Source organism: Limimaricola cinnabarinus (assembly GCF_002723615.1).
Classification (GTDB): Bacteria; Pseudomonadota; Alphaproteobacteria; order Rhodobacterales; family Rhodobacteraceae; genus Limimaricola; species Limimaricola cinnabarinus_B.
Genome location: NZ_KZ304958.1, coordinates 55,877 through 110,833, shown reverse-complemented (window position 1 = coordinate 110,833; position 54,957 = coordinate 55,877). Strand labels below are relative to the sequence as shown.

55 protein-coding genes and 2 pseudogenes (2 of these 57 only partly in view) are annotated in these 54,957 nt (G+C 66.6%); 28 read left to right on the top strand and 29 right to left on the bottom strand.

Annotated elements, in window-relative coordinates; all coding sequences use genetic code 11:
• The 5 genes in view from CJ301_RS10060 to CJ301_RS10040 are tightly spaced (at most 10 nt apart) and all read left to right on the top strand, a layout consistent with a single transcriptional unit that may run on beyond the window.
• On the top strand, positions 1–898 hold the 3' portion of the coding sequence (locus CJ301_RS10060; RefSeq protein ID WP_420216004.1) for an ABC transporter permease. Its footprint begins 131 nt before the window's first position; only the last 898 of its 1,029 coding nucleotides appear in the window; the start codon falls outside the window, past its left edge; it ends in the stop codon at positions 896–898.
• A 5-nt stretch (positions 899–903) separates the two neighbouring features.
• Positions 904–1,806, top strand: coding sequence for an ABC transporter permease (locus tag CJ301_RS10055; RefSeq protein ID WP_099276979.1), 903 nt, complete (start codon positions 904–906; stop codon positions 1,804–1,806).
• Positions 1,803–2,639 (top strand): ABC transporter ATP-binding protein, encoded by an 837-nt coding sequence (locus CJ301_RS10050; protein ID WP_099276914.1) that lies wholly within the window; start codon positions 1,803–1,805, stop codon positions 2,637–2,639. Before CJ301_RS10055 ends, CJ301_RS10050 begins: the two co-directional genes overlap by 4 nt.
• The gene (locus CJ301_RS10045; RefSeq protein WP_099276912.1) at positions 2,636–3,379 is read left to right on the top strand and encodes an ABC transporter ATP-binding protein; all 744 of its coding nucleotides are present in this window, start codon (positions 2,636–2,638) and stop codon (positions 3,377–3,379) included. The genes CJ301_RS10050 and CJ301_RS10045 overlap by 4 nt, the downstream gene beginning before the upstream one ends.
• Positions 3,380–3,389: 10 nt before the next feature.
• Positions 3,390–3,887, top strand: coding sequence for a GAF domain-containing protein (locus CJ301_RS10040; protein WP_099276910.1), 498 nt, complete (start codon positions 3,390–3,392; stop codon positions 3,885–3,887).
• A 76-nt stretch (positions 3,888–3,963) separates the two neighbouring features.
• Here the strand turns inward: CJ301_RS10040 and CJ301_RS10035 are convergent, their stop codons facing one another.
• Entirely contained in the window at positions 3,964–5,325 is a 1,362-nt protein-coding gene (locus CJ301_RS10035; protein ID WP_099276908.1) for a formimidoylglutamate deiminase, read from the bottom strand.
• An 82-nt stretch (positions 5,326–5,407) separates the two neighbouring features.
• On the opposite strand from CJ301_RS10035, the gene hutI reads away from it, so the two are divergent.
• Genes hutI through hutU form a run of 4 tightly spaced genes read left to right on the top strand, consistent with a single transcriptional unit; the run spans position 5,408 to position 10,609 of the window.
• Positions 5,408–6,616, top strand: coding sequence for an imidazolonepropionase (hutI, locus tag CJ301_RS10030; RefSeq protein ID WP_099276906.1), 1,209 nt, complete (start codon positions 5,408–5,410; stop codon positions 6,614–6,616).
• Positions 6,613–8,151, top strand: a complete 1,539-nt coding sequence (hutH, locus tag CJ301_RS10025; RefSeq protein ID WP_099276904.1) for a histidine ammonia-lyase — start codon at positions 6,613–6,615, stop codon at positions 8,149–8,151. Before hutI ends, hutH begins: the two co-directional genes overlap by 4 nt.
• Positions 8,148–8,945, top strand: a complete 798-nt coding sequence (gene hutG / locus CJ301_RS10020; RefSeq protein WP_099276902.1) for an N-formylglutamate deformylase — start codon at positions 8,148–8,150, stop codon at positions 8,943–8,945. The genes hutH and hutG overlap by 4 nt, the downstream gene beginning before the upstream one ends.
• Positions 8,945–10,609, top strand: coding sequence for a urocanate hydratase (hutU, locus tag CJ301_RS10015; RefSeq protein WP_099276900.1), 1,665 nt, complete (start codon positions 8,945–8,947; stop codon positions 10,607–10,609). Before hutG ends, hutU begins: the two co-directional genes overlap by 1 nt.
• A gap of 54 nt (positions 10,610–10,663) precedes the next feature.
• Here hutU and CJ301_RS10010 read toward each other — a convergent pair whose 3' ends face one another.
• Positions 10,664–11,353, bottom strand: coding sequence for a GntR family transcriptional regulator (locus CJ301_RS10010; protein WP_099276898.1), 690 nt, complete (start codon positions 11,351–11,353; stop codon positions 10,664–10,666).
• A 430-nt stretch (positions 11,354–11,783) separates the two neighbouring features.
• Entirely contained in the window at positions 11,784–12,602 is an 819-nt protein-coding gene (locus CJ301_RS10005) for a phytanoyl-CoA dioxygenase family protein (protein ID WP_099276896.1), read from the bottom strand.
• 92 nt (positions 12,603–12,694) lie between these two features.
• Between CJ301_RS10005 and CJ301_RS10000 the strand changes: the two genes are divergently transcribed.
• A complete protein-coding gene (locus tag CJ301_RS10000) occupies positions 12,695–13,591 on the top strand; it encodes a LysR substrate-binding domain-containing protein (RefSeq protein WP_162620493.1) in 897 nt (298 codons plus the stop codon).
• Positions 13,592–13,695: 104 nt separating this feature from the next.
• On the opposite strand, the gene fahA is transcribed toward CJ301_RS10000, so the two are convergent.
• The 7 genes from fahA to CJ301_RS09965 all read right to left on the bottom strand — a co-directional run bounded on the left by fahA (position 13,696) and on the right by CJ301_RS09965 (position 23,416).
• Positions 13,696–14,937, bottom strand: a complete 1,242-nt coding sequence (fahA, locus tag CJ301_RS09995) for a fumarylacetoacetase (RefSeq protein ID WP_099276892.1) — start codon at positions 14,935–14,937, stop codon at positions 13,696–13,698.
• Between the two features lie 12 nt (positions 14,938–14,949).
• Entirely contained in the window at positions 14,950–15,579 is a 630-nt protein-coding gene (gene maiA, locus CJ301_RS09990) for a maleylacetoacetate isomerase (protein ID WP_099276890.1), read from the bottom strand.
• Positions 15,576–16,928: a homogentisate 1,2-dioxygenase gene (hmgA, locus tag CJ301_RS09985; protein ID WP_173812348.1), complete on the bottom strand. Its 1,353-nt coding sequence runs from the start codon at positions 16,926–16,928 to the stop codon at positions 15,576–15,578. Before hmgA ends, maiA begins: the two co-directional genes overlap by 4 nt.
• Positions 16,925–18,742, bottom strand: coding sequence for a SulP family inorganic anion transporter (locus CJ301_RS09980; RefSeq protein WP_254050122.1), 1,818 nt, complete (start codon positions 18,740–18,742; stop codon positions 16,925–16,927). The genes hmgA and CJ301_RS09980 overlap by 4 nt, the downstream gene beginning before the upstream one ends.
• Before the next feature lie 61 nt (positions 18,743–18,803).
• Complete coding sequence (locus CJ301_RS09975; protein ID WP_099276888.1) at positions 18,804–20,375, bottom strand: sulfatase family protein; 1,572 nt, start codon at positions 20,373–20,375, stop codon at positions 18,804–18,806.
• On the bottom strand, positions 20,375–22,333 hold the full coding sequence (locus CJ301_RS09970) for a TRAP transporter permease (RefSeq protein ID WP_162620492.1): 1,959 nt from the start codon (positions 22,331–22,333) through the stop codon (positions 20,375–20,377). Before CJ301_RS09970 ends, CJ301_RS09975 begins: the two co-directional genes overlap by 1 nt.
• Positions 22,334–22,402: 69 nt before the next feature.
• A complete protein-coding gene (locus CJ301_RS09965; protein ID WP_099276884.1) occupies positions 22,403–23,416 on the bottom strand; it encodes a TAXI family TRAP transporter solute-binding subunit in 1,014 nt (337 codons plus the stop codon).
• 89 nt (positions 23,417–23,505) lie between these two features.
• Between CJ301_RS09965 and CJ301_RS09960 the strand changes: the two genes are divergently transcribed.
• A complete protein-coding gene (locus tag CJ301_RS09960) occupies positions 23,506–24,399 on the top strand; it encodes a LysR family transcriptional regulator (protein ID WP_099276882.1) in 894 nt (297 codons plus the stop codon).
• A gap of 74 nt (positions 24,400–24,473) precedes the next feature.
• On the opposite strand, the gene CJ301_RS19385 is transcribed toward CJ301_RS09960, so the two are convergent.
• From CJ301_RS19385 to CJ301_RS09935, 5 genes are all read right to left on the bottom strand, one after another.
• Entirely contained in the window at positions 24,474–24,761 is a 288-nt protein-coding gene (locus CJ301_RS19385) for a hypothetical protein (RefSeq protein WP_254050121.1), read from the bottom strand.
• Positions 24,762–24,858: 97 nt separating this feature from the next.
• Positions 24,859–26,178, bottom strand: coding sequence for a TRAP transporter large permease (locus CJ301_RS09950; protein WP_099276878.1), 1,320 nt, complete (start codon positions 26,176–26,178; stop codon positions 24,859–24,861).
• Positions 26,178–26,678: a TRAP transporter small permease gene (locus CJ301_RS09945; protein WP_099276876.1), complete on the bottom strand. Its 501-nt coding sequence runs from the start codon at positions 26,676–26,678 to the stop codon at positions 26,178–26,180. Before CJ301_RS09945 ends, CJ301_RS09950 begins: the two co-directional genes overlap by 1 nt.
• Before the next feature lie 78 nt (positions 26,679–26,756).
• Complete coding sequence (locus CJ301_RS09940) at positions 26,757–27,731, bottom strand: TRAP transporter substrate-binding protein (RefSeq protein ID WP_099276874.1); 975 nt, start codon at positions 27,729–27,731, stop codon at positions 26,757–26,759.
• A gap of 21 nt (positions 27,732–27,752) precedes the next feature.
• Complete coding sequence (locus CJ301_RS09935) at positions 27,753–28,883, bottom strand: FAD-dependent monooxygenase (RefSeq protein ID WP_099276873.1); 1,131 nt, start codon at positions 28,881–28,883, stop codon at positions 27,753–27,755.
• Between the two features lie 200 nt (positions 28,884–29,083).
• Here CJ301_RS09935 and CJ301_RS09930 point away from each other — a divergent pair, with 200 nt between their 5' ends.
• The gene (locus tag CJ301_RS09930; protein WP_216823280.1) at positions 29,084–29,881 is read left to right on the top strand and encodes an IclR family transcriptional regulator; all 798 of its coding nucleotides are present in this window, start codon (positions 29,084–29,086) and stop codon (positions 29,879–29,881) included.
• 38 nt (positions 29,882–29,919) lie between these two features.
• On the opposite strand, the gene CJ301_RS09925 is transcribed toward CJ301_RS09930, so the two are convergent.
• The 7 genes from CJ301_RS09925 to CJ301_RS09895 are packed head-to-tail and all read right to left on the bottom strand — an operon-like array spanning position 29,920 to position 37,025.
• Positions 29,920–31,404, bottom strand: coding sequence for an aldehyde dehydrogenase (locus CJ301_RS09925; protein ID WP_099276868.1), 1,485 nt, complete (start codon positions 31,402–31,404; stop codon positions 29,920–29,922).
• Positions 31,405–31,413: 9 nt separating this feature from the next.
• Positions 31,414–32,238 carry an aspartate dehydrogenase gene (locus CJ301_RS09920; RefSeq protein WP_099276866.1) on the bottom strand — a complete coding sequence of 275 codons (825 nt, stop codon included), beginning with the start codon at positions 32,236–32,238 and terminating at the stop codon, positions 31,414–31,416.
• Positions 32,239–32,241: 3 nt separating this feature from the next.
• Complete coding sequence (locus CJ301_RS09915) at positions 32,242–33,894, bottom strand: thiamine pyrophosphate-binding protein (protein WP_099276864.1); 1,653 nt, start codon at positions 33,892–33,894, stop codon at positions 32,242–32,244.
• Between the two features lie 23 nt (positions 33,895–33,917).
• Entirely contained in the window at positions 33,918–34,697 is a 780-nt protein-coding gene (locus CJ301_RS09910) for an SDR family oxidoreductase (protein ID WP_216823279.1), read from the bottom strand.
• A 16-nt stretch (positions 34,698–34,713) separates the two neighbouring features.
• Positions 34,714–35,628, bottom strand: coding sequence for a VOC family protein (locus CJ301_RS09905; protein ID WP_099276860.1), 915 nt, complete (start codon positions 35,626–35,628; stop codon positions 34,714–34,716).
• On the bottom strand, positions 35,625–36,476 hold the full coding sequence (locus CJ301_RS09900) for an alpha/beta fold hydrolase (protein WP_099276857.1): 852 nt from the start codon (positions 36,474–36,476) through the stop codon (positions 35,625–35,627). The genes CJ301_RS09905 and CJ301_RS09900 overlap by 4 nt, the downstream gene beginning before the upstream one ends.
• 6 nt (positions 36,477–36,482) lie before the next feature.
• A complete protein-coding gene (locus CJ301_RS09895) occupies positions 36,483–37,025 on the bottom strand; it encodes a cupin domain-containing protein (RefSeq protein WP_099276855.1) in 543 nt (180 codons plus the stop codon).
• Positions 37,026–37,297: 272 nt separating this feature from the next.
• On the opposite strand from CJ301_RS09895, the gene CJ301_RS09890 reads away from it, so the two are divergent.
• The 3 genes from CJ301_RS09890 to CJ301_RS19010 all read left to right on the top strand — a co-directional run bounded on the left by CJ301_RS09890 (position 37,298) and on the right by CJ301_RS19010 (position 40,340).
• On the top strand, positions 37,298–38,212 hold the full coding sequence (locus CJ301_RS09890; RefSeq protein ID WP_162620491.1) for a LysR substrate-binding domain-containing protein: 915 nt from the start codon (positions 37,298–37,300) through the stop codon (positions 38,210–38,212).
• 328 nt (positions 38,213–38,540) lie between these two features.
• On the top strand, positions 38,541–40,118 hold the full coding sequence (locus CJ301_RS09885) for a sulfatase family protein (RefSeq protein WP_099276851.1): 1,578 nt from the start codon (positions 38,541–38,543) through the stop codon (positions 40,116–40,118).
• Positions 40,119–40,127: 9 nt separating this feature from the next.
• The gene (locus CJ301_RS19010) at positions 40,128–40,340 is read left to right on the top strand and encodes a hypothetical protein (protein ID WP_216823278.1); all 213 of its coding nucleotides are present in this window, start codon (positions 40,128–40,130) and stop codon (positions 40,338–40,340) included.
• Between the two features lie 54 nt (positions 40,341–40,394).
• On the opposite strand, the gene CJ301_RS09875 is transcribed toward CJ301_RS19010, so the two are convergent.
• A complete protein-coding gene (locus CJ301_RS09875) occupies positions 40,395–41,294 on the bottom strand; it encodes a LysR family transcriptional regulator (RefSeq protein WP_099276849.1) in 900 nt (299 codons plus the stop codon).
• A 24-nt stretch (positions 41,295–41,318) separates the two neighbouring features.
• On the opposite strand from CJ301_RS09875, the gene CJ301_RS09870 reads away from it, so the two are divergent.
• The 4 genes from CJ301_RS09870 to CJ301_RS09855 all read left to right on the top strand — a co-directional run bounded on the left by CJ301_RS09870 (position 41,319) and on the right by CJ301_RS09855 (position 44,208).
• Positions 41,319–42,341 (top strand): ring-cleaving dioxygenase, encoded by a 1,023-nt coding sequence (locus CJ301_RS09870; RefSeq protein ID WP_367869644.1) that lies wholly within the window; start codon positions 41,319–41,321, stop codon positions 42,339–42,341.
• Positions 42,342–42,395: 54 nt separating this feature from the next.
• Positions 42,396–43,007 carry an alpha/beta hydrolase gene (locus CJ301_RS09865; protein WP_099276845.1) on the top strand — a complete coding sequence of 204 codons (612 nt, stop codon included), beginning with the start codon at positions 42,396–42,398 and terminating at the stop codon, positions 43,005–43,007.
• A gap of 222 nt (positions 43,008–43,229) precedes the next feature.
• A complete protein-coding gene (locus CJ301_RS09860; protein ID WP_099276843.1) occupies positions 43,230–43,535 on the top strand; it encodes a GNAT family N-acetyltransferase in 306 nt (101 codons plus the stop codon).
• A gap of 187 nt (positions 43,536–43,722) precedes the next feature.
• Entirely contained in the window at positions 43,723–44,208 is a 486-nt protein-coding gene (locus CJ301_RS09855; protein ID WP_099276841.1) for a LysR family transcriptional regulator, read from the top strand.
• A gap of 94 nt (positions 44,209–44,302) precedes the next feature.
• Here the strand turns inward: CJ301_RS09855 and CJ301_RS09850 are convergent, their stop codons facing one another.
• Both CJ301_RS09850 and CJ301_RS09845 read right to left on the bottom strand, forming a co-directional pair.
• Positions 44,303–44,893, bottom strand: coding sequence for an NAD(P)H-dependent oxidoreductase (locus CJ301_RS09850; RefSeq protein WP_099276839.1), 591 nt, complete (start codon positions 44,891–44,893; stop codon positions 44,303–44,305).
• Between the two features lie 142 nt (positions 44,894–45,035).
• The gene (locus CJ301_RS09845; RefSeq protein WP_099276837.1) at positions 45,036–45,998 is read right to left on the bottom strand and encodes a pirin family protein; all 963 of its coding nucleotides are present in this window, start codon (positions 45,996–45,998) and stop codon (positions 45,036–45,038) included.
• 121 nt (positions 45,999–46,119) lie between these two features.
• Between CJ301_RS09845 and CJ301_RS09840 the strand changes: the two genes are divergently transcribed.
• Positions 46,120–46,461, top strand: a complete 342-nt coding sequence (locus CJ301_RS09840) for a winged helix-turn-helix transcriptional regulator (RefSeq protein ID WP_216823277.1) — start codon at positions 46,120–46,122, stop codon at positions 46,459–46,461.
• On the opposite strand, the pseudogene CJ301_RS09835 reads toward CJ301_RS09840, so the two are convergent.
• Positions 46,462–46,797 (bottom strand): annotated as a pseudogene (locus CJ301_RS09835) (DUF5996 family protein); the annotation flags it as partial. It abuts the gene before it with no gap.
• Here CJ301_RS09835 and CJ301_RS09830 point away from each other — a divergent pair.
• Complete coding sequence (locus CJ301_RS09830) at positions 46,725–47,585, top strand: cation:proton antiporter domain-containing protein (protein WP_301553816.1); 861 nt, start codon at positions 46,725–46,727, stop codon at positions 47,583–47,585. The pseudogene CJ301_RS09835 and the gene CJ301_RS09830 overlap by 73 nt on opposite strands.
• A 78-nt stretch (positions 47,586–47,663) precedes the next feature.
• On the opposite strand, the gene CJ301_RS18735 is transcribed toward CJ301_RS09830, so the two are convergent.
• On the bottom strand, positions 47,664–48,011 hold the full coding sequence (locus tag CJ301_RS18735) for an MliC family protein (RefSeq protein WP_162620490.1): 348 nt from the start codon (positions 48,009–48,011) through the stop codon (positions 47,664–47,666).
• Between the two features lie 505 nt (positions 48,012–48,516).
• On the opposite strand from CJ301_RS18735, the gene CJ301_RS09820 reads away from it, so the two are divergent.
• The 7 genes and pseudogenes from CJ301_RS09820 to CJ301_RS19075 form a co-directional block, all read left to right on the top strand.
• Complete coding sequence (locus CJ301_RS09820) at positions 48,517–48,780, top strand: DUF1127 domain-containing protein (protein ID WP_099276831.1); 264 nt, start codon at positions 48,517–48,519, stop codon at positions 48,778–48,780.
• A gap of 107 nt (positions 48,781–48,887) precedes the next feature.
• Positions 48,888–49,145 (top strand): hypothetical protein, encoded by a 258-nt coding sequence (locus tag CJ301_RS18730; RefSeq protein WP_162620489.1) that lies wholly within the window; start codon positions 48,888–48,890, stop codon positions 49,143–49,145.
• A 141-nt stretch (positions 49,146–49,286) separates the two neighbouring features.
• A complete protein-coding gene (locus CJ301_RS09815) occupies positions 49,287–49,784 on the top strand; it encodes a Dps family protein (RefSeq protein ID WP_254050119.1) in 498 nt (165 codons plus the stop codon).
• A gap of 152 nt (positions 49,785–49,936) precedes the next feature.
• The gene (locus CJ301_RS09810) at positions 49,937–51,238 is read left to right on the top strand and encodes an MFS transporter (protein ID WP_173812347.1); all 1,302 of its coding nucleotides are present in this window, start codon (positions 49,937–49,939) and stop codon (positions 51,236–51,238) included.
• Between the two features lie 567 nt (positions 51,239–51,805).
• A complete protein-coding gene (locus tag CJ301_RS09805; RefSeq protein ID WP_216823275.1) occupies positions 51,806–52,108 on the top strand; it encodes a DUF1127 domain-containing protein in 303 nt (100 codons plus the stop codon).
• A gap of 54 nt (positions 52,109–52,162) precedes the next feature.
• Positions 52,163–52,393 carry a hypothetical protein gene (locus tag CJ301_RS18725; protein WP_162620488.1) on the top strand — a complete coding sequence of 77 codons (231 nt, stop codon included), beginning with the start codon at positions 52,163–52,165 and terminating at the stop codon, positions 52,391–52,393.
• Positions 52,394–52,453: 60 nt separating this feature from the next.
• A pseudogene (locus CJ301_RS19075) lies at positions 52,454–52,825 on the top strand (IS5/IS1182 family transposase); the annotation flags it as partial.
• Between the two features lie 108 nt (positions 52,826–52,933).
• Here CJ301_RS19075 and CJ301_RS09795 read toward each other — a convergent pair.
• Together CJ301_RS09795 and CJ301_RS09790 are read right to left on the bottom strand one after the other, a co-directional pair.
• The gene (locus CJ301_RS09795) at positions 52,934–54,544 is read right to left on the bottom strand and encodes a BCCT family transporter (RefSeq protein WP_099276824.1); all 1,611 of its coding nucleotides are present in this window, start codon (positions 54,542–54,544) and stop codon (positions 52,934–52,936) included.
• 353 nt (positions 54,545–54,897) lie between these two features.
• Positions 54,898–54,957, bottom strand: partial view of a metal ABC transporter permease gene (locus tag CJ301_RS09790; RefSeq protein ID WP_173812346.1) — the final stretch only. It continues 738 nt past the right edge of the window; 60 of the gene's 798 nt are visible here — the last part of the coding sequence; the start codon falls outside the window, past its right edge; its stop codon occupies positions 54,898–54,900.

Sequence of the window (54,957 nt, the reverse complement as noted above, 5' to 3'; positions counted from 1 at the left end):
CGCCGTGGTCGGCGACCGCGCGACGCAGGAGCAATACGAGGCCGCGCGGCAGGCGATGGGGCTCGACCGCGCGCTCGTCGTGCAGTTCGTCGATTACGTCTGGCAGGTGATGCAGGGCGATCTGGGGCGCTCGGTCTCGACCAACCGGCCCGTGGTCGAGGATCTGGCCCGCGTCTTTCCCGCGACGCTGGAGATGGCGACGATCGGCATCGCGATCGGCGTGGCGCTCGGGGTGCCGATGGGGGTCTGGGCGGCCGCGCGGCAGGGATCATGGGTCGATCAGGTGATCCGGGTGCTGGCGCTTCTGGGCTATTCGGTGCCGGCCTTCTGGCTCGGCCTCGTCGGGCTCGCCATCTTCTATGCCGGTCTCGGCTGGGTCGCGGGGCCCGGGCGGATCGACATCTTCTATGACGGCATCGTGCCGCCTGTGACCGGGCTCTTGCTGGTCGACAGCCTGATCGCGGGCGACACCGGCATCTTCATGAACGCGCTGAGCCACATTGCCCTTCCCGCGGCGATCCTCGGCTTCTTCTCGCTCGCCTATATCGCGCGGATGACGCGGTCCTTCATGCTCGACCAGCTGAGCCAGGAATACGTGGTGACGGCGCGGGTCAAGGGCCTGCCCGAATGGCGGGTGATCTGGATCCACGCCTTCGGGCCGATCCGGGTGCCGCTGATCACCGTGATCGGGCTGAGCTATGCCGGGCTGCTCGAAGGCTCGGTGATGATCGAGACGGTGTTCTCCTGGCCCGGCATCGGCAATTACCTGACCGTGGCACTGCTCAATGCCGACATGAACGCGGTGCTCGGCGCCACGCTGGTGATCGGCGCGGTGTTCATCTTCATCAACCGCATTTCGGACGTGCTCTACCGCGTCCTCGACCCGAGGAGCCGCTGATGCAGATGCTGCGCCGCGACTGGTATCACGACGACGCGCCCGCCTCGCGGTTTCAGGCCAATGCCGGGCGCTTCTACCGCGCCGGGGGCCTGCTGATGCGCAACCCGCTCGCCGTGCTCGGCGGCGCGATCATCCTTTTGCTGGTGCTGACCGCCGCCTTCGCGCCGTGGATCGCGCCCTACAGCGCCGTGGGTCAGGACCTCTCGGCGCGGCTGCTGCCGCCCTCGGCGCAGCACTGGATGGGCACCGACGAGCTGGGCCGCGACATCCTGAGCCGGGTGATCTACGGCGCGCGGATCACGCTGATGATCGTGGCGCTGGTGGCGGTGATCTCGGCGCCGCTGGGGCTGATCATCGGCGCGGTATCGGGCTATTTCGGCGGCCTCGTCGACAAGGTGCTGATGGGGATCACCGACGTCTTCCTGTCGATGCCCAAGCTGATCCTCGCGCTGGCCTTCGTCGCGGCCCTCGGCCCGGGCATCGAGAACGCGATCATCGCCATCGCGATCACCGCTTGGCCCGCCTATGCCCGCATCGCCCGGGCCGAGACGCTGACCTTCTGCCAGGCCGATTTCATCGGCGCGACAAGGCTTCTGGGCGCCTCGCATGGGCGGATCATCCTGCGCCACGTGCTGCCCTTGTGCACCTCCTCGATGATCGTGCGGGTGACGCTCGACATGGCGGGGATCATCCTCACCGCCGCGGGCCTCGGATTCCTGGGCCTCGGCGCGCAGCCGCCGCTGCCCGAATGGGGCGCGATGATCAGCCGGGGCCGGGTCTTCATCCTCGACCAGTGGTGGGTCGCCACCATGCCGGGCTTCGCGATCATCCTCGTCAGCCTCGGCTTCTGTTTCCTGGGCGACGGTCTGCGCGACGTGCTCGACCCCAAGCAGGGGGGCAAGTCATGAGCGCGCCGCTACTGAGCGTCGAGGATCTGCGGGTCAGCTTTCCCACCCCCACCGGCCGGGTCGAGGTGGTCAAGGGGCTGAGCTTCGATCTGGGGCGCGAGCGCTTGGGCATCGTCGGCGAGAGCGGCTCGGGCAAATCCATGACCGGTCGGGCGATTTTGCGACTGGTGCGCGCGCCGGGCCGGGTCGAGGCCAGGCGCCTGGAATTCGAGGGCACCGAGATCCAGTCGCTCTCCGAGCGCAAGATGCGCGACCTGCGCGGGGCGCGGATCTCGATGATCATGCAGGACCCGAAGTTTTCGCTGAACCCGGTGATGACCGTGGGCCGCCAGATCGCCGAGGCGCTGCAGGCGCATGAGCGGCTGGACCGCCGCGCCACCCGCGCGCGGGTTCTGGAAATGCTCGAGGCGGTGCGCATCAACGAGCCCGAGCGCGTGGCGAAGATGTATCCGCACGAGATTTCCGGCGGCATGGGCCAGCGGGTGATGATCGCGATGATGCTGATCCCCCGCCCGAGCCTGCTCATCGCCGACGAGCCGACCTCGGCGCTCGATGTCAGCGTGCAGGCGCAGGTGCTCGACCTGATCGACGAGCTGGTGCGCGATCACGGCATGGGGCTGATCCTGATCAGCCACGACCTGAACCTCGTGTCGCGCTATTGCGACCGGATCATGGTGATGAACGCAGGCCGCGTCGTCGAAAGCTGCGCCGCCGCCGATCTGCGCCACGCCGAGCACCCCTATACCCGTGGGCTTCTCGCCGCCGTGCCGCGCATGCACGAGACGCGCGACAGCCTGCCGGTTCTCGACCGCAGCGACTGGAGCGGCACATGAGCGCGATCTCCCTGAGCGATCTCGACATCTCCTACGGCAGCGCGAAGGTGGTCGAGGGGGTCAGCTTCGACGTGGCCGAGGGCGAAAGCTTCGCGCTGGTGGGCGAAAGCGGTTCGGGCAAATCCACCGTGCTCAAGGCGATCGCCGGTCTCGCCCCGGACTGGACCGGGGGCATGTCGGTGCTGGGCCAGCCGCGCGGTCACCGGCCCGACCGCGGCTTTGCCCGGCGCTGCCAGATGGTGTTCCAGGACCCTTACGGCTCGCTGCACCCGCGCAAGACGGTCGACACGGTTCTGAGCGAGCCCTTGCAGGTGCACGGGCTTGGCAACCGCGACGCCCGGGTCGAGGAGATGCTGCGCGCCGTGGGTCTCGACCGGCGGTTCCGGTTTCGCTACCCGCACCAGCTCTCGGGCGGGCAGCGGCAGCGCGTGGCGATTGCCCGCGCGCTGATGCTGGAGCCCAAGGTGATGCTGCTCGATGAGCCGACCTCGGCGCTCGATGTCAGCGTGCAGGCCGAGATCCTGAACCTCTTGAAGCGGCTGCGCGCCGAGCAGGGGCTGACCTACCTGATGGTGACGCACAACCTGCCGGTGGTGGGCTTCATGTGCGACCGGATGGCGGTGATGAACCGCGGCCGCGTGGTCGAGATCGCGCCCGCCACGGCGCTGCATGACGGCAGCTTTGCCGACCCCTATTCCCGCGCGCTCTACGCCGCTTCGGGCGGCACCGCGCATGACTGAAGGATGTTCCATGACGACGACCCCCGAGGCGCAGGCCCGTTTTCGCGCCGCGCTTTCCGCGGCACGCGCCCCCGGCGACGCCTATGCCGCGCTGCAGGCGCTGGCCCAGACGCTGATCGGCGCGCGGCTGTTCACCGTGATGACGGTCGACATGGGCGCGATGCTGGCGCGGCGCGCCTATACCAGCCACCCGGTCGATTACCCGGCCTCGGGCACCAAGCCGATCGAGATGAACGACTGGTTCGAGATCGTGCATGGGCGGCATGAAAGCTTCGTGGCGAACCGGCTCGACGAGATCGACCGCGTGTTTCCCGATGCCGCGCTGATCGGGCGGCTGGGCTGCGGCTCGGTGATGAACCTGCCGGTGCTGCTCGGCGGTGAGCTGGCGGCGACAATCAACATGCTCGACGCGGAGGCGCATTTCACGCCCCCTCGCGTGGCGCTGGCCGAAGCCGAGCTGACGCTTCCGTCGATGGCCGCGCTTCTGGTCGAAAACCGGCTGGCATGACAGCAGCCGCCAGGCCGGCCGAGCGGCGGCTGCAAACCGGTGTCCTGAAAGGGGGCGGGCATTCGAACTGGCGGGATCAGGATGCGAGCAGTCTTTCGATGGCCGTGCGATAGGCTGCGAAGACGGCATCCCGTGCGATGTGATGCCCGCCGCGCACCATGTGCCGCCCGGCGCTCCAGACATCGGTGACGACACGGTCCGTCGCGGCGAAGACGAGGCCGTCCAGCAGGCTGTCGCGCGAAAGCGCGCAGAGCGCGGCGGACTGGCTGTCGATCGCAACGAGATCGGCCAGCTTGCCGGTGGCGATCGAACCTGCCTCGCGGGCGAGAGCCTGCGCGCCGCCTCGCGCCGCCGACATGTAGAGAAACCGGCCGACCGACCCCGCACCCGGCACCAGCACGTTGCGGCTCCCGTCGCGCAGGCGCTGCGAATATTCCAGCAGGCGCAGCTCTTCGGTCAGCGAGATGTTGACGTTGGAATCCGACCCGATCCCGAAGCTTCCGCCGGCCTCGGCATAGTCCGGGCCGTTGAAGGCCCCGTCGCCGAGATTGGCCTCGGTGATCGGGCATAGCCCCGCTACGGCGCCGCTTGCTGCCATGTCGCGCGTTTCGGTCACCGTCATGTGGGTCGCGTGGATCAGGCACCAGCGGTCGTCGACCGGTAGGTTGCCGAGCAGCCATTCGACCGGCCGCGCGCCCAGCCAGTCTTCGATCTCGCGCACTTCGCGCGGTTGCTCGGCGATATGGATGTGGATCGGCCCCTGCCCGTGCCGCGCCACCAGCCGCGACAATTCCGAGGGCGAGGTGGCGCGCAGGGAATGGGGTGCGATGCCGATCCGCGCATCCCCCGGCAGGTGCCGCAGCGCCGCCGAGGCCGCGTCGAACAGGCGCTCGAACTCGTCCACGCCGGTGCCGAAGCGCCGCTGGCCCGCGCTCAGTTCAACCTGCCCCGCGCCGCCATAGCTGTAGAGCACCGGCAGATGCGTCAGCCCGATGCCGGTCCGCGCCGCCGCCGCGAAGATCCGCTCGGACAGCTCGGCGATGTTGTCATGGGGCACGCCGCCGGGCTGGTGATGAACGTAATGGAACTCTCCGACGCTGGCATAGCCCGCCTCCAGCATCTCGACATAGACCTGCGCCGCGATCGCCTCGATCTGCTCCGGGGTCAGGCGGTCCATGAAGCGGTACATCAGCTCGCGCCAGCTCCAGAAGCTGTCCCGGCCGGCCTGCCGGACTTCGGTCATGCCCGCCATCGCACGCTGGAAGGCGTGGCTGTGCAGGTTGCCAAGCGCCGGCAGCAGCGTGTCCACGCGGGTATCATTGGCTTCGGGGCCGGTGCCGTGGTCGATCGAGACGATCCTGCCATCGCGCAGATCCAGCCGGACATTCGCCGCCCAGCCTTCGGCCAGCAAGGCCTGCTTTGCGTATATCACGGCCATATCCTGCAATCTTAAAACAGTTATGTATAGACATATAGGCGAACCGTCGGTAAGAGGAAAGCAGAATCCGGAGACATGCCCGATGCCCGATGCACCCCGGCTGCTGACCAATCTGACCGCCGCCACCCTGACAGGAGACGCGCCCTACGGGCTGGTTTCGGATGGGGCCATCGCCATCGAGGGAGGGCATGTCCGCTGGATCGGCGCGCGCGCCGACCTGCCGCCCGATCTCGCCCGGGCCGAGCGGATCGATCTGGGCGGGCGGCTGGTGACGCCGGGGCTGATCGACTGCCACACGCATCTGGTGCATGGCGGCGACCGTGCCGCCGAATTCGAGATGCGGCTGAACGGGGCCAGCTACGAGGAGGTGGCGCGCGCGGGCGGCGGCATCGTCTCGACCGTCAGCGCGACGCGGGAGGCGACGCAGGAGGCGCTCTTGGCCGGCGCCCTGCGCCGCGCCGACGCGCTGATCGCCGAAGGCGTCACCACGCTCGAGATCAAGTCGGGCTACGGGCTCGACCTCGAAACCGAGCTGCGCATGCTGCGGGTGGCGCGGGCGGTCGAAAAGGCGCGACCGGTGCGGGTGAAGACCAGCTTTCTCGGCGCCCATGCGGTGCCGGCCGAATACCGGGACCGGGCCGACGCCTATATCGACGAGGTCTGCATCCCGGCGCTCCGGGCCGCCCATGCGGAGGGGCTCGTGGATGCGGTGGACGGCTTTTGCGAGGGCATCGCCTTTTCCCCCGCCCAGATCGCGCGGGTCTTCGACGCGGCGCGGGCGCTCGGCCTGCCCGTGAAGCTCCATGCCGAACAGCTGTCGGATCTCGGCGGCGCGGCGCTGGCGGCGGGTTACGGCGCGCTTTCGGCCGATCACGTCGAATATCTCGACGAGGCCGGGGTGAGGGCGATGGCCGGTGCCGGCACGGTCGCGGTCCTGTTGCCCGGCGCCTTCTACACGCTGCGCGAGACGCAGGCCCCGCCGGTGCGAATGCTGCGCGACCACGGCGTGCCCATCGCGGTCGCCACCGATGCCAATCCGGGCTCGTCGCCGCTGACCTCGCTGCTGCTGGCGATGAACATGGGCTGCACCCTGTTCCGCCTGACCCCCGAGGAGGCGCTGCGCGGCGTCACCGTGAACGCCGCCCGCGCCCTCGGGCTGCGCGATGTCGGCACCATCGCCCCCGGCCAGCGCGCCGAGCTGGCGGTCTGGGATGTCGAGGCGCCCGCCGAGCTCTCCTATCGCATCGGGTTCAACCCGCTGCATTCCCGCATGTTCGGAGCCGTTCAATGACCTGTCTGACGCTCACCCCCGGCGCGGTGACGCTGGCCGATCTCGTGCGCCTTTATCGCGACGAAGCCGCCCTGCGCCTCGATCCCGCCTGCCATGACGCCATCAAGGGGGCCGCCGCCCGGATCGCCGCCGCCGCCACCGGCGACGCGGCGGTCTACGGCGTGAACACCGGCTTCGGCAAGCTCGCCTCGGTCAAGATCGCGGCCGAGGACACGGCGATCCTGCAGCGCAACCTGATCCTGTCGCATTGCTGCGGCGTGGGCGATCCGATCCCGCGGGCGCAGACCCGGCTGATGATGGCCCTGAAGCTGCTCAGCCTCGGGCGCGGCGCCTCTGGCGTGCGGATGGAGCTGATCACCCTGATCGATGAGATGCTGGCGCGCGGCGTGACGCCGGTGATCCCGGTGCAGGGCTCGGTCGGCGCCTCGGGCGACCTGGCGCCGCTGGCCCACATGGCGGCGGTGATGATGGGCCATGCCGAAGCTGTCTTCGAGGGCGAAACCCTGCCCGGCGCCGAGGCGCTGAAGCGCGCCGGGCTCATGCCGGTGGAGCTTGGCGCCAAGGAAGGGCTGGCGCTGATCAACGGCACGCAATTCTCCACCGCCTTCGCGCTGGCGGGGCTGTTCGACGCCTGGCGCGCGATGCAGGCGGCGCTGGTGACCTCGGCCATGTCGACCGATGCGATCATGGGCTCCACCGCGCCCTTGCAGCCGGAAATCCATGCCCTGCGCGGCCATGCCGGGCAGATCGAGGCCGCCTCGGTCATGCGCGCCCTGCTCGACGGCTCGGAGATCCGCGAAAGCCACCGCGAGGGCGACAGCCGGGTGCAGGACCCCTATTGCATCCGCTGCCAGCCGCAGGTGACCGGCGCGGCGATGGACATGCTGCGCATGGCCGGCCGCACGCTGGAGATCGAGGCCAATGCCGCCACCGACAACCCGCTGGTGCTGACCGAGGCGGGGCTGATCGTTTCGGGCGGCAATTTCCACGCCGAGCCGGTGGGCTTTGCTGCCGACATGATCGCGCTCGCCGTGGCCGAGATCGGCGCCATCGCGCAGCGCCGCATCGCGCTGATCGTCGATCCGACGCTGAGCTTCGATCTGCCGCCCTTCCTGACCCCGGCGCCGGGCCTGAACTCGGGGCTGATGATCGCCGAGGTGACGACAGCGGCGCTGATGAGCGAGAACAAGCACCTTGCCAATCCTTGCGTGACCGACTCGACGCCGACCTCGGCCAACCAGGAGGACCATGTCAGCATGGCCGCGCATGGCGCGGTGCGGCTGGGGCGGATGGTGGCGAACCTCGAGCGCATCCTCGGCGTGGAATTGCTGTGCGCCGCGCAGGGCATCGAGTTCCGCGCGCCGCTTTCCACCAGCGCGCCGCTGGAAGCGGTGCTGAACCGCCTGCGCGCGCATGTCCCGCCCCTGACCGAAGACCGCTACATGGCCCCCGATCTCGAAGCGGCCGCCGTGCTGGTGCGCGGCGCGGCTGTGGTCGAGGCGGCCGGCATGCCGATGCCCGAGCTGCGCGCATGACCCCGGTCGAGGTCGGCCGCGGCGACGGCCCGGTGGTGCTGGGCCTGCCCCATGCCGGAACATGGCTGCCCGAGGATATCCGTGCCCGGCTGAACCCGCGCGGACGCGGGCTCGCCGATACCGACTGGCACATCGACAGGCTTTATGATGGCCTGCTGCCCGGCGCGACCACCGTGCGCGCCACCTTCCACCGCTACGTGATCGACGCCAATCGCGATCCCTCGGGCCAGAGCCTCTATCCGGGGCGGAACACCACCGGGCTGGTGCCGCTGACCGATTTCGACGGCGCGCCGATCTGGGACGACGCGCCCGACGCCCGAGAGATCGAGGCGCGCCGCGTCGCCTGTCACGCGCCCTATCACGCCGCGCTCGAGGCAGAGCTGGAGCGGGTCCGCCAGCGCCATGGCGTGGCGATCCTCTATGACTGCCATTCGATCCGCAGCCATATCCCGTTTCTCTTCGACGGCACGCTGTCGGATTTCAACATCGGCACCAACATGGGCACGACCTGCGCCCCTGCCATCGAGGCCGCGGCGCGCGGGATCTGCGAGCGGTCGGAGGGCTGCACCACGGCCGTCAACGGCCGCTTCAAGGGCGGCTGGACCACCCGCCATTACGGCCGCCCGGCCGAGGGGCTGCACGCGATCCAGATGGAGCTGGCGCAATCGACCTACCTGGCCGAGGAGGCCCCGCCCTGGGCCTTCGACGCCGAAAAGGCCGCCGGGCTGCGCGGGCGTCTCGCCAGCATCCTCGAAACCCTGGCCGATCTGGCCCCGTCCCTTGGAGGCAAATGATGACCGATCCTCGCCACAATATCCGCGACGTCCATCCCCCGACCGGCTCCGGGATCACCGCCAAAAGCTGGCTGACCGAGGCGCCGATGCGGATGCTGATGAACAACCTGCACCCGGATGTGGCCGAGAACCCGCACGAGCTGGTGGTCTATGGTGGCATCGGGCGCGCGGCGCGCAGCTGGAAGGATTTCGACACCATCATCGCCAGCCTGAAGGCGCTGGAGGACGACCAGACCCTGCTGGTGCAGTCGGGCAAGCCGGTGGGCGTGTTTCGCACCCACAAGGACGCGCCGCGGGTGCTGATCGCGAACTCGAACCTGGTCCCGCATTGGGCGACTTGGGACCATTTCAACGAGTTGGACAGGAAGGGCCTCGCCATGTACGGCCAGATGACCGCCGGGTCCTGGATCTACATCGGCAGCCAGGGCATCGTGCAGGGCACCTATGAGACCTTCGTGGAGGCCGGGCGCCAGCACTATGACGGCAATCTCGCGGGGCGCTGGATCCTGACCGGGGGCCTGGGCGGCATGGGCGGCGCGCAGCCGCTGGCCGCCGCCATGGCGGGCGCCTGCTGCCTCGCGGTGGAATGCGACGAGACGCGCGCCGAATTCCGCAAGCGCACGCGCTATGTCGACGAGATCACCCATTCGCTGGATGAGGCGCTGCGGATGATCGAGCGCTGGACGAAGGCCGGGGAGGCGAAATCCGTGGCGCTGATCGGCAACGCGGCGGAGGTGTTTCCCGAACTGGTGAAGCGCGGCGTGCGCCCCGATATCGTCACCGACCAGACCTCGGCCCATGACCCGATCCATGGCTACCTGCCGCAGGGCTGGAGCGTGGCGGAATGGCGCGACCGGCAGGACAGCGATCCCAAGGCGGTGGAAAAGGCCGCGCGCGCCTCGATGAAGGTGCATGTCGCGGCGATGGTCGATTTCTGGAATGCCGGGGTGCCGACGCTCGATTACGGCAACAACATCCGCCAGGTGGCGCTGGAAGAGGGCCTGGAGAACGCCTTCGCCTTTCCCGGCTTCGTGCCCGCCTATATCCGCCCGCTCTTTTGCAAGGGTATCGGCCCGTTTCGCTGGTGCGCGCTGTCGGGCGACCCGGAGGACATCTATGCCACCGATGCCAAGGTCAAGGAGTTGGTGGATGATCCGCATCTGCACAACTGGCTCGACATGGCGCGCGAGCGGATCAGCTTTCAGGGCCTGCCCGCGCGGATCTGCTGGGTGGGGTTGGGCGTGCGCCACAAGCTGGGGCTGGCCTTCAACGAGATGGTCCGCAATGGCGAGTTGAAGGCGCCGGTGGTGATCGGCCGCGATCACCTCGACAGCGGCTCGGTCGCCTCGCCGAACCGCGAGACCGAGGCGATGAAGGACGGCTCGGACGCGGTGTCGGACTGGCCGCTGCTGAACGCGCTGCTGAACACCGCCTCGGGCGCGACCTGGGTGTCGCTGCATCATGGCGGCGGGGTCGGCATGGGGTTCAGCCAGCACGCCGGCATGGTGATCTGCTGCGACGGCACCGAGGATGCCGATCGCCGGATCGCCAACGTGTTGTGGAACGACCCGGCCAGCGGCGTGATGCGCCATGCCGATGCGGGCTACGACATCGCCAGGACATGCGCGCGCGAGCACGGGCTGAACCTGCCCGGCATACTCTGACCGCCCGCCGAAGCCCGCCCCCGTCCCCGTCCCCGCCGGTGCGGGCGTCGCGCCCTAGTACTGCGTGGTCATCCTGTGGCCGCGCCGATAGGTCAGCCGCACCAGCGTGATGGCCTTTCCCTGAAGCCAGGTCGTGCGCTCGGTGCGAAACAGCGCGTCGCCGGTCGAACAGCCGAGATGATCGGCAAGGTCGCGGTCCGCCTCGACCGCCGAAAAGGCGATCTCGGCGTTCGAGAAGGGAAGCTCGGCCACCAGCCACTCGTTCGGGCCGCTGGCCGAGAAATCCGCCTCCGTCACGCGCGGGACGACCTCGGGATTGATCCAGCGATCCTCGTGCTGGTAGGGCATGCCGCCCGCGTAATGCATGCACACCAGATGCAGCACCTGCTGACCGGCGGTCAGCTCCAGCCTGCCCCGCAGCCAGTCCGGCACCTCCTGCATCTTCCGGTCGACCAGCGCATAGCGATACTCCGCCCCCTGGGCCGCGATCTCCTCCCGCACGATGGGGATCGAGAAGCGGGCCTGCCGGATCGGCGTCATCCGCACCCTGGTGCCTGCCTTGCGCTTGCGCTCGACGATGCCCTCCTCGGCCAGCTCCCGCATCGCCCGGTTCACCGTGGCCCGCGCGCAGCCATAGCTCTCGGCGAGGTCGATCTCGTTCGGCAGAAGGCTGCCCGGCCGCATCACCCCGCGCGCGATCCGGTCGAGCAGGTCGGCCTTGACGTCCTTGAATGTCACGCTCATCGACCCGCCCCTGTTCCCGCCTCGGCGGATCTGTTTCGCGGACCAACCCGGCTCATCCATCTTCCATGCAGCATCGGCCCCTGTTCGAGGATGGCATACATAACGAAATAAGGGCAGACAATAAGATCAGCCCCTGTGGCTCATCCCGAAGATCACCCTGCCCCGCCTTGCGAGAAGCGCCGCCATGCCGATCACCCCCGGGCCATCGGATGATCGCCCGATGACACCGCGACGGAAATTTCATGCCCCTCCGCCGCCCCTCAAACTGTCGCTTCGTTCAGGGAGCGCTTCGCCTCGAACGATCCGGCCCATCGGCGATATGCCCGGTGTCAGCAGATCCTTCAGCAGCGCCCGGCCCGGCGGTCGGACGCCACTGCGATCGCGTCGCCGGGGCAAAGTTGCAGGCGCCGGGGGCAGCCGGACAGGGCGCTCAGGCCACGTCTTTTCGCTTCTCGCGGTCGAGGATGAGCGGGAACCAGTCCTCGCGCAGCCTGTCGCCCGGCGACATGTCATGGCCTGGAAAGGGCGGCGAGGTGGGTCCGGGGCGCTGCACGTAGCGCGCGTCGTCGCCCACGAGCCGCAGCGAGAAGGCCCGCCGCCGCGCCGTGGTCTCGTTGCCGCGGGCGCCGTGCAGGGTCATGTAATGGAAGGCCACGGCATCGCCCGGCTCCATTTCCCATTCGCGGATGTCCATGGCTTCGGCATCGGGGTCCGGAACCGGCCTGTAGGCGCTTTCGTCGGGATAGAAGCTGGTCTCCGCCAGCCAGCGGGTCGGCAGGACCGGCTTCTCCCACAGATGCGATCCCGCCACGCAGCGCAGCGAGGCGCCACGCACCGGATCGAGCGGCGACCAGAAGCTTACCGTCTGGCGCCCCTCCACGAAGTAATAGGGTCCGTCCTGATGCCAGGGCGTGGGCTTCGAGGTCCCCGGCTCCTTGACGAGGACATGATCGTGAAAGAGCTGCACCCGGCGCGATCCCATCAGATCCGCCGCCACCTCGGCTGCGGGTGATGTGCGGATCACCGCCTCGAATTCCGGGATCCGGTTCCAGTTGCAGTAATCGTCGAAGAAGCGGCCGCCCTCGCCTGCCTTGAGGTTCTCGGCGGCATATTCGCCCGGCTCGGCCATGTTGCGCGCCACGCCGGCGCGCAGCGTCTCGACATGGTCGGCGAACAGCCCACGGATCAGCACCACGCCGTCGCGCTGGAAACTCTCGATCTGCTCGGGGGTGATCAGGGGGTGTGTCATGCGCCTGTCCTCATCGGGAAATGGTCGCGCCCAGCCTAGAAAGGGAGGTAACTTAGGTTCCAATAATATCTTTCGATGTTATGATTAGGCTCATGCTATACCTGACCCTGCGCCAATACGAATATGTCGCAACCGTCGCCCGCGCGGGAAGCCTTGCCGCTGCGGCGGCGCAGCTCAACGTGTCCCAGCCTTCCCTGTCCGTGGCGCTGTCACGGGTCGAGGCCCGTCTCGGGCTGAAGCTCTTTCACCGGGGCAAGGGCATGCCCGTCCGGCTGACCCCGGTTGGAGAGAGCTACATGAAGGCGGTCGAGGGGTTCCTCGCGACGGCGCGCAGGCTCGAGGATCCGCAGCATTTGGGCAGGTCCGGCGGGCAGGTGGTGCTGGGCGTGTTCGACGATCTGGCCCCCTTTCATCTCTGCCCGTTGCTCGCGGCCCTGCGTCATGATTTGCCCGATATCGAGATCCGTCACAGGACAGGCAATTTCGAAACCTTGGCGCGCGAGATGCTGGAGGGGCGGATCGACCTGGCGGTGAGCTATGATCTGGGGCTCGACGGCAGCTTTCTGCGCCTGCCGCTCCTGCAGGTGCGGCCGCATGCCTTCCTGTCGGCAAACGACCCCCTGGCATCCGGCGAGGACGTGACCCTCGCGGCGCTGTCGTCGCGTCCGCTGATCCTGTCGGAGGAAGGGCTCTCGGTGCGCCACATGCTGGGTCTGTTCCGCCGGATCGGCGCGAGGCCCGAGCTGCGCCACCGGGTCGCGTCTCTCGAATTGATGCGCAGCCTCGCCGCCAATGGCGCCGGCGTCGGCATCAGCTACGGCGCGCCGCGAACCGCCATGAGCTATGACGGGCGCGAGGTCGTCGCGCGGCCGCTGCGCGACGCCTTCGCCCGGGAACCGGTCGTTCTGGTGGAGACGGCGACAGCCGAGGAGACCGGCCTCAGATGCCGGGTTCGGGGCAGCATCGCCGGCTATTTCGCAGCGGCCTGACGCTCCATGACGCGCACCCATGGCCTTCTTTCAGCGATGCTCCAGGCCGACATGCCGGAGAGGAGGCCGCAGGCCCCTTCTCCGGTGAGGCGCATCCTCGCGGTTCAACTGCCGTTTCGATCGCCCAGGACCTGTCCCACGCATGCGCCGAACCCCACGCGGTACCCCTGCCCCCTGGCATGGCCGCGCAGCGTCAGCACGTCGCCGTCTTCGATGAAGCTTCGTGTCCCGCCCGCGATCTCGACCGGCTCCTTTCCGCCCCAGCTCAGCTCCAGAAGCGATCCGCGATTGCCGCGCTCGGGGCCCGAGATGGTCCCCGAACCGAGCAGGTCGCCCACCCGCATCGGGCAGCCGCTGCTGGAATGATGCGCCAGCTGCTGCGGGGCGGAGTAATACATTTCGCGGTAATTGGTGCGGCAGATGACGGTCTCTTCGCGGCCCTCGGGCGTCAGTCCGACCTCGAGATCGATGTCGTAGAGCATCGGCCCCGGTTCGTTCAGATAATCGAGCAGCGGCACCTCGCGGTCGGGCGTGTCGGCGCGAAACGGCTCCAGCGCCGCCGCGGTGACGATCCAAGGGCTGATCGTCGTCGCCGTCGCCTTGGCCTGGAAGGGACCGAGCGGCTGGTATTCCCAGGCCTGGATGTCGCGCGCCGACCAGTCGTTCAGCAGCACGTAGCCGAAGATGTTGTCGAAGGCCTCGGCCACCGAGAGCGGGCGCTCGGAGGGCTGGCCGACGATGGCACCCATCTCCAGCTCGATATCGAAGCGCTGCGAAGGGCCGAAACGCGGCGCCGCGTCATCGGGTCCCTTGAGCTGGCCCTGCGGACGCCGCACCGGCGTGCCCGACACCACGACCGAGGACGCGCGGCCATTGTAGCCGATCGGGATATGCAGCCAGTTCGGCGGCAGCGCGTTCTCGGCCCCGCGAAACATCGTGCCGACATTCTGCGCATGGTGCCGGCTGGCATAGAAATCGGTGAATTCGGAGACGGCGAAGGGCATGTGCAGCCGTGCCTGTGCCATTGGCACCAGATGCGGCTCGACCCTCGCCTGCGCCTCGGCGCCCTCCTCCAGCATCTTTATCACCTCGCGCCGCAGCCGGGCCCATGTGTCGCGCCCCATGGCCATGATCTCGTTCCAGCGGCCGGTTTGGAGCTGGTTCGAGAACTCCAGCAGCCCCGCTTGCTCCAGCCCGTGCAGATCGAGGATTTGGTCGCCGATGGCGGTGCCGCAACGCGGCGCGCCGCCTGCGGTCGAAAAGACGCCGTAGGGGAGGTTGTTGAGAGGAAAATCGCAAGCGGGATCATTGGCGCTCGCGATCCAGGATCGGATCAGGTCGGTCATTCAGGGTCTCCTTCAGGTCGCATCGGGTTGCAGCTCGGGCCGCGCCGCGGCAAAGCCCGGCAGCGCGAGGCAGCGTGCCTCGATCTCCGTCAGCCGGGCAAAGGGGGCAAGATCGCAGCCCCAGCGGCGCGCGTTGTAGAGTTGCGGGACAAGGCAGACATCGGCGAGAGTGGGCGCATCGCCGAAGCTGAACGCCGTATCGGCCATGATCATGCGCGCGAAGGCGTGAAATCCTCGCGTCATCCAGTCGTTCATCCATGCCGTGCGTACCGCCGCGTCATGGCCCAATTGCCCGAGCCGGGCGACGACCCGCAGGTTGTTGACCGGGTGGATGTCGGTGGCGATGACCAGCGCCGCGGCGCGTGTCTGCGCGCGTGCGGTGGCGTCCCCGGGCAGGAGCGGCGGCGTGGGATGGGTTTCCTCCAGCCAGTCGAGGATCGCCATCGATTGGGTCAGCACGGTGCCGTCGTCGAGGACCAGGGCGGGCACGCCTTGCGACGGGTTGAGCCGCGCATACGCCGCCTCCGCCTGCTCGCCCCGCATGAGGTTCACGGGGGCCGTCTCGTAGGCGACCCCCTTGAGATTCAGCGCGATCCGCACCCGGTAGGAGGTGGTCGAGCGCCAATATGCATGGAGCCTCATTTTTCACCCGGGGTGCCATCGAACTTCTTTTCGAGCGAGGTCCAGCAGTCGAGGTAATCGTCCTGCAGCGGCGCCTCGCGGGCAGCGAACTCGGTCAGGTGCTGCGGAAAGCGCGTCTCGAACATGAAGGACATCGTATCCTCGAGCTTGTGCGGTACCAGATCGGCGTTCGAGGCCCCTTCGAAGGCCTCGCGGTCGGGGCCATGCGGCAGCATCATGTTGTGCAGGCTCATGCCGCCGGGCGCGAAGCCCTGCGGCTTGGCGTCGTATTGGCCGTGGATGTTGCCCATCAGCTCGGACATGACGTTCTTGTGGTACCAGGGCGGGCGGAAGGTGTTCTCGGCCACCATCCAGCGGTCTCGGAACAGCACGAAATCGATGTTCGCCGTGCCCTCGACGCCCGAAGGCGCGGTCAGCACGGTGAAGATCGACGGGTCGGGATGGTCGAACAGGATCGCACCGACCGGGCAATAGGTGGTCAGGTCGTATTTCACCGGCGCGTAGTTGCCATGCCAGGCCACCACGTCGAGCGGGCTGTGCCCGATCTCGCAGCGGTGGAACTGGCCGCACCATTTGACGGTGACGGTGGAGGGCGTCTCGCGGTCCTCGAAGGCGGCCACGGGCGTCTTGAAATCGCGGGGGTTGGCCATGCAGTTGGCGCCGATCGGGCCGCGCGACGGCAGGTGGAACTTCTGGCCGTAATTCTCGCAGACGAAGCCGCGCGCCGGACCCTCCAGCAGCTCGACCCGGTAGACGAGGCCGCGCGGGATGATCGCGATCTCCCTGGGCGCGAGGTCGATCACCCCGAGCTCGGTGCAAAACCGCAGCCGCCCCTCCTGCGGCACCACCAGAAGCTCGCTGTCGGCGGAGTAGAAATAGGCATCCGTCATGCTTTGGGTGACGAGGTAGACATGGCTCGCCATGCCGGTCTGGGTGTTGACGTCCCCCGCGGTCGTCATGGTGCGCATGCCGGTCAGCCAGTCGAGCGGCTCTTGCGAGTGCGGCACCGGGTCCCAGCGATACTGGCCGAGCGAGGTCACCTCGGGCAGCACATGCGGCGCCGATTTCCAGTAGGGCAGATCGATGCGCGCGAAGCGGCCGGTGTGCTTCACCGAAGGGCGGATGCGGTAGCACCATGTCCGTTCGTTCTGATGGCTCGGCGCGGTGAAGGCGGTGCCCGAAAGCTGCTCGCCGTAAAGGCCATAGGCGCATTTCTGCGGGCTGTTCATGCCTTGCGGCAGCGCGCCGGGCAGCGCCTCGGTTTCGAAGTCGTTGCCGAAGCCGGGCATGTAGGCCTGCGCGTTGCGGGTTTGCCCGGTCGCGGGCAGCGCGGATGTATCAGCGGTCATGATGTTCCTCCTTGGACGAAAGAAGCGGGGGCGCGGGCGGTGGCCGCGCGGGGGGCGGGCGGGCCGGGTTTGCCGGCGCATTCGTGATAGACGCGAAGGCTGCAGCGCGCGCAGACGGTGTCGCGCGCCTGTGCGACCGCCTCGCGGATGGCATCGGATTTATGGGCGTGAACGTTGCGCGCGCCGAGCGCGTCGAGCACGCCAAGCCGGCGCAGCACGTCGATGATTTCCGGGTTGGCGGCGATCAGCAGGAACCCCAATCCCATGCGCCGGGCGCGGCGCGCCTCCTTGAGGATGAAATCGGCGCCGGCGAGGTCGATCTTTCCTGTGCCCTTGAGCGAAAGGATGCGGGTCTTGGCGCCATCGCGCGCGTCGATCCGGCGCAGCTCTCTCTCGACATGCTCGACCGACGCGAAGAAGAGCGGCCCTTCGAGCCGGGTCATGGAGATCTGCGGACATTGGTCGAGCCCGCGCAGATGCGCATTGGCAAAGGCGCGCCGGCCGCCGGGCTCGGTCACGGGGGCGCCGACGGCGACGATCGGCCGCGCGCTCTGGTAGAGAAAGGCGGCAAGCGAGGCGAAGGCGCCGACCATGATCGCGAAGGTCAGCTCGGAGATCACGCCGGTGCCGAACGTGGCCAGCAGGATCACGGTCTCGCTGCGGCTGGTGGCGATGATGTGCCGGATCTCGGCCAGATCGACCAGCCGCCAGGCGACATGCAGGATGATCGCGGCCATCGCCGGCACCGGGATGTAGCGCACCAGCGGCGCCACGAGGACGAGCAGGACCAGCAGGAAACCGGCAGCGAAGATCGCCGCCAGGGGCGTGCGCGCGCCGCTTTCGGCGTTGAGCCCCGAGCGGGTGAACGAACCCGATCCGGCGTAGCACTGGAACAGGCTGCCGATCATGTTGGACAGGCCCTGCCCCACCATCTCCTGGTCGGCGTCGTAGCGTTCCTCGCGCCGGATCGCGAAGGCGCGGCCGATCGAGATCGCTTCGAGCAGCCCGACGAAGGCGATTGCGACGGCTCCGGGGATCATCGTCATGACCATCGCCGGATCGAGATCGGGGGCCCGGAACGCGGGGGTGATCATGCCGAGCGGTGCGAACATCGCGACGCCGCGCGCCTCGGCATCGATCGCCCAGCCCAGCAACCCGGCCCCGGCAAGCGCGATCATGTAGGCCGGGATACGGCGATCGAGACGGCCCAGACCCAAAAGCACCGCGAGCGTTCCGATCGAGATCAACAGCGCCAGGGGCGCGGTGTCGGGCAGTGCCGAGAAGGTGCCGGTCAGACGCTGCAGCGCATCGCCTCCCTGCGCCGGCAGCCCCAGGGCCGGTGCCAGCTGCGTCGCCGCGATCAGCAGCGCGGCGGCGGCGGTGAAGCCGATGATGACCGAATGCGAGATGAAGGCGATGATCGCCCCCGCCCCGAGCAGCCCGGCCGCGAGCTGCAGCGCGCCGACCATCAAGGTCAGGGTCAGCGCCAAGGCGACGTATTCGGCCGATCCGGGCAGGGCCAGCGCGCCGAGCGTCGCAAAGAGCACGGCCGAGATCGCCGTGGTAGGCCCCGAGACCATCACCCGCGACGAGCCCCAGAAGGCGGCGACGAGCGTCACCACGATGGCGGTATAGAGCCCGTAGCGCGGCGGCAGACCGGCGATGATCGCGAAGGCGATGCCCTGTGGCAGAACCACGGTCGCGTTGGTCAACCCCGCCAGAAGGTCGTGACGCAGGGCGGCCCGGTCGACCTCGGCGAACCAGGGCCGCCGCGGATCGAGCCGCGCCGCGATCGTCTTCGATGTCATCGGCATGCGGGTCTCCTCCCTCTCGGTCCGGCCCGGCGGGCCGGGCGGGACCGTCACGGACCGGGCCTCAGGCCCGGTAGGCCGGAAGCGGTGCGCGGTCCTGCAGGGCCACCATGCGGCGCAGCATGGTCTCGGTCAGTCGCGCCCTGATCGCGGCATGGGCCTCGTCGTCATAGAGGTTGTGCATCTCGCCGGGGTCGGCCTGCAGGTCGTAGAGCTCGTTCCAGTCCTCGCCGTGGCGCAGCGACATGCGGTAACGCTCGGTGATCATCGTGCGCACGCGCTGCGGCCGGTCGAAGCCGGTCATCACGCGCTGGCTGTCCTCTTCGACGATCACCGCCTCCGGCGGCGGATCGCCGAACAGGTCGCGTCCCTGCATGCCGTTGAACCCCTGCACTCCGGCGCGGGCGAGAATGGTGGAGGCGACGTCGATCGAAGACGACAGGTCGTCCGAGACCTGCGATTGGCGCGGGGCCTGCGGGTCGCTCCAGATGAAGGGGACGCGGACCACGCCCTGATAGTGCAGGAGCAATTTCAGCATCAGCCCGTGATCGCCCATGTAATCGCCGTGATCGGAGGTGAAGATCACCACTGTGTCCTCGGCCAGCCCCAGCGCGTCGAGCCGGTCGAGCACTCGGCCGATCGCGTCGTCGATCATGCTGATCATGCCGTAGGTGAGGGCAATGATCGCCCGCGCCTCGTCCTCGGTCACCGCGAAGGGGCTCTGATTGTCGCGCGGGTCGGTGCCCTTCTCCATCGCCTCTCGCATGGCGCGGACCGGCTTCAACGCGCTCTTGCCGAAGGAAGGCGGCAGCTCGATCCGATCGGGATCGTACATGTCCCAGTAGCGCCCCGGCGGCGTGAAAGGGTGATGCGGATCGGGAAAGGACATCTGCAGAAAGAAGGGCGCATCCTCCTGTGCCCGCTGTTCGAGCCATGCGGCGCTGCGATCAGCGACCCAGCTGGTCGAGTAGAGCTCTTCCGGCACGGCGGTGCGCCAGGCCTGGGGCGCCTTGATCCGGTCGTCCGGCAGCGCGTTCTCCGGCCCGGTGAGGCTGTCGAAATCGGGCCGCTGGCCGCGCGCCCAGAGCAGGTAGTCGCCGGAGGCCTGATCGGCATGGTCGGCGGCGACCTCGACATGCTCGAAGCCGTAGAAATCGCCCCCCGCGCGATCCGCCAGCGGTTTGTCCCACTTGCCGACATGTTCGAGGTCGTATGCCTCGGAGTGACGGTTGTCCTTGAAGGCGTCGCGCAGATGCGGCGCGGGCACATGCTTGCCCGGCTGCGGCACGAAGGTGTTGCTCGCCGGAAGCCCGGTGAAGCTCTGCAGGTGCGACTTGCCGATCAGCCCGGTGCGGTAGCCGGCGTCGCGCAGAAGCTCCACGAAGGTGGTGTGGTTGCGCGACAGCGGGATGCCGTTGTGACGGGCGCCATGCACCGAGCACATGCGCCCGGTCATGATCGAGGCCCGGTTGGGCATGCAGATCGGATTGGCCACGTAGAACCGCTCGAAACGCGTGCCCCGCGCGGCGATGCCGTCGATGTTGGGGGTCTGCACGACCCGGTTCCCGTAGCAGCCCAGATGATCCGCGCGATGCTGATCGGTTATGATGAACAGGAAATTGGGGCGCTTGGTCATCAGCGGGCCTCCTTGTAGGGGGTGGGGGCGGGAACGCGGCGCAGATCGAAGAGGATCAGCGCCACGCCGGCCGCGATCGCTGGCAGGTGGATGGCGGGGCTCGCGATCAGGCACATGAAGGCGGCCACGAAGCGCAGCCCGACTTCGACGGCGGTCAGCCGGCCCCGGTCATGCGCCGAGAGGGCCGAGGAGAAGAGCCAGATGCACAGGCCGCTGCGCAGGACGATCCACACGAAAGCCCCGAGGTGGAATTCCTCGACGATCAGCAGCGTCGGGTAGTAGACGAAGATGAAGGGAATGATGAACTTCGCCATGCCGAGACGGAAGGACATCAATGCCGTCATCAGCGGGTTCGCCCCGGCGATCGGCGCCGCCGCATAGGCCGCGATCGCCACCGGCGGGGTGAGCGAGGAGGCCACGCCGTAGTAGAAGACGAACATGTGCGCCGTCAGCATCGACAGGCCCAGGGCCTGGATGGCCGGGCCCATCACCAGGATGATGATGAGATAGGCGGGCAGCGTCGGCATGCCCATGCCGAGCACCAGCGCACCGATCATGGCCACGAGCAGGGCCGAGAACAGGCTGTCGCCCCGGATCGCGCCGATGACATTGGCAAGCTTGAGGCCGAGCCCGGTCGAGTCGAGCGAACCCACGAGGATGCCGATCGCCGCGATCGCGATCAGCAGCGAGGCGCCCGCCGCGCTGCCGCCGATGAAGGAGCGCCACAGGCGCATCGGGTCGCGGCGCACCTCGGGATTGATCACCGAGAGGGCCACGAGGATGACCGTGGCGTAAAAGCCGGCCGAGGAGGTGGAGAGCCCCATGAGCAGGGCGGCGATGACCGTGGCGATCGGGCCGAGAAACAGCACCGAATTGATCAGGTCGATGCGGGTGATGCGGTCCTCGGTCTTGAGAGGCTGAACCTCGATCCCCTGGCGCCGTGCCTCGACGGTGACCGCGCAGAACAGGCTGAAGTAATAGAACAGGGCCGGGACGAGCGCGGCGATGATGATGTTGAGATAGCCCGCCCCCGTGAGATCGGCCATGACCAGGGCCGCGGCCCCCATGATCGGCGGCATGATCTGACCGCCCGAGGAGGCGGTGGCTTCGATGCCCGCGGCGAAGGTGGGCGAGAAGCCGCGCTTCTTGATCGTCGGGATGGTGAAGGTGCCGGTGCCCACGATGTTGGCCACGGTCGAACCCGACATGGTGCCGAAGAGCGATGAGGCCAGGATCGCGGCATGGGCCGGGCCGCCGCGCGTGCGCCGCGTCGCCAGAAAGGCGAATTTCAGCAAGGTGTCGCCAGCGCCCGTGCCTTCGAGCAGCGCACCGAAGATGATGAAGATGAAGACCGTGGCCAGCACGATGTTGGTGATCGAGCCGAACACGCCCTTGTTGGTGTTGTACCACAGGTTCTCGGCCACCTCGTCGAGGCCGAAGCCGCTATGCGCGAGAATGCCGGGCAGGTCCTGGCCGAACAGCAGGTAGAGGACCGCCAGCGCGCCGACGCTGAACAGGCCCCAGCCCCAGAGCCTGCGGCAAAGCTCGAGGAACACCGCCAGCCCGGCCAGCGCCGGCCAGGCATCGCGTGTCGAGACGTCGTAAAGCGCCGTTTCCATCAGGGTCTGCACCTGCAGGAAGCTCCAGATCGACCAGAGCCCCGCCAGCAGCATCGCGATGTCGATGACCGCGTGCAGCAGCTCCGCGCCGTGCCGGGGGGGCGGCGCGTCGCGGCCCAGATCGCGGTCGGTCCGAACCGTGTCCAGCCGCTTGCGCCGCGCCGCCGCGACCCCCGCGACCAGCGCCAGCGCGAAGCCGCCGGCCCGGTGCAGCTTGGGATCGAGCAGGCCGAGGCCCGAGGTATAGAGCGCGATCACGCCCAGCCCGAGACAGGCCAGTGTGCCGGCGATGAACAAGACGCGGGAGAACGCGCCGAGAGCAGGGCTCTGCACGGTCATGACAGACCTTCCTTTCATTGGGAGCCGAGGGTCCCGCCCGCGCCGGAGCGCGGGCCGGGGGGCGGTGCGTCAGCCGTCCGCGCGCAGCTTGGCGGGGATCTCGAAGCCCGCCTCGTCGTAGTAGCGCAGCGCGCCCGGATGCAGCGGCACATTGACCCCGACAAAGGCCGTCTCGGGGGTCACCTCGCGCAGGAACTGGGCGCTGCCCTGAACCTCGTCGATGTTCTCCCAAAAGGCCTTGGTGACCTCGTAGACGACATCCTCGGGCATGCCTTCATGGGTGCCGATGAACTGGTAGAACCCCAGCGCGGTGATCTCGCCCTCGGTGAGCTGGCCCTTGTAGAGCGTGCCGTCGAAGGAGGTCATGCCGCGGCCCGGCTCACCGAAGATGCGGCGGGTCTCCTCCTGCTGCGCGGCCTCGGCCGGGATGGACAGCAGCCGGAAGCGCCCCGAAAGGCCGAACTGCTCGATATTCGCCGAGCCGACTTCCGCGGGGCGGATCATCATGTCGATCTTGCCATCGGACAGGGCGTCGTCGCCCTCGCCCCAGCTCAGCCGCACGGCGGTGTAATCCTCGTTGGGCTCGAAACCGGTGATTGCCCGGATCAACGCCTCGGATGTCGCCGAGGCCGAACCTGCCGGCGGGCCGGTGAAAACCGTCTTGCCTTCGATGTCCTGCCAGCTTTCGATGCCCGAGCCGTCCAGCGTGACCGGGTGGTAGGCCCCGGCCTGAAAGCCCAGGATCGCGCGCAGGTTCTCGGCCAGCTCGGGCGCGTCCGAGATCGGCGCATACATGGCCTCGCCCGCCTGCATCAAGGGCACGAGCGAGGGCACGGCCGAGAAGAAGGCCAGCTCGCCCTTGGCGCCGTTGAGCATCGATTTGGTCAGGGTCTGCCCCGCATTGACCTGGATCTGGACATCCGATTTGCGGGCCTGATTGACGAAGGACACGAACATCGTGTGGACCGGGTCCCCGACCCCGGCGGTTTCGCCCTTGTAGATCTGGGCCGTGGCGGGTGCGGCCAGACCGGCCGCAAGAGCCATGCCGACCAGGGCACGCGGCAGTGCTGAAATACGAATCATGATCTCCTCCCAAAGATGTCGATCTCACGCTAGCGCCGGCATCACATAAATTATAATGACTTTATTGCGCATATATATATCATTCTGGTATGAAAATTGACCCTCGACACCTGGCGCAGCTGGCGGCGATCCTAGAGGCCGGCTCGTTTCAGGCCGCAGCGGATGAGCTCGGCCTGACGCAGCCTGCCCTGAGCCGCAACATGCGCATGCTGGAGGCGCGTCTCGACGCGCCGATCTTCGAGCGCAGCGGCAAGCGATCATTGCCCACGGCGCTGGGGCGTCGCCTTGCCCGCAGCGGGCTGGCGATCCGGGCCGCCGAGGAACAGGCGGGCGTTCAGGCCAGTCTCTGGGCCGAAGGGCGGAGGGGAGAGCTTCGCCTGGGCGCGCCGCCGATCGTGTCGGGGCGGTTCCTGACCAAGGCGATCTCGCGCTTTCTCGTGGCGCATCCCAGCTGGACCCTCGATTTGCAGGTGGGCCTCGTTCCCGAGCTGCAGGCGATGCTGGCGCGTGGCCGGATCGATCTGCTGATCGGCCCGCAAAGCCTTGTCGATCAGGAGGCGCGCCTGGATTTCGAGCCGTTGATCGATGACCGGATCGGGGTGTTGTGCCGCGCGGACCACCCGCTCACTCGGATCGACAGGCTGACCGCCCGTCATCTCGAGACGCAAAGCTGGCTGGTGCATTCCCGCGGCAGCCTGCTGCGGCAACAGACCGAGGCGGCCCTTCTCGCGGCTGGCCTGGAAAAGATCCGTATCGGCTGCGAAGCCGGTGCAACCGGGTCCGCGCTGGAGATCGTCGCCGCCACCGATCTTCTGACCGCGATGCCGGTCGCCATGACCTGTCCGTATCTGGAAGGGCGGCTGACATTCCTGTCCTTCGATCATCCGCTCTTTCGCAGGCCGATTGGTATCATGCGCAGGCGCGGCAGCGTGCTCGATAGCGGGGCCCAGTGGCTGGTCGAGCATCTCAGGGACACCGCCTGAGCGCCCCCGGCCGGACCGGCTACAACGCGGCGCTGCGCAAGCGCGGCTCGTAACCGCCCGATCGAGGCCGCGGCTCAGGCGTCGGGCGCCCGGTTCCACGCAAGCAGTTCGCCGGGCCGATCGATCTCGTGACCGTGGAGGCGGTCGAGCAGGTCGGCGGGCTGGCCGGCGAGTTCTCGCTCGATGTCGCAAGGCTTCCCGCTCCGGTCGAGCGCCTCCCGCGCGATCCCGGATTTCGTGGCCTTCCAAATGTCATGGAAGGTGTGCCCGGCAGGCGGCCTCGCGGAACTGGCTGCTGCCGTCGGCGCGCCGTTCGTGAAGCTGGCCGAGGCCCGCCCAGGCATCCGCTGGGATGCCAGCACTGCCTTGGAGGTGCCGCCGGGGAGGCTCGCCCTTCCGGTCCGGTGAGACGCGGCAGACCGTGCCGGGCGGGGGAGCACGACGCCCGGCCTCGTCCGGTCACCGGAACATGTATTCCACCGGAAATGTCACCAGCTGCGGGACGAAGAACAGGATCAGTATCGCCGCCAGATCGCAGATGATGAAGGGCGTCGCCGCGCGGTAGATCTCGTTCATCGTGGTGCCCTTCGGGGCCACGGCCTTCATCACGAACAGCGCGCCGCCGAGCGGGGGCGAGGTGGAGCCGGTTTCGATCGCGACCAGATACATCGCGGCGAACCAGATCGGGTCGAAGCCGAATTCGAGGATGACGGGTATGAAGATCGGCAGCGTGATCAGCATGATCGGCAAGGGGCCCATGAACATGCCCAGGAAAATCACGGCTCCCAGCATCGTCAGCACGATGGCGCCCGGCCCGATATCGAGCGAGATGATGGCGTCCACCATGCCGAATGTCGCGCCGGTAAAGGCCAGCAGCTGCGTGAACGTCACCGCGCCCGACACGATCAGCAGCACCATGACCGAGATGTTGGCGCTGCCGAGAATGGATTTCGAGAACACGTTCCATGTCAGCCGCCGTTTCATCGCGGCAAGGGCGAGCGTGGCGAAGGCGCCGGTCGCGGCGGCCTCGCTCGGGGTCGCCCAGCCCAGAAAGATCACGCCGACGACCGAGAAGACGACGAGCCCGAGAGGAAGGATGTTCACCGCCGTGGCGTGCAGCTTTTCGGACATCGGCACCGGCTCCACGTCGAAGGAGGGGGCGAGGTCGGGCTCGAGCGTGACGCGGACATAGATGTAGAGCGTGTAGAGCACGGCCATCAACAGGCCCGGCACGATGATCCCGATCAGGATGCGGCCGATGGACAATTCCGCCACCACGCCCAGAACCACGGCCAGCGAGCTTGGCGGGATCATGATCGCGAGCCCGGCAGAGCCGAGGATCGGGCCGAGTGTCATCGGCTTCTTGTAGCCGCGCTTCTCCATCTCGGGGACGAGCGAGGAGCCGAGCAGCGCGATCGCACCCATCGAATTGCCGGTCAGCGACGAGAACAGGACCCCGCCCCCCACGGCCATGAAGGCCAGCCGCCCGCGCAATCTTCCGAACCATTTGTCCAGCGTATCCATCAGGTCGATGGCGATGCGGGACTGGAACATGCCTTCGCCCATGATCATGAACAGGGCGACCGGAACGAGGGTGAAGCTGGAGACGGAATCGATGGTGTTCATCACCACCTGCCGCACCCCGGACATGCCGCCCAGAAGGATGTAGGAGCCGACGATGTTCACCGCCAGGAAGGAGAACGCCACCGGCAGGCCGAGGATCATCAGGACCAGCAGCGGGCCCACCACGAGGGCGATCACGGAATACCATTCGAGCATCACGATACCTCGGTGCGGAGGGCGGCGACCGCCTGGAAGAGAAACTGAACCGCCATCAGGAACATCCCGAGGGGCAGCACCAGCGTGATCCAGTATTTCGGCGGGGCCATCACCGTGGTCGCGCGGACACCGGTTTCGACCTGGTCGAGAACCACGTCGATGCCGACGACGGCCAGCACCAGGCAAACCGCGAGGCCGACGATCGAATTGACCAGCTGCGCCAGGGCCTTCCAGCCTGTCGACAGGCTGTTATAGACGAGATCGAGGGTGACATGCATGTTCTTCTCGAGCAGGTAAGGCGCGCCGAGAAAGGTGATGTAGAGAAGCGAGTATTCGCTGATCTCGATGACCCACAGACGAGAGCCCGCGCCGAACGCCCGCGAGACCACTTCGATGAAGATGATGGTCGCGGCGAAAAACAGGATGCACGCCCCCAGGATCGCCAGCCAGAGGTTCAGGCGGCTGAAAAGGCGCTGGAGACGATGATAGGGAGACGGCATCACAAGTCCTAGCAATGTTGCGGCAGCGGGGCCGGGCCTGCATGGCGCGGCCCCGCCGGTGATCGAAGATCGCGGGGTCTAGTCGACCAGCATGCCGCGCAGTTCGGCCGCGACGTCATCGCCCGTGGTCTTGGCGATCTCCGTCCAGGCGGACTCGATGGCGACCTCGCGCAGGCGCGCGGCGTCCTCGCCCGACAGCTCGATGACTTCGAAGCCGGCTTTCTCCATCTGCCCGACACCTTCGGCGACATCCTCGGCCCAGATCTCGTCGATCCGCGGGGCCAGATCGTCGCGCACGAAGGTCGTGATGCGGCTGCGCAGATCCTCGGGCAGCTCGTTCCAGGCGTTCTGGTTCACCAGGACCGGGAAACCGGCCCGGTAGACGCCGGGATAGACGACATGGGTCACGACGCCCTGGAATTGCTCGGCCCAGCCGACGGTGCCGCGCATGAAGCCGTCGATCGTGCCGCGCTCCATCGCGGTGTAGATCTCGCCCATCGGCAGGACCAGCGGTTCGCCTCCCAGCGCCTTCACCAGCGGAAGCAGCGTCGGAAAGACCCGGATGCGCAACCCGTCGAGATCGTCGAGCGTCTCGATCGGGGTGTTCAGAAAGACGTGGAAAGCGAGGTCGGTGGCCGGCACTTCGCCAAGGAATACGAGGTCCTGCTCGGCGTGCAGCTCATTCATCCGCTCATAATAGCCGGTCCCGCGAATGTCGTCATAATCCTTGAAGGACAGGTTCATCGTGGAGGAGGCGGGCACGAGGCCGGAATAGTAGCTGGGGCTGGTGAACGTGATGTCCATGGCGCCGTTGCGCACCGCCTCGGCCTGGCCGAAGGGCGGCATGACCTCGGGGCCGCCGCGCCAGTTGATCTTGAACTCGCCCTCGAATTCGGCGTTCACCTCGTCGATGAACATCGCGAAGCCCCGCGAGATATCCGCCTGACGGGGGGCCAGCGTCACCGCGTTCATCGTGTATTCCTGGGCGATGGCAGCGCCGCCGATCCAGACGGCACCGGCCGCCAAGGCCACGGATTTCAAAAGATGTTTCATGGTCTCTCCCTTGGTTGGGCTTCAGGTCAATCCGATGGCCCAAGCATCGTAGCCATAGACCCAATCGGCATTGCCACCCTTTTTCAGCCACTCGTTGGCCAACGAGTTCTTCTGCACCTGCGCGGTGCGCGGCTTGCGAGCGGTCTCGTATTGCTCGAGCGCCTTTTCGACCCCGCCGGGATCGACACCGTCCAGCGTCCGGGCCAGCACCACGGCATCCTCGATCGCCATGCAGGCGCCTTGCGCCATGAACGGCACCATCGGATGCGCGGCGTCGCCCAGGATGGTGGCACGGCCCTTCGACCATTGCTCCATCGGCTCGCGCACATGCAGCGCGGATTTCGTCACCTCGTCGCAGGCGTCCAGCAGGGCGCGCGCGTCGGCATGGAAATTGCTGTATTCGGCGCGCAGCTCCTCGACATCGCCCGGCAGGGTCCAGCCCTCCTCGGTCCAGCCCTGCTGCGGCGTGGTCGCAAAGACGAAGATCTCCTCGCCGAGCGTCAGCGGAAAGGTCACGATCTGCTTCTCCGGCACCTCGCCCCACCACTTGGTGAAGGCATCGGTGTCGGGCAGCTCGGACGCCTTGCTGCGCGGAAAGACACCGCGATAGGACACGATGCCGGTGAATTTCGGGTCGTCCTCGCCCCAAAGCGCCGTGCGGACCGCGGAATGAATGCCATCCGCGCCGATCACGACGTCGAATTTCCGGCGGCTGCCATCCTCGAACAGGATCGTGGCGCCGTCATCGGAGAGCGCGACACTCTTCGCCGACATGCCGGGGTGAACGCAGGTTTCGGGGAGCTGGTCCTGCAACGCGGTCAGAAGGTCGGCGCGGTGAATCGTAAGCTGCGGCGCGCCGTATTTCTCTTCGGCGGCGGCGCTCATCGGCAGGCGTGACGTCTCCTCGCCGGTCACGCCATCGCGGCTGATACGAAAGGTCGGCCGCGCGGCGGTCTTGCGCAGGTATTCCCCGACACCGAGCTGATCGAGCGCGAACACGGCATTGGGCGTGAGATTGATATCCGCGCCGACCCGGTTGAAGGCGGGCGCACGTTCGAAGACCTGCACGTCGTGCCCGGCCTTGCGCAATGCGATCGCCGCACTGAAGCCGCCGATCCCGCCACCGCTGATGCCGATTTTCAATCCACCCATCTCCAGCTCCCTGTTCTATTTTGAACGATAAGTTCATACATACGATGCGGCGCCTTGTGGGTCAAGAAAATGGTTCGGAGATTGCGCGGCAGGCTCCGGTGCCGGATATTTTTCCCTGAAATCATGTGAATGCGTATGTTCAAATACGAATTACTTGTTCTATATTGTATAGTGATCGGCGGAGACCCATGATGCGAGACGTGACGGAAAAAGAATCGACATCCTATTCAGTGCCGCCGGTCGAGCGCGCGCTGAGCCTGCTGCGCCATATCGGCAGCGGCCGAAGGTGCCGAAACCTCAGCACCACCTCGAAGGAGCTGGGGATCAACAGGACGACGCTGATCCGCCTGATCCACACGCTCGAAGCCAATCGCATGATCGAGCAAATCGAGGAAGGCGCCGGATACCGGCTCGGCCCCGCCTTGATCAGCCTGGCCGCGCAGGCGATCCACGGGCGCGATATCGTGCAGGTCTGCCAGCCGCTCCTGGCCGAGCTGGCAAGGACGACCGGCATGTCCGCACATCTCGGCATTCTCGATGGCATCGACCTTGTCTATCTCGTGCATGAGGCCCCCAGAACGCATCTGGTCAGCAACATGCGCCCCGGATCGCGCCTCTCGGCGCATACCTCCTCGGGCGGGCGCGCCATCCTGTCCGAAATGTCAGACGATGACATCCGCGCGCTCTTCGGCGGCGTCGAGCTTCGCAAACTCACGGAAAAGACGCCCCTGACCGTCGAGGCGGTGCTGGAGCAGGCGCAGCAGGACCGACAGCTCGGCGTCGCATGGAGCGAAGGCAATTTCGAAGCCGGGATCGGCTCCTGCGCGGCGGCGGTGCTCGACCACGAGGCGCGACCGGCCGGCGCGATCAACGTGTCAGGCCCCGTCAGCCGTTTCACCGAGGAAGGAAGCGGCCCCGAGGGCGCGATCAAGGATGCAGTGCGTTCGGCCGCGCAACAGGCGTCGATGGCACTGGGCTACGTGGCCCGGGCGCGGTAGGCCCTCCCCGCGACCGGGGCCGCCGCAGCCGGGCACCGTCAGGGCCAGCGCGCCCATGGATGCGGCCGGCCCGAATGATCCTCGTAGATCGATTTCTGCCGCTGATAGGCGCGAAGCCCCGCCCGGCCCTTCTCGCGCCCCATGCCGCTCGCCCCGTCGCCGCCGAAGGGGGTCGAGATCGAAAATTGCTTGTAGGTGTTGATCCAGACGGTTCCGGCCCGGATGGCCCGCGCCAGCCGCCAGCATTTGACATGATCGCGCGACCACAGCCCGCAGGCCAGGCCATATTCGTTGTCGTTCGACATGGCGATCACGTCCTCCTCGTCGTCGAAGGGCATGACGACCAGCACGGGGCCGAAGATTTCCTCGCGGCAGGTGCGGGCCGTGTTGTCCAGCCCGGCGATGATCGTGGGCAGGTAATAGGCCCCGTCGTCATATCGCGCCCCCTCGGGCCGCGCGCCGCCGGTCAGGATTTCGCCGCCTTCCTCGCGGGCCGCCTGCACATAGGCTTCGACCGAGGCGCGGTGATCTGCATGCACCATCGACGAGACCTGCGTCGCATCGTCGAACGGATGGCCGACCTTCAGGGCCTCGGTCGCCTCGACCAGGCGCGTCACGAAGCGGTCATGGATGCTGCGCTGGACGAACAGGCGCGACCCTGCGATGCAGCTCTGCCCGCTGGACGAGAAGATGCCGAACAGGATGCCGGCGATCGCCAGGTCCTCGTCGCAATCCTCGAACACGATGGTCGGGGATTTGCCGCCCAGCTCCAGCGAGATCGGCATCAGCTTCTCGGCTGCCACATGCGCCAGGTGGCGGCCCGTGGAGGTGCCGCCGGTGAAGGACACCTTGCCGATATCGGGATGTTCGACCAGCAGGTTGCCGACCTCGCGGCCCGAGCCCGGCAGAACGGAAAAGAGCCCCCTGGGCAGCCCCGCCTCCTCCACGATCCGGGCCAGTTCCAGGCTGATCACGGGCGACCAGCTGGCCGGTTTCAGCAGCACGGCATTGCCCGCCGCCAGCGCCGGCGCGACTTTCTGCGCGTCCGAGGCGATGGGGGAGTTCCACGGCGTGATCGCGCCGACGAGGCCGATGGGATCATGCACGGAATAGGTCTGGTAGTCGCTGCGCGGGGCGGTCATCAGGTCGTCCGAGGTCTCCAGCACGGCGCCGAAATAGCGGAACGTGGCCGCGGCGGACGCCGCCAGCGCGCGGGCCTCGCTTCGGGTCTTGCTGGTGTCGCGGCTTTGCAGCCAGGAAATCCGTTCGATATTGGCGGTGATCCCGTCGGCGATCCGGTAAAGATGCATCGCCCGCTCATGCGGCCTGAGGCCCTGCCATTCGGGCTTTGCCTGCGCGGTCCGGGCGCGGTCGATGGCCGACAGCACATCCGCCTGCGACGCGCCCGCAAAGCTCATGTTCTCGGTGCCTTCGGCGGCAAAGGTCGAGGTGATCTCGGCCCCGGTGCCGGCCTGCCATTCACCACCGACGAACAGCCGTCCGTCCGGGAAGGGATAGGTCATGTCGTGCTCCTAGATGATGATCGCGCCGGACCGGTTCAGCACCGTGCGCGCCAGACTGTAGGCCGTCGAAAGGGAGGTCTTGGGGTTCAGCGGAGACACCTTTCCGACAAGGCGCATGCTGTAGTCCACGGCCTGCGATCTGACCTGGTATTCATGCGTGTTCTCGGTCGTTGCCGGGTCCGCGATCAGGCGCACACGGGTTTCGTCCATGCCCGGCCCGGCCAGCGCCAGCGTCGCGGCGACATTGGCATTCTTGGGAAAGCGCATCGCCGCCTCGCGGGCCGTGCCTTCGAAAAAGACCGCCTCTTCGGTCAGGGCGTCCAGATCGACGCGGCTTTCCGCATCCGTGCCCTTCCAACCGCCGGGCGGTTTGCGCCCGGTATAGCTCAGCTCGTTCAGGCCGGACAGCCGCGCCGCGACCAGCGCGTCGATGCCGCCGATCGCACCGGCGGGCAGGATGATCCGCGCCCCCCGCCCCGCGGCGGTCTCCTTGAGCCGGTCGAACAGCGCCTGATCGGCAAACGCCCCGACCGAGGCCGTCACCAGATCGACCCCCGCGCCCAGCACCGCCGCGCCGTGATCGGCCACGGCCTTCTGGCCCGCGCATTCGACGACCAGATCCGGCCGCGCCGCCAGCATCTGCGCGATATCGGTGAAGACCTGCACCTCGATATCACGCGGCGCGCAGATCTCCGCAGCCGCGCGGCGTAGCTCGTCGGGCGTGCTGCGCACCAGCAGGGAGAGCTTGCGAAGCCGCATGTCGGGCTGGTCGCAAAGCGTGGCGACAAGGGTTCGGGCGATCGCCCCGAACCCGATCAGGGCAAGATGCTGCATCGCTCAGACCCTCGATCCCGCGGCACCCGCGGGCGGGCCGGCAAAGGCTTCGGCGAAGGGGCCGATGGCGGTCATGTCGACCTCGACCACGGCGGGGCCCTTGCGCTGCATCGACTGGTCGAAGATCCCGGGGAACGCCTCGATGGCGTCGATCTTCACATGCGGCATGTCGATGGCCGCGCACAGCTTGCCGAAATCGGGCGTCTTGAGCGCCGAATAATGCCGCCGCCCGTCATATTGGGCGTCCTGGATGTTCTCGATCACCCCGTAGGCCGCGTCGTTCATCAGCAGGAAGGTGACGTCCAACTTTTCGTCGACGGCGGTGATCAACTCGGCGATGCCCAGCATGGAGCCGCCATCTCCCAGCAGCGTCACGGTGCGCGCATCGGGGGAGGCCACCGCCGCGCCGCAGCCCATCGCGATCCCCTGGCCGATGCCGCCGCCAAGCGCGTGCACCCCGAGATTGGGCGCGGCGATCTGCACGTAGCGGTTGCCGAAGGTCGAGTTCGAGATGGTCACATCGCGCACCCAGGGATGCCCGCCCGAAGCCACGACATCGAGCAGGTGATCGGCGACCATCTGATAGGGCCCCAGCCGGTCGCGCAGCACGCCTTCGGATTTGGCGCGGGCCACCGAGATATCGTAGCGCTGGTTCGGATCCACATCGAGCTTTTCGGGCAGCCGGTCGAGCAGCGCCTGCAACGTCGCCGCGGCGTCTCCGTTCAAAAACAGCTCGACCGGGTAGTTGCGCCCGCATTGCGTCGGCTCGACGTCGATCTGCACCAATGGCCGGGGCAGCTTCATCTTGTTGTTCATGGTCTCGTTGCCGCGCAGGCGCGAGCCGACGACGATCATCAGGTCGGCGGCGTCATAGATCCCGCGCGCTTCGGGCGTCATGTTGAAGGCGCCCAGCGTGCCGGGATTGTCCTCGGCCACCACGGCGCGGCCTTGGGTCGAGGTCACGGCACCGAAGCCGCGATCCACCAGCGCATTGGCCTGCTCGGACGCGCCCCGCGCCCCGCCGCCCAGCCAGATCATCGGGCGTTTCGCCCGCTTCACCATCTCGGCCAGCGCGTCGAGCTGCGCCTCCGGCGCGACAGGCCGCGCCGGCGGTGGCGGCGACAGGGTGAACTGCGTCACCGCGTCGAGGCGCTGCACGTCCACCGGGATTTCCAGGCTGACCGGCCCGGTCGGCGGCGTGCTGGCCGCGCGGATGGCCGCATCAAGCGTGCCGATGGCCGATTTCTCGTCCCAGATGCGGAAATAGGCTTTCGACACGCCCTTCAGCATCTCGGGCTGTTTCGGCACGTCATGGATGGCGGCCCGGTCGCGGTCCATGAATTCGCGGTCCACCTGCGTCGTGATGTGCAGCAGCTTGCTGCCCGCCGTCAGCGCCTCGGCCTGGCCGCCCGCGGCATTGCCCGCCGCTGTTCCGGTCGAAGTCAGCACCACGCCCACTTGCCCCGAAACCCGCGAGAACGCGTCGGCCATGTTCATCGCACCGGCCTCGCCCCGGGCGGGAACGAAGCGGATCCGGCCCTGCTCGCCGATCCCGTCCAGGATCGGCATGTTGTGAATCGAGATGACGCCGAAAACGGTGGTGATGCCGGCATCGGCGAGACTTCTGGCAATCTGGTAACCAACGGTTTCGGTCATTTTCGGGCTTTCTGTTCGCAAGATCAAATGAAGCGGGAGACGCCGCCGGAAATTTCGAGGCGCGCGCCGGTGATGTAGCTGGCCGCGGGCGAGGCGAGGAAGACCAGCGCGCGGGCGGCCTCTTCGGCCCGGCCCAGACGCCCCAGGGGGATCGCCTTGCGCCGGGCGAGATCGGCGAACCAGTCCTCGCGCGTCTGGCCCTGGTCCTCGCGGGCCTCGAACCGGCGCTGCCATTGCTGGCTGTCGACCAGCCCCAGCAGGATCGAGTTCACCCGGATCCGGGGCGCCAGCTCGGTGGCCAGCGATTTCAGCAGGCTCTGCACGCCGGCGCGTGCCGCCGAGGTGCAGACCATGTGCGGCTCCGGCTGATAGGCGAGCAGGGAATTCACCGCCGTGATCGAGCCGTGGCCGCTGCCGCGCAGCTGCGCCTCGAAGGCGCGGATCGGGTGCAGCTGGCTGAAGAATTTCAGCTCCAGCTCCTCGCGCCAATCGTCATCCGTGGTGTCGGCATGGGTCGACACGCGGCCCTGCCCGGCATTGGTGACCAGCGCATCGCAGCCGCCGAAACGCTCGGCCACCTCGGCGGCGAACTCCGCATTGGCCCGGGGCTCGAGAACCGAAAACGCGCGGGCCAGCACCCGGTCGGCGCCGAACTCGCCCTCCAGATCATCCGCGACCCGGCTCAGCCGGTCGGCACCGCGCGCGCAAAGCGCCACGCGGGCGCCCTCGCCCAGGGCCGCCCGCACGGTCGCCAGACCGATGCCCGACGATCCGCCGGTCACGACGATCGTTCTGTCTTTCAACCCCAGATCCATGGGCCTAGGCCTTCGCGAGGTCGGGAAAGCCCGCATCGGGGCGGCCGGCCATGACGGCGCGCTGCGCGGGCGTCGGCGGGCCCGCGGTCATCCAGCGGTCCATCGAGTCGGGATCGGTGCGCGACCAGACCTTCGCCTCGTGCGTTTCCTCGTCGATCTGCTGCAATTCGGCGGTGAACTCGATCACGAAGCCCGACGGAGAGACGAAATAGGCGAACGGGTTGTTGCCCGGCCCATGCCGGCCCGGCCCCCAGCTGGGCACCTGGCCCTTCTGCTTCATCCGGCCGATGCCGCGCATGAAACTGTCCAGATCGGGCATCTCGAAGGCGACGTGGTTGACCGACGGATATTGCGCGCGCACCAGCGCGATGGAGTGGTGATCGCGGTTGCAGCGCATGAACACCATCATGTCTGCGGAGTAATCGCTGGTGCGGAAGCCCAGGATATCCTGGTACCATTTCTCCAGCCCGTCCATGTCGGGCGTGTTCAGCACCACATGCGAGACCTTGCGCGGATAGGCATATTCATCCACTTGCGCCTTCATCTCGAGATCGGTGGTAAAGCGCAGGCGCCGGTGGTCGGGGTCGAGGACCTCGAACCCGTAACCGCCGATGGGATCGTCGAAGACCGCGGGCTTGCCGAGGGTCTGCGCCCCCTTGGCGGTCACGTGATCGTAAAGCGCATCCATCTCGGCGCGGTCGTCCATGCCGAAATGGACATATTCGATGCCGTAGCTGTCGCCGTCCTTCAGCCCGTAGATGAACGGCTCTTCGCCGGTGCCGCGCAGATAGGTGACGCCCTCCGCCGATCTGGCGACCTTGAGGCCCCACAGCTCGGTGTAGAAATCCGTCGTTCCCGTGATGCTGGGCGCGCGCATCACGATGCCGCGCAGGAATCCGACTCGGATTGGATCGCTCATGTCTGTCTCCCAGTTTTGGCGCTGTCAGTGTCGGGCGTGCCTGACCCGAGGGTGGCCAGGGCCTCGATGAAATCCTGTGGTTTCTGCAGGTAGACCGCGTGGCCCGCCTGATCGATCCGGATGATCCGCGGGGTCGTTCCATGCGCCCTGCCCCAGGCCAGCGCCGCATCCAGGGTCTGCTGCTCCGGCGTGACGCGATCATTGATGCCGATGATGAACCCGGCCTCCGCCCGCACCCGTCCCATGAGGCCGGGCAGGTCGCCCGAGGCAAGCATGCGGACCGCCTGCGCATATCCGCCGCGATCGACCTGTGACATCGCATGCCGCACCTGCGCCACGATGCCGGGGTTCAGGCGCGGCTCGAACACCAGCCGGGGCGCGCGTTCGGCGGCAAAGGTCTCGGGGCCCTGAAGCTCCAGCTCCTCGATCCGGCTGCCGACATTGCCGGGAAGCTTGCTCCCTTTCGGCACGCGGTAGCCGCAGGCACAGGAGGCCAGGATCAGCCGGTCCACCCGCCGGGGATGATGCGCCGCGAAGGCGGCCCCGATCAGGGTGCCCAAGGAATGGCCGACGATGGTCGCGGAGCCGATGCCCAGCCGGTCCAGAAGCCCGGCCAGCGCAGTCGCGTAATCGCCGGCTTCGGGCCAGTTCGCGGTCAGCGGCCGTGATCCGCCATAGCCGGGGGCATTCCAGGCGATGAGGCGCATGCCACCGGGAAGCAGGTCCAGAAGCGGCCGGAACGACGACGCGTTCGATCCGATGCCGTGCAGGAACACCATGGCAGGACCTGGTCCCGGTCGCTCCAGATAGGTGATCCCGCCGGAACTGTTCTCCTGAACCCCGCTCATGGCCGATTACCGCTTCAGCTTCGAGACCGGATGGTCTTCGGGATAGGTCGGCGTCACCGGCTTGGGGTTGCCGATCATCACGCACATCAGCGCTTCCTCGATGCCCTCGTTGCGCAGACCGCGATAGACGCCGGGCGGCACGGAAATGATGTCGCGCTCGGTCAGGACGGTTTCGACCTGTTCGCCCTGATGCTCGATGAAAAGCCGGATCTTGTGCCCCTTGAGGATGAAGAACACCTCTTCGGCATCGCGGTGGATGTGCAGCGGGCCTTCGCACCCGGCCGGCAGCACCATGGTGGAAAAGGTGAAGTTCTCGGCCGGAACGACGTTCTCGTCATCCGAAATGCCGGTCGCGCCGGTGCCGATATAGCGCATCTGCGCGCGCTTGTATTTCGGATCGTGGTCCGCCTGAAACTTCAGGGCGTTCCAGTCGATCGTACGGGTCTCGTAGCGCGCGACGCGGCTCTCGATCCACTCACCGAGCGACTTTCCATCCGGAATCTCGACATCGCTCGGCTCGATGGAAGGGAATTTCTTGGGGGCGTCCATGTCTTCCTCCGCTACTGTTCATTTATGAACTTTGTGTTCAAATATACTGCGCAGAGAAGCCCGGCCCTGTCAATAGCCGGGCCATGCCCGGCTCGCGCGGGCAGCCAAGGAGCGATTTGGCCTGCGCCCGGCGGCGCATACCGAAGCCTGGGGCCGAGCGCGGATGCGGGCGGGGCCGCGCATGGCTTGCATTGCCGGTATGGGCCGGACATCCTTGGGCAAAAGGGCTGCGTGCGATGCAGGAAAATTCAGACAGCCATCAGCAGCTGCTCATGTCCCGCCTGTCGATGCGGCACTTCCAGTTCGTTTCGATGGTCGCCGAGCAGGGCAATATCCTCGGAGCGGCACGCAAGCTGAACCTGACCCAGCCCGCCGTCTCGCGCGCCATCCGGGATATCGAATCGGTCGTCGGAACCGCGCTCTTTCGGCGCAAGGCGCGCGGCGTCACCCTGACCCCGGCGGGAGAGCTTTTCGTCATGCGCGCCCGCGCGGCCCTGTCGGAGATGAACCGGGCCTGCCTGGACATCGAGGACCTGGCCCGCGGGCAGGCCGGCCGGCTGGTGATCGGCAGCCTGCCCAACGGCGCTTCGGGGCCGTTGCCACGCGCCCTGGTCCGGGCGCGGCAGGAGCGGCCCTCATTGCGCATTTCCGTCTTCGAAGGGCTCTATCACCAGATGATTTCCAGCCTGCGCGCGGGCGAGCTGGATGTCGTCATCGGCCGGTTGCGGCAAGGCCCGTCGGACAGATCGCTCACCACGCAGCTCCTCTATCGCCAGAGATGGGTGGTGCTGGCCGGGGCGGGCCACCCCTTCGCGGGCAGGTCGAACCTGCGCCTGGCCGATCTGCATGGCGAGCAATGGATAACGCCCGTCCCATCGGCCCACATACGCGCGATGATAGAAGGGTTCTTCCTTCGCGAAGGGCTGTCATTGCCCGAAAACGCGATCGAGATGAGCGCATTGGGCATCTGCCGGTCCATCCTGCTCGATTCCGACGCGATGATGTTCCTGCCGCGCGGCACCTTTCGCCATGACGAGCAGAATGGCGATCTCGTCGAACTGGACGTGGCCCTCGACCCCTTCGTGGAAGATGTCGGCCTGTTCTGGAGGAAGGGGCACCATCGCAGCCCCGCCGAACAGTTCTTCCTGGGCCTCCTCGAAGAGGCCGCGGCCGATATCCGCAGCTGACCTATGCCTGAACGGCATAGCAATCGTCGAAGTTTGAATACTTTCTTTGGTTCCTGACCGGCTAGGCTCGCCCAGACGACCCGTCGTGGGACCGGAGGCCCAGATCGAAGATCAGCCAATGAGACAGGACTTCAAATCCCGCCATCGGCATTGCCGCTTCAGCGCCTCATGCCCGGCGCCTGCGCTTGCCTGCCGATGCTGCCGGACGGGATCGGAAGCGGCGTTTTGACCGGTGCGGCAGGTGCGGTGCCGGGCATCCTCGCCCTCCCTTGGCTGCAACTCTCCAGACCGAACGCGGACATCGCGCCAGAAACATCCCGAGGCTGACATGACAAAACGCAAACCCAACTTTCTCGTCATCATGATGGACCAGCTGCGCTGGGACCATCTGGGCTGCTATGGCAACAGCATCGTCCAGACCCCGAATATAGACGCGATTGCCGATACGGGGCTGCGGTTCGACGCCTTCTACACGTCCAACCCGATCTGCCAGCCGAACCGCGCCTGCCTTGCGACGGGGCAGATTTCGACGGTGAACGGCTGCCGCCAGAACGGGATCCCGATATCGCTCGACAGCGTGACCTATGCCGAGGCGCTTCGCAACGAAGGCTGGCGCACCGGCATCATCGGCAAATCGCATTTCCAGAACGTGACGGCCATCCCCGCCCCGGACCGCAAGCCTGCCGGCCAGGGCGAGGAGCCCTCCGATCTGCGCGCCCGCCGCGACCAGCGGGACGGGCCGGATTACGGGCTGGAGGTCAAGGGCAAATGGGCCAGGGACCCGGACCGCACGCTCCCCTTGCCCTATTACGGCTTCGATCATGTGCGGTTCTGCATCAGCCACGGCGATCAGGTCGACGGCCACTACACCAAATGGCTGCGCGAACGGCATCCCGACCCTGACAGCCTACGCGGGCCGGAAAATGCGCTCGACAAGCCCGAAGACCGCGTCGCGCAATGCTGGCAAAGCGCCCTGCCCGAGGAGCTGCACCCCAATCGCTACATCGCCGAGGAAGCCTGCGCCTTTTTGTCGGAACAGGGCAGGGACGACCCTTTCCTGCTGGTGCTGTCGTTTCCGGACCCGCACCACCCCTTTACCCCGCCGGGGCGCTGGTGGGATATGTACGACCCCGCCGACATGATCCTGCCCGAGACGTTCAACACCCCCCTTTCGCAGCGCAACGACCTGCCCGAGGCCGCGCGGCAGGCCTATCGGATGGGCGACGCCGATCCCCATTCCCATTGGCCCTTCCACGTCACCGAAGACGAGATGCGCAAGATACTGGCGCTCAACTATGGCTCGATCAGCTTCGTCGATCACGAGCTCGGCAAGGTGCTGGAGCATCTGCGCGCGCTCGATCTGGATGACGACACGGTGATCTGCTTCATGTCGGATCACGGCGACTACATGGGCGACCATGGCACCGTTCTGAAGATGGGCCTGCATTATCAGAGTGTTATCCGTGTGCCCTTTCTCTGGCGCGACACGGCGGAGCGCCGCGCGCATGGCACCTCCGCGCGGCAGGCGAGCGCGATCGATTTCGCCCCGACGGTGCTGCAACGCGCGGGTTTCAAGGTGCCGCTCGGCATGCAGGGGCTGGATGTCCTGGACGATGACACGCCCGCCCCGCCGGTTCTGGTCGAGGATCCGGGCATCGCCGTTTTCGCCGACCCGGATGCGCGCAGTTCGATCGTGTCGCTTGTCGATCAAGGCTGGCGGATGTCGCTGCTCGAGGCCGCGCCCGATTGGGGCGAGCTCTACGATCTGCGCGCCGACCCGGACGAGACCCGCAACCTGTGGAACGATCCCGGCGCGGCCGCGCAGAAGCTGCACATGCTGGAAGCCTTCGCCCGCCGCCAGATCGCCCTGCGCGATCTGTCGCTATGCCCCACCGCCCGCGCCTGAGAGGCCGTCATGGACATGATCACCCGCTCCGTCACGATCCCCGCGGCCCCCGAACAGTTCATCCGCGTCTTCGATGTCGGCACCGATAACACGCTATTGGGCGGCGACATGGCCCATCGCGTATCTCCCGGCTGTTGCGATGGCATGGCCGTCGATGAGGACGGCATGATCATGCCCAGAAACGCCTGCGATCGGTCTCCGACCGGGCCCGAAACGCCCTAGCCTTTCGGCCGCGGCGGCGTGGTGAATGGAGATCTGGGGCCCGCCGGGCCGCGCTCAAACAAGGCTTGCCGTTTCGACGTCCTGTTCGAAGAAGTCGGAGAACGTCGCCACGCGCAGCGGAAGCCGGTCATAGGGCGGATAGTAGAGCGTGAGCCAGAGTTCGGGGGCCGACCAGCCCGGCAGAACCTCCACGAGATGCCCCTTTTCCAGGTCTTCGGCGACGATGAAGCGCGGCAGCAACGCGATCCCTTCGCCGTTCAGCGCCAACCGGCGCAGGACATCGCCATTGTTTGCGCAGAATGAGCCGCGCGCTCGCTGACTGCGGCGGCTTGTGCCGCTTGAGAGCTCCCAGATCTCTTCGCGCGCCTCGGGACCATAGGCGAGGCAGGCGTGATCGACGAGATCGTCCGGTCCCTCCGGCGTGCCGCGCCTTGCCAGGTAGCCCGGAGCCGCAACGAGGGCGCGAGGCACCTTGCAGATCTTGCGCCAGATCGTCGATTTGTCGCCGGGCGGCCCGGAGATGCGAATGGCGAGGTCGTAATCCTGCTCGATGATGTCGACGAAACCGTCGGAGAGGCTGAGCGCGACCTGGGTCTGCGGGTGCAGCTTCGCAAAGCGCGACAGGATGTCCGGCAGGACCTTCAGCCCCAGAGACAGGGGTGCGCTGATCCGGATCAGCCCCGAGACGACGCCTTGCGCGGCGCGGGTTTCCTCCGCCGCTTCCATGAGACCATTAGAGAGCGGTGCCGCGCGCGCGGCATAAACGGCACCCGACGAGGTCAGGGACACCTGCCGCGTGGTGCGGACCAGCAGTTGCACGCCAAGTCGATCCTCGAGCGCGGCGACCGTTCGCGTGACCGAAGCCGGCGTCAGGCCGAGCTGGCGCGCCGCGCCGGCAAAGCTCTGCTGCTCGGCGACAGCGAGGAAGACGCGGATGGATTCAAGCTCTCCCATGCTTCCACCATTACGCTCATCGCAATGGTGTATTCAATATTGTTGCTATTCTCAGGAGGAATTCCAAAGCGCATGTTCCGGTCAGGAAACGCCACCCCGACCAAGGAACCCGTCATGCTCACCCAGATCAAAGGCCTGCACCACACGACGTCGATGGCGTCCGACGCGCAGGAGAACAATGACTTTTTCACCAAGCTGCTTGGCCTTCGCCGGGTCAAGAAGACGGTCAATTTCGATGCGCCGGATGTCTATCACCTCTATTACGGCGACGAGTTCGGCACGCCCGGCTCGGTGATGACCTATTTTCCGTTCCGGAACATGAAGAAGGGCCGTCACGGCACCGGTGAGGTTTCGGAGACCGCCTTCGCGGTGCCCGAAGGATCGCTCCCCTACTGGCACGACCGTCTTGCTCTCGCGAATGTCGAGGGGATCGAGCGCGTCGAGCAATTCGGCGAAAAGCGTCTGCGCTTCGCCGGCCCCGACGGCGACGGCTTCGCGCTGGTCGAGGTGCCCGGCGACACGCGCGCCCCCTTCGCCGGCGGCCCGGTCCCGGCAGAGAAAGGCATCCACGGCTTTCGCGGCGTGACCATGCGGCTGCGCGACGGGCAGGCCACCGCCCAGCTCTTGACCTTCATGGGCTACAAGGAAGTGGCGCGCGAGGGCACGCTCATCCGGTTCGCGATCGAGAATGGCAACGGGGCAGACATCATCGACCTCGATGTGCTGCCCGGTGTCGAGCGGGCCCGCGAAGGTGCCGGATCGGTTCATCACGTGGCCTTCGCGGTCGCGGACAGGGCGGCGCAGCTCGAGGTGCGCCAGGCCCTGCTCGACGCCGGCACCCAGGTCACGCCCGTCATCGACCGTGATTACTTCTGGGCGATCTACTTTCGCACGCCCGGCGGTGTCCTGTTCGAGATCGCAACGAACGAGCCGGGCTTTGACCGCGACGAAGACGTGGCCCATCTGGGCGAAGCGCTGAAGATCCCGGAGCAGCACGCCCATCTGCGTGCCCGGATCGAGGCGCTGCTCCAGCCCATCGTCGACTGATCCCGCAATGCCCCGCCGGTGCCTGCCGGCGGGGGTCCCGCAAGGAGCGCATTCATGGCTATCGACAGCTACCACCACTTCGCCAAGACCCCCGCCGCCGGAGCGCCGCTGGTCTTCACCTTCCATGGCACAGGCGGAGACGAGCACCAGTTCCCGCAACTGGTCGAGCAGATCCTGCCCGAGGCGGGGATCGTATCGCCACGCGGCGATGTTTCGGAATACGGTGCGAACCGTTTCTTCCGGCGCCGGGCCGAAGGGGTCTACGACATGGAGGACCTGGCCGAGCGCCGCGCGAAGATGGCCGGGTTCATCCGTGCGCATCGCGAGGCGCATCCCGGCGCGCCGGTCTACGGGCTCGGCTATTCCAACGGGGCGAACATCCTGGCTTCCGTCCTCTTCGAGGCCCCCGAGCTCTTCGACCGCGTGGTGCTGATGCATCCGCTGGTGCCATGGACCCCGGGGCCGAACCCCGCTCTTGCCGATGTGGAGCTGCTGGTCACGGCCGGCCGGCACGACCCGATCTGCCCCCTGCCCCAGACCGAGGCCTTGCTCGACTATCTCGGCGCACAGGGCGCGCGCCCGGAGGTCAGGATCGACGATGGCGGGCACGAGATAAGCCAGCAGGAGCTCCACGAGGTGGCAGGCTTCCTGCAACGCCGCGCGTAGCCCGCGGCGATACTCCGGGCCGATCGAGCGGACGGCATGAACTCCGGCTCACGCGGGCTGCCTGTCGCGCGGCCTGCGTGTCGCCGGGCAGCCTCGTGAAGCTACTAGGCAAGGAGACGGGCTCTCGGCCGCTAAGCCCATATCCAACGGCACCGGTCGATCCTTTACGGCAGCGCAGTTATGTTCGACCGTTGCGGCAGGACGCCGGACAAGGAGAAGACGATGGCTGCCACACCGCCCGAGAACATCTCTATCGAGCGCGAGGAGGGCGACAGCAAAGGTCGCTACGTCGCCCGGCTTGAGGGGATCGAGGCCGAGATGACCTATTCGCGTGCGGGACAGGCGATGATCATCATCGACCATACGCATGTGCCCGACGCGCTGCGAGGCCGCTCGGTAGGGCAGGCTCTCGTTCGGCGCGCCGTCGAGGATGCGCGCGCCGAAGGCCGGTCCATCGTCCCGCTCTGCCCTTTTGCAAAGGCCCAGATCGCGCGCCACCCCGAGTGGCAGGATGTGTTGAAACATTGAGTGCAGCCGGCCGTCATGACCGAGCACGCGGTCCGAAAGCGGCGCGGCGCGGCGGCCCGTGTCCCGATCTGGCATGTGAAAAGCGCGGGCGCATGAGCGGGCACCGGCCTGCCGGTTTCTTCCGCGCGTGGCGCGCGCCACGCGTCGGGCAGCCAGGGCGCGCTTGCCGAAACGCCCCGGAGGATAGATGAATCGGCTGGATTGCGACCGCATGTTCGTCGCTGTGATGGAAACCGGGAGCTTTGCCGGCGCGGCGGAAAAGCTTCGAACCAGCTCGGGACAGGCCTCGAAGCTCGTGTCCCGGCTGGAAGCCGAGCTGGGTGTTCGACTTTTGAACCGGACGACCCGCGCCGTCTCCGCGACCGAGGCCGGGCGCGCCTATCACGATCGGCTGCGCCCCCTTCTCGACGCGTTCGACGAGCTCGATCTCTCGATCCGGGACATCTCGCAAACGCCGACGGGGCGGCTCAGGGTCAGCGCGCCGCTCACCTTCGGAGCGCTGGCGCTGGTCCCGATCCTGCTCGGTTCGATCTACGTGCCGCATGGCGCGGCCGGCTTCTTCTTTTCCAACGAAGGCGGCGGCTGGGAATTTCCGGCATTCTGGGCGGTCACCCTCGTCGTTCAGGCGCTGCTGGGCGACGGGGCCTATGCCCTGAAGCGGAATCGCGGCTGATACTGCAAGATGGCCGCGGGCAATGCCCGCGGCCGTCTTCGTGTTGACGGAGCACCGGGTCACGGTGGTCCGTTCATTTCTGTGCGCCCGGCTCTTACCGGGCGAGTTTCCCGGCATACTCGACCAGGCGCCTGGCCTGGAACTCGACCGATTTCCTGCCCGTCTCGTCCAGGGGCCCGGGCGTGCAGGAATAGCCATAGGGGTTGCCCCCATCCTCGAACTTCACCGGATCCGCATAGCCCGGCGCGACGATGACCGAGCCCCAATGCATGGCCGTGACGTAGATCGACTGGAGCGTGGTCTCCTGCCCGCCATGCGGGTTCTGCGCCGAGGTGGTGGCGGTGACGGCCTTGTTGGCGAGCGCACCCGATTGCCACAACGGCCCCAGCGTATCGACGAAGGCCCGGAACTGGCTGGCCGGAACGCCGAAGCGGGTCGGCACGGAAATGAAATAGCCGTTTGCCCATTCCATGTCGTCGAGGGACACTTCCGGGATATCCTGCATCTTCTCGAGCTGTTCGCGCCAGGCCTGCTGGCCTTCCACCACCTCGCTGGGGGCGGTTTCCCGCACGCGGCGCAGCCGGACTTCCGCCCCGGCGGCCTCGGCCGCACGCGCGGCTTCGAGCGCGATGCCATGATTGGTGCCGTAGGTGGAATAGAAGATGATGGCGATCTTGGTGGACATTCATGTCTCCTTTGCTGTGGTTGGCAGGATTGGGGGCCAACGAAGGCGCATCAGCCCTGTTCCTTGGGCGTGACGCGATGAGGGCCGGGGCTTGCCCGCGTCATGCGGGCTTCCTTTCCTGCGATGAGGTCGGCTGACCGATTCAAGGGTAGTAGACACCGCCCATGGCGCGCCGCGGCTTGGTCCTGTCTTGCGGCAGGGGGATGAAATCCTCCTCGTCGCCCGGCACGGTGTCGAACCGGCCCCGGGCCCATTCCTCCTTCGCGGCCTCGATCCGCTCGGGGCGCGAGGAGACGAAGTTCCACCAGATGTAGCGGGGCCCGCCCATCGGCGCGCCGCCGAAGAGCATGAAGCGCGCCGTCGATCTGGCCCGCACGGTGATCGCATCGCCGGGGCGCAAAACCAGAAGCTGGCCGGGTTCGAAGCGGTCCCCCGCGATCTCGATTTCGCCCGAGATCGTGTAAAGCGCGCGCTCCTCGTAATCGGCGTCGATCGGCATCCGGCGACCCGACTGAAGCTCGATGTCGCCATAAAGCGTTTCGGATGACGTCCTGAGCGCGGACGCCTTGCCGAAGGCCTGCCCGGCGATGATGCGCGCCTTGATCCCTTCGGCTTCGAACAGCGGCAGGTCGCCCGATCCGTGATGGAGGAACTCGGGCGCGGATTCCTCCTGCGCCTCTGGCAGGGCCATCCAGGTCTGCAGGCCGAAGAGTCGCTGGCCGCTCTTTCTCTTCTGCTCCGATGTGCGCTCGGAATGGACGATGCCCTGCCCCGCCTTCATCCAGTTGACCGCGCCGGGGCGAATGGTCTGTTCGGTGCCAAGCGAGTCGCGGTGCAGGATCTCGCCCTCGAACAGGTAGGTCAGCGTTGCGAGGTTGATATGCGGATGGGGGCGCACGTCGATGCCGTGATCGGTCAGGAACTCCGCCGGTCCCATCTGGTCGAAGAAGATGAACGGCCCGACCATCTGGCGCTTGGTGGAGGGAAGGGCGCGGCGAACCTCCATATCGCCCAGATCCACCGCGCGCGGCACGATCAGGGTTTCGACCGCGTTCACCGTCTCTCTGTCTCCGAGGACCGGGTCGGGGCATGGGCTCCAGCTCATGACGAGCACTCCTTGGCTTGCCGTTCGGTTTTCACTGATATAGCTCCCTGCCCTCGGCTGGTAAGTCGTTACCTTTCGGATAGCGGCTTACCGGCTTGGCGCAGCACGCGAGGAGGCCACCGTGACCGAAGACATCACCCCCGATCTCTGCCCGGCAGACCCGATCCTGCGGGTGATGGCGGGGCGCTGGAAGACGCATATCGTCTACTTGCTGGGCGAGGATGGCCCGGCCCGGTTCACCGCCATCCAGCGCCACCTGCCCCCGATTTCTCCCAAGGTGCTGACAAGCCGGCTTCGGGAGCTGGAGCAGGATGGTCTGGTCTGGCGCGTGCAGGAAGAAACGATCCCGCCCAAGGTCACCTACGGCCTGACCGAGCTGGGCCTCGAGGTCCATGCGATCCTGAAGTCCTTCGATGCGGTGGGACAAAGGCTGAAGTCCGCTTCGCCGGATAGCCCGGCCTGATCAGTCCCGGTGAACGGGACGGGGCACGCCGGGTCGTCCGAACGCGCATTCGAGGCTGGACCGATCCCAGCCGCCCGTCTTCGCCGCCGCCTCGTAGGTCGATTGCAGGAAGGACTTGAGCATTGCCTCGGGGTCGTCGCTCGCCTGAACGGCCGCATGGGGCAGCAGGAATTCTCCCAGCGTCTCGTCGAACCCCGCCTCTGCCGGCTCGACCGGCTGATCGGCAAACCCCTCCGGGGCCGGGTAGGCATGGGAGTAGAACATTGGCTCATCCGCGCCGTTTCCGCCCGGCCAGAACCCCGCCGAGGACACCTCGTGGCTATAGGCCTCCTGCGCGCCGCCATCGGCCTGCCCGCCTGTGGGAGATGCGCGGCACCATCTTCGGCCGCGGGTTGGCGCAGGTGCTGGCTTGTGCGGCCCTGCTCGCGGTGCCGGCCCTGCTTTTCGGCCTCGACTGGCGCGCGGCCCTCATCATCGGACTGGGGCTCGCCCTGTTGTCGACCGCCCTCGTGATGCGCGAAATCGACGAGGGCGGCGAGAGGGACACGCCCTTCGGGCAGACCGCCATCGCGCTGCTGCTGTTCGAGGATCTGGCCATCATACCGCTGCTGCTGCTCGTCACGCTTCTGGCCCATCGGGCGCGGAGGCGAGCTGGGCCGATGATGCGCGCGCTCGCACTGGGCCTTGGCGCCATCGCGCTGCTGATCACGATCGGCCGCTACGCGCTGGACCCGATGTTCCGGGTCATCGCGCGCACCCGCACGCCCGAGCTGATGACGGCGGCGGCGCTCGGCGTCGTGGTGTTCGCAGCCCTGTCGATGGCCCTTTCCTCCCAATTCGACCGCGCCTATCGCTTGGTGGCCGGCGCGCAGAAACGCGAGACGATCGACGAGACGTACTCGGATGCCGATGGATCGGTGCTGGTGATCGGGTTCGGCCGGGTCGGCCAACTCGTCGCGCAGCCGCTCCTCGAGAGGTACAACGTCACCTTGCTCGATCATGATGCCGACCGCATCCGCGAAGCGAAACGCTTCGGCGCGCGGGTTCATTTCGGCGATGGCACCCGGCCCGAGGTTCTGCAGGCCGCGGGCGCCATCGCGCCCGAGCCGGTCGATCGTGCCTAGCGTTCCACCGGTGCCCGGGGCCGGTCGGACCCCTGCGCGATCAGGCGCAGGCCCCCGGCTGACCCTGCCGAGCGATCGTCAGCTTTCGGCCTCGCAGGTCATGAGCCTGTCCTCGGCGATGAGGTCGGTGAGCATGCCGTCATCGCCCTTGACCCACCATTCGTATTGCCCGGAGACATAGCGCGCGCCCGACGCGGACACGACCTGGACGAAGATGCGCTGCTCGCCCTCGACCGGGACAAGCGCCAGGCTTTCGGTACCCGACAAGACATACCGCACTTCGATGGAGGGGGCCTCTCCGCACGCATAGGTGCTGGCCGTCAGCTGCGCGTCGGCCAGCTGCAGGCCGACCGAGAGCGATGTGTCGGCCAGAGCCGCCGAGGAGGACAGTGCGAGAAGGATGGCACTCGAAATCGTTCTTTTCATCTGGGATCTTTCCTGACGCGTGAAAACAGGCAGCGCATGAGGCTCGATACAGCAGGCCCGGCGCAGGTTCGAGCCCCCGTTCTGCAAATATCGCCATGGCGTCTCCATTTCATGCCCCGGCATATTGCGTTTGGCCGAACCACGGGGGAAAACCGAAAAACCGGGAGCAATCGGTGATTGTCCTTCTGTCCTTTTGGCAAGTTTCTTCCCGGCCCTCATGGAGAGGCTTGCTTATTTTTTTGGACCCCCTATATCCGAGCCATGACCATGTTCAGCGCTCATAAGAGGTTCCTGCTCACCGCAGGAAAGCTACTGAACCGCCGGTAACCCCGAGCGGGCAAGCCATGATGCTTGTTCACGTCTCGGGGATTTTTGATCTCTCACAGATCCAATCGACACGACAAAGGCGTCACGTCCGCAATGCAGGGCGCGCAATCGCGCGTCTTGCTTTCGTGTGAAATGGCGCCAGTCGTCCCGGCATCAATAGATTCAGGGCTGAAAGAACATGTCCATATACATCACGCGCGAAATGATCGATTCCTCCATTCGGAAAAGCAAGGCTCAGATGAACGGCTCCATCTTCACGGTTCTGTTCCGGTGGGCCCGCAAGCAACTTCAAAAACGCAGCATGATATTCGACCTTCAGGCGATGGATGACAAGATGCTCGACGATATCGGAATCCGTCGAGCGGATATTCCGCGCCTGGTCGGCTCGTTGGGCGATTGCGATCTGCGCATGCAGAACATGGGGCGGACCTACAGGGCGTAATGGGCGAGATCTCTTTTCGTGGGCGGCGGGCCAGCACCATGCGCCAGACATGCCCGCCGCCGGTCCTGTTCACTTATCTTGTTCACCCCCGTGCAATGAGGATTGAGATGATGATTTACCAGATGAATATCGAAAGCCCGCGATCCATTGAAACCGCGCCCAATGCCACATGCATCGCCCGCTGGGAGGATGACGGCGGCGGGCCCGGCCCCCTCGCGTTGGCCAATCGCTCGCCGGGTCCGAAAGCGCGCCGTATCGGTCGGCTGCCCGCCGCGAGATCTTTGCGGCAACGGGCCAAACATGCCTGCTTCGAAAGAAGCAAACCCTCAATGAAGGCCCCCGGGAATGAACGTCACGCAGCGTGATGCAGCGGGCAAATGGACAGGCGCTCGATACGAGCAAACCACCACGATGTTCATTCGAAACGGAAGCCGGCGTCCCGCTCCCGCACCCATTTCGGCATGTCGCCCCGAAAGACATTCTTTTCTCTCACGATGGAGGCACCATTGACGATCACCCTGAAGCACGGCCGATACGCCGAAGACGCCAAACCCGTCGACCGCAATGCCGTGGCCATTGCCGACGCCCTGTCCGACGCTCTGACGGACACCTACCGCCTCGTGCTGAAGACCCATGCCTGCCACTGGAACGTGGCGGGCCCGATGTTCTACCCGCTGCACCAGATGACGGAAGAGCACTACACCGACATGTTCGCCGCCGCGGACGTTCTGGCCGAGCGCATCAGGGCCTTGAGAAAACGCGCCTCGGTGAAACCCGCCCGGATGATCGATGGCCTGGACACGGGCTCGGACACGGACGCGGACCCGACGGCGGACGAGATGGTCAGGGGGCTTTTGTCGGATCACGAGGCGCTGTCGCAGCGCTTCTATGCCCTCGTGGAGGCCGCCGAAATTTCGGGCGATCCGGTCACCGCCGACCTCGCGACGGAGCGCGCGGCATTCCACGACAAGGCAGCCTGGATGCTGCGAGCGACAGCCGCATGAACGCGGCCCGCCGCGGCAGCAGGCGAAGGAAATGCCCCGGCTTCGGCCGGGGTATTTTCATTGTTGCGGTCCCGGCGCGGCCCTCAATCGCCGGGCCGCCTTCACGTTCGAAATGAATTGTCCCGCCTGAGGACAAGATTGCGGAGCAGGCCATGGCATACAAACTACGCGAACTCCTGGCACCCGTGAAATCCCTGCTCGGCGGCACGACAGCCTTCATGGCCGGAAACAGCCTGCTCGGCGTCGTTCTGCCGCTTCGCATGGAAGCCGGGGGCTATCCGGTCGCGCTGACGGGCGCGATCATGGCGGCCTATTACCTCGGCCTCGCCTTCGGTGGGATGAAGTGCAAGCACGTCATCCTGCGGATCGGACATATCCGGGCCTTCTCGGCCTTTGCCGCGCTCACCGCCGCGACCTGTCTGGCCTATGCGTTCTTCTTCAACCCGGCGGCCTGGATGATCCTGAGGCTCGTCAACGGGTTCTGCATCGCCGGCATGACGACGGCGATCGAAAGCTGGCTCAACGATCGCAGCAGCAACGAAACCCGCGGGCGCGTTCTCGGCTATTACATGCTGACCTTCTACCTCGCCATCGCCCTTGGCCAGACCTTGGTGAACACGGCCCCCGTCGCGGGGAGCGATCTCATGATGATGGCGGCCGCGCTGATGAGCCTGTCGCTCGTTCCCGTGGCCCTGACCACCCTGGGAGAGCCGAACTTGGGCGAGCTGCGCGTCCTGAACGTGAAGGCGCTGTTCGAAGCCTCCCCGGTCGGCGTGGTCGGCGCCGGCGTGGCGGGCATGCTCGTCGGCTCCTTCTACGCCTTGGGCGTCGTCTTTGCCCGCCAGATCGGGCTGAGCGTGACGGAGGCTGCGCTGTTCATGAGCACCGTGGTGCTCGGCGGGCTGAGCTTTCAGGTGCCCATCGGCATGCTGGCGGACCGGTTCGACCGGCGGATCGTCATGTCCTTGATGCTGATCGCTGTGGGCGTGTCGTGGGGCCTGCTTTCGAAGTCGATCGCGAGCGAGGTGTCCCTGCCCGCCCTGATGCTCATGGCGCTGGCCTTCGGCGGTGCCATCAGCAGTGTCTACCCGCTCTGCGTCGCGCAGACCTTCGACCGGCTGGACAGGAGATACTACGTCGCGGCCTCGGGGCGGCTGCTGATGGTCTATTCGATCGGCGCGGCGATCGGCCCGTTGCTCGCCTCGGCCCTCATGTCGCTTTACGGACCGTTCTCGTTCTTCCTGTTCGAATCCGCCATCGCGATCTCCTATGCGCTGTTCGTTCTCGCCCATATCAAGGCGGGGCCCGAGATGACCGTCGGCGAACGCGAGAAATTCGTGCCGCTCCCCGACATTTCGCCCGTTACCGTGGGGCTCGACCCGCGCACGGAGCCCGACCCGACGGAGCCGGGCAGTCCTTCGGCATCAGCGAGGGAAAGCGCGGTCGGCCGGTGACGAAGCGGCCGGTTCGACATGCAAAGCCTTCCGGTCGCCTCATCGCGATACCGGAGGCCGGGCCACAGGCAGAGTGAAACGACAGCGGCAGGGATTTTCGAAATATCCGATGGGCCGGGCAACATGTGACATAATTCGATGATGAAAAGGAATGGAAAGATCGGCGCTGAACTGAATTCACATCCAGATCCGGTGGATTTTTCGGAAATTCCCTATGCCACCCCATGATCTTCACCATGGGCAGCTTCGCGCCTTAATGTCGCATGCCCCCATCACTCGCTTGAGTTCACACAGTCAAAGACGTATATTGAACGCATGATGATGTTCAGCCTTCATACGAGGTTCCTGTTTTTCGCAGGCAATCTGCTGAACCGCCGGTAGCCCCGGGCGGTCCGGTCCGGCTGGGCCGGTTTCGCACCGGGGTTCTTCTGATCCGCAACAAATCGAACAGGCCGACGGCGCGATTGCGCTGTCTGGCAAAAGCGTTCCGCCGGTCGACTTATTTTGCCGGGCGGTCCGCATGCTGCCAGACGTCCTGTTTTGCTGGTCCTTTTACCGGAGAAAATCATGTATCTTTCCATCGAGAAAAACGCACTCAATCGGCTGCCGCGCTGCGACCATTCAAAATCGTCACCGGGCGGCATTCGTCGTGGGATCGCGGCTGTCATGCGGGGATGGCAACGTCGCAAGATGATCGCCTCGCTCGAGGCCATGGATGACAGGTTGCTGCGCGACATCGGGATATATCGTGGTGAAATCAAGAACGTCGTATACGGTCTTGATGACCGCGAATTGAGAATGAGTCCGGTCGCGCGGACCACTGCGAAGGCGCATCTGCGGCGACCTTGCCTGTTCGAATCCCTCTGGTGACCGGAATTTCCAACCGCGTCTCTCAGATAACGGTTTCGATGGAGGATGTCCGTGATGCTCAGCAATGTCGATTTCGAAGACCTGTTTCCAGAATCCTTTTCGCCAAAGCCGCGAATCCCGGAGACTTTCCGTCCGCCGCCCCTTTCGGACAGGAACGTTCCGCCCGATCATGAGGCTTCGCACGGTTCAAATAAAACGGCGGTCGTCCTGGCAATGACCCCCATCATCGCGACAACCGGGGCCGTTCACGCCGTCATGGCGGCTTGGGCGCGAAACGCGCGGTAGCGTCGGGAGGCGCTGATCTGTGCCGCCGCGCATGTTTCCTGGCTCCGATAACGAAGCGAAGACGCGAGCGATCTGAAAGCACGCCGGACTGCGACCAGCATGGCCGCAAAAAAGGAGACGCGGTCGCCTCACCGGTCGAACCAAGGGCGGCATGAACACCAAGCCTTACGCCAGTCGTGACAGCATGAGGCGACCGATTGACCTGCGCACCGCCGGACAGGCCAGCGATCATATCGGCGCATGCGCGCTGATCAGCAGCCTGTCTGACAGCGAGTGGCTGCGCGAGGATCGCGGCCATGACGCTGACGGGTTTCGAAAAGCGCTGCAGGACAAGGGATAAGCAGCGTTCCCGGGCGAAAGCGGCTCAGCCGCATCGAGATCATGCTCGGCAGGCTTCAAGACTGGAGGCGCGTGGCGACCCGCCGCGCCTGATCTCCCAAACTCTTCCGCCCGGCCATCGCTCGCATCGCCACCGTCATCTTTCGGCGAGGCATCCTGCGCTTGGATCAGCGCTCCGAACACCTCGCCACGAACCGTCCTTCAAAGATCCGACAGGCCCGGTCGCTTTCCGACGGATACATGGTCGATCTCCTCGATGCGGAATCCGCGTATCAGCGAGGGGATCATCGCGAAGACGAGGCAGAAGATCGGCAGGCCCACCACCGTGATGACCTGTTGCAATGCCGTCAGCCCAAGATCGCCGGCAAGCACCAGGAGCATCGCGGCCACCAGCCCTTCTGACACGCCCCAGAACACGCGCTGGCGGACCGGGCCGGGCTTGGCGGAGCCGGTGCAGAGCATGTCGACCACCAGCGAGGCCGAATCCGACGAGGTCGCAAAGAAGATCGCCACCACCAGCACCGCGATGCCCTGCACCAGATCGGCCAGCGGGAAGTTCTCGAAGAAGGCGAACATGGCCAGCGGCACCGACTCCGCGACCGCGGCGCTCAGCTTTCCGGCCTCTTCGCCAAGCGCCGCGCGGGCGGCCGTGCCGATGCCGTCGATCTCCATCGCCTGCCAGCCGAAGATCGAAAACCAGATCAGGGTGAAGAGCGATGGCGCCAGCAGCACGCCGAAGACGAATTCGCGGATCGTCCGCCCGCGCGAGATCCGCGCCACGAAAAGCCCGATGAAGGGCGACCATGTCACGGTCCATGCCCAGTAGAACACCGTCCAGCCGCCCTGCCAGCTCCAATCGTCGTTTCCGGGATTGGTGTCGGCCAGCATGTCGTTCCAGAAGGCGAGCCGCGGCAGGTTGCCCAGATAGAGCCCGAAGGTTTCGACCATCCCGCGCAGCAAAAACAGCGTCGAGCCGAAGACCAGCACGAAGATCATCAGCCCGACCGCCATGCCGATATTGAGGTTCGACAGGAGCTTCACGCCCTTGTCGAGCCCGGCCACGATCGAGACCACGGCGACGCCGGTGAGCACCGCGAGAATGCCGACCTTGAGCGGCACGCCCGCCTCCCAGCCGAACAGCGCCGACAGGCCCGAGGCGATCTGCGAGGAGCCGAGCCCCAGCGACACCGCCACGCCGAACAGCGTGCCAAGGATCGAGGCGATGTCGATCGCCTTGCCCCATGGCCCGTGGATGTTTTCTCTCAGCAGCGGGTAGAACACCGAGCTGACCCGCACCGGCAGATCGTAGCGGTTGATGAAATAGGCAAAGGCAAGGCCGGGCAGCGCGAAGATCGTCCAGGTGTGCAGCGCGAGGTGGTAGGTGGCGATCGAGATCGCATCGCGCGCCGCCTGCTCGGAAAAGGGCTCGACGCCCGGCAGCGGCGGGGTCGCGAAATGGCTGATCGGCTCGGCCACGCCCCAGAACATCAGAACCGTGCCGATGCCGCCGGCAAAGAGCATCGTGAACCAGGAGAGGTTCGTGTAGTCCGGCCTGCTGTCGCGGGGCCCGAGCCGGATATGGCCATGCCGGCTCATCGCGGCCCAGACCAGAAAGCCGAGCCAGACATTGACGCCGAGGATGAAGAACCAGCCCAGATTGGTCACGATCCACGCTCGTCCGGCGGCAAAGGCATCGCCGATCGGCTCAGGCGCGATCACCAGTGCCAGCACGAACACCGCCGTACATACCGCGGAGGCGAAGAAGATGACGGGCTCGGTCCTGAGCCCCATCCGGTCTGCCAGTCTCTGCATCCGATCGCTCTCCCTCGGGACATCCTTCTAGTTGCGCCCGCAGGGGTGCAGCGGTCCAATGGGCTGGTGGCGGGGATTGTTCCGATCTGCGGTTGCGCCGGGAACTGGAGTTTCCGGGTCTTCCCGCGCAAAGCCCGGCCCTTCGATTTCGCCGGCTGCGTATTTCGGCCAACGAGGCCGCGCGGCCGCGGCTCAGAGCCCCGAGCGTAGGATCAGCCTTCCCGGCAGCATCAGGGGCCGCCAGACGAAAGCAGAAGACGGCGGCGAAGCACGACAAGCGCCGCAGCCGGGCCGAAGCCATGTTCGCCCGGAAGGATCGGCGGCACCGGGGGACCGCGCCTGCATGCCCGCCCTTACGCCGCCCGGCGCAGGCCCGAGGCGACGGTCGAGGCGCTGAAGAGCAGCGCGGTGAC

What these genes read in the sequence shown, in the direction of transcription:
- CJ301_RS10055 (WP_099276979.1), top strand. Translation starts at nt 904, where the DNA reads ATGCTGCGCCGCGACTGGTATCACGACGACGCGCCCGCCTCGCGGTTT.
- CJ301_RS10050 (WP_099276914.1), top strand. Translation starts at nt 1,803, where the DNA reads ATGAGCGCGCCGCTACTGAGCGTCGAGGATCTGCGGGTCAGCTTTCCC.
- CJ301_RS10045 (WP_099276912.1), top strand. Translation starts at nt 2,636, where the DNA reads ATGAGCGCGATCTCCCTGAGCGATCTCGACATCTCCTACGGCAGCGCG.
- CJ301_RS10040 (WP_099276910.1), top strand. Translation starts at nt 3,390, where the DNA reads ATGACGACGACCCCCGAGGCGCAGGCCCGTTTTCGCGCCGCGCTTTCC.
- CJ301_RS10035 (WP_099276908.1), bottom strand. Translation starts at nt 5,325, where the DNA reads ATGGCCGTGATATACGCAAAGCAGGCCTTGCTGGCCGAAGGCTGGGCG.
- hutI (WP_099276906.1), top strand. Translation starts at nt 5,408, where the DNA reads ATGCCCGATGCACCCCGGCTGCTGACCAATCTGACCGCCGCCACCCTG.
- hutH (WP_099276904.1), top strand. Translation starts at nt 6,613, where the DNA reads ATGACCTGTCTGACGCTCACCCCCGGCGCGGTGACGCTGGCCGATCTC.
- hutG (WP_099276902.1), top strand. Translation starts at nt 8,148, where the DNA reads ATGACCCCGGTCGAGGTCGGCCGCGGCGACGGCCCGGTGGTGCTGGGC.
- hutU (WP_099276900.1), top strand. Translation starts at nt 8,945, where the DNA reads ATGACCGATCCTCGCCACAATATCCGCGACGTCCATCCCCCGACCGGC.
- CJ301_RS10010 (WP_099276898.1), bottom strand. Translation starts at nt 11,353, where the DNA reads ATGAGCGTGACATTCAAGGACGTCAAGGCCGACCTGCTCGACCGGATC.
- CJ301_RS10005 (WP_099276896.1), bottom strand. Translation starts at nt 12,602, where the DNA reads ATGACACACCCCCTGATCACCCCCGAGCAGATCGAGAGTTTCCAGCGC.
- CJ301_RS10000 (WP_162620493.1), top strand. Translation starts at nt 12,695, where the DNA reads ATGCTATACCTGACCCTGCGCCAATACGAATATGTCGCAACCGTCGCC.
- fahA (WP_099276892.1), bottom strand. Translation starts at nt 14,937, where the DNA reads ATGACCGACCTGATCCGATCCTGGATCGCGAGCGCCAATGATCCCGCT.
- maiA (WP_099276890.1), bottom strand. Translation starts at nt 15,579, where the DNA reads ATGAGGCTCCATGCATATTGGCGCTCGACCACCTCCTACCGGGTGCGG.
- hmgA (WP_173812348.1), bottom strand. Translation starts at nt 16,928, where the DNA reads ATGACCGCTGATACATCCGCGCTGCCCGCGACCGGGCAAACCCGCAAC.
- CJ301_RS09980 (WP_254050122.1), bottom strand. Translation starts at nt 18,742, where the DNA reads ATGCCGATGACATCGAAGACGATCGCGGCGCGGCTCGATCCGCGGCGG.
- CJ301_RS09975 (WP_099276888.1), bottom strand. Translation starts at nt 20,375, where the DNA reads ATGACCAAGCGCCCCAATTTCCTGTTCATCATAACCGATCAGCATCGC.
- CJ301_RS09970 (WP_162620492.1), bottom strand. Translation starts at nt 22,333, where the DNA reads ATGACCGTGCAGAGCCCTGCTCTCGGCGCGTTCTCCCGCGTCTTGTTC.
- CJ301_RS09965 (WP_099276884.1), bottom strand. Translation starts at nt 23,416, where the DNA reads ATGATTCGTATTTCAGCACTGCCGCGTGCCCTGGTCGGCATGGCTCTT.
- CJ301_RS09960 (WP_099276882.1), top strand. Translation starts at nt 23,506, where the DNA reads ATGAAAATTGACCCTCGACACCTGGCGCAGCTGGCGGCGATCCTAGAG.
- CJ301_RS09950 (WP_099276878.1), bottom strand. Translation starts at nt 26,178, where the DNA reads ATGCTCGAATGGTATTCCGTGATCGCCCTCGTGGTGGGCCCGCTGCTG.
- CJ301_RS09945 (WP_099276876.1), bottom strand. Translation starts at nt 26,678, where the DNA reads ATGCCGTCTCCCTATCATCGTCTCCAGCGCCTTTTCAGCCGCCTGAAC.
- CJ301_RS09940 (WP_099276874.1), bottom strand. Translation starts at nt 27,731, where the DNA reads ATGAAACATCTTTTGAAATCCGTGGCCTTGGCGGCCGGTGCCGTCTGG.
- CJ301_RS09935 (WP_099276873.1), bottom strand. Translation starts at nt 28,883, where the DNA reads ATGGGTGGATTGAAAATCGGCATCAGCGGTGGCGGGATCGGCGGCTTC.
- CJ301_RS09925 (WP_099276868.1), bottom strand. Translation starts at nt 31,404, where the DNA reads ATGACCTATCCCTTCCCGGACGGACGGCTGTTCGTCGGTGGTGAATGG.
- CJ301_RS09920 (WP_099276866.1), bottom strand. Translation starts at nt 32,238, where the DNA reads ATGCAGCATCTTGCCCTGATCGGGTTCGGGGCGATCGCCCGAACCCTT.
- CJ301_RS09915 (WP_099276864.1), bottom strand. Translation starts at nt 33,894, where the DNA reads ATGACCGAAACCGTTGGTTACCAGATTGCCAGAAGTCTCGCCGATGCC.
- CJ301_RS09905 (WP_099276860.1), bottom strand. Translation starts at nt 35,628, where the DNA reads ATGAGCGATCCAATCCGAGTCGGATTCCTGCGCGGCATCGTGATGCGC.
- CJ301_RS09900 (WP_099276857.1), bottom strand. Translation starts at nt 36,476, where the DNA reads ATGAGCGGGGTTCAGGAGAACAGTTCCGGCGGGATCACCTATCTGGAG.
- CJ301_RS09895 (WP_099276855.1), bottom strand. Translation starts at nt 37,025, where the DNA reads ATGGACGCCCCCAAGAAATTCCCTTCCATCGAGCCGAGCGATGTCGAG.
- CJ301_RS09890 (WP_162620491.1), top strand. Translation starts at nt 37,298, where the DNA reads ATGTCCCGCCTGTCGATGCGGCACTTCCAGTTCGTTTCGATGGTCGCC.
- CJ301_RS09885 (WP_099276851.1), top strand. Translation starts at nt 38,541, where the DNA reads ATGACAAAACGCAAACCCAACTTTCTCGTCATCATGATGGACCAGCTG.
- CJ301_RS19010 (WP_216823278.1), top strand. Translation starts at nt 40,128, where the DNA reads ATGGACATGATCACCCGCTCCGTCACGATCCCCGCGGCCCCCGAACAG.
- CJ301_RS09875 (WP_099276849.1), bottom strand. Translation starts at nt 41,294, where the DNA reads ATGGGAGAGCTTGAATCCATCCGCGTCTTCCTCGCTGTCGCCGAGCAG.
- CJ301_RS09870 (WP_367869644.1), top strand. Translation starts at nt 41,319, where the DNA reads ATGGTGTATTCAATATTGTTGCTATTCTCAGGAGGAATTCCAAAGCGC.
- CJ301_RS09865 (WP_099276845.1), top strand. Translation starts at nt 42,396, where the DNA reads ATGGCTATCGACAGCTACCACCACTTCGCCAAGACCCCCGCCGCCGGA.
- CJ301_RS09860 (WP_099276843.1), top strand. Translation starts at nt 43,230, where the DNA reads ATGGCTGCCACACCGCCCGAGAACATCTCTATCGAGCGCGAGGAGGGC.
- CJ301_RS09855 (WP_099276841.1), top strand. Translation starts at nt 43,723, where the DNA reads ATGAATCGGCTGGATTGCGACCGCATGTTCGTCGCTGTGATGGAAACC.
- CJ301_RS09850 (WP_099276839.1), bottom strand. Translation starts at nt 44,893, where the DNA reads ATGTCCACCAAGATCGCCATCATCTTCTATTCCACCTACGGCACCAAT.
- CJ301_RS09845 (WP_099276837.1), bottom strand. Translation starts at nt 45,998, where the DNA reads ATGAGCTGGAGCCCATGCCCCGACCCGGTCCTCGGAGACAGAGAGACG.
- CJ301_RS18735 (WP_162620490.1), bottom strand. Translation starts at nt 48,011, where the DNA reads ATGAAAAGAACGATTTCGAGTGCCATCCTTCTCGCACTGTCCTCCTCG.
- CJ301_RS09820 (WP_099276831.1), top strand. Translation starts at nt 48,517, where the DNA reads ATGTCCATATACATCACGCGCGAAATGATCGATTCCTCCATTCGGAAA.
- CJ301_RS18730 (WP_162620489.1), top strand. Translation starts at nt 48,888, where the DNA reads ATGATGATTTACCAGATGAATATCGAAAGCCCGCGATCCATTGAAACC.
- CJ301_RS09810 (WP_173812347.1), top strand. Translation starts at nt 49,937, where the DNA reads ATGGCATACAAACTACGCGAACTCCTGGCACCCGTGAAATCCCTGCTC.
- CJ301_RS09805 (WP_216823275.1), top strand. Translation starts at nt 51,806, where the DNA reads ATGTATCTTTCCATCGAGAAAAACGCACTCAATCGGCTGCCGCGCTGC.
- CJ301_RS18725 (WP_162620488.1), top strand. Translation starts at nt 52,163, where the DNA reads ATGCTCAGCAATGTCGATTTCGAAGACCTGTTTCCAGAATCCTTTTCG.
- CJ301_RS09795 (WP_099276824.1), bottom strand. Translation starts at nt 54,544, where the DNA reads ATGCAGAGACTGGCAGACCGGATGGGGCTCAGGACCGAGCCCGTCATC.